44 protein-coding genes (1 of these 44 cut by a window edge) are annotated in these 57,671 nt (G+C 48.4%); 11 read left to right on the top strand and 33 right to left on the bottom strand.

Features of this window, described 5'->3' with window-relative positions:
• From FAY32_RS10820 to cbpA, 3 genes are all read left to right on the top strand, one after another.
• Nucleotides 1-883, top strand: partial view of an L-lactate dehydrogenase gene (locus FAY32_RS10820; protein WP_143463448.1) — the 3' portion only. 80 nt of this gene lie to the left of the window's left edge; the window shows 883 of its 963 coding nt (coding positions 81-963); its start codon lies off the left edge, out of view; its stop codon occupies nt 881-883.
• Between the two features lie 636 nt (nt 884-1,519).
• Entirely contained in the window at nt 1,520-2,908 is a 1,389-nt protein-coding gene (locus tag FAY32_RS10815; protein WP_143463447.1) for a L,D-transpeptidase family protein, read from the top strand.
• Nucleotides 2,909-3,220: 312 nt separating this feature from the next.
• On the top strand, nt 3,221-3,862 hold the full coding sequence (cbpA, locus tag FAY32_RS10810) for a cyclic di-AMP binding protein CbpA (RefSeq protein ID WP_048732552.1): 642 nt from the start codon (nt 3,221-3,223) through the stop codon (nt 3,860-3,862).
• Between the two features lie 305 nt (nt 3,863-4,167).
• Here the strand turns inward: cbpA and FAY32_RS10805 are convergent, their stop codons facing one another.
• From FAY32_RS10805 to FAY32_RS10760, 10 genes are all read right to left on the bottom strand, one after another.
• Nucleotides 4,168-4,554 (bottom strand): type II toxin-antitoxin system PemK/MazF family toxin, encoded by a 387-nt coding sequence (locus tag FAY32_RS10805; RefSeq protein ID WP_048732554.1) that lies wholly within the window; start codon nt 4,552-4,554, stop codon nt 4,168-4,170.
• Between the two features lie 39 nt (nt 4,555-4,593).
• Complete coding sequence (locus FAY32_RS10800) at nt 4,594-4,821, bottom strand: hypothetical protein (RefSeq protein WP_143463446.1); 228 nt, start codon at nt 4,819-4,821, stop codon at nt 4,594-4,596.
• Nucleotides 4,822-4,907: 86 nt separating this feature from the next.
• Complete coding sequence (alr, locus tag FAY32_RS10795; RefSeq protein ID WP_143463445.1) at nt 4,908-6,032, bottom strand: alanine racemase; 1,125 nt, start codon at nt 6,030-6,032, stop codon at nt 4,908-4,910.
• The gene (gene acpS, locus FAY32_RS10790) at nt 6,032-6,394 is read right to left on the bottom strand and encodes a holo-ACP synthase (protein ID WP_143463444.1); all 363 of its coding nucleotides are present in this window, start codon (nt 6,392-6,394) and stop codon (nt 6,032-6,034) included. Before acpS ends, alr begins: the two co-directional genes overlap by 1 nt.
• A 202-nt stretch (nt 6,395-6,596) precedes the next feature.
• The gene (locus FAY32_RS10785) at nt 6,597-7,742 is read right to left on the bottom strand and encodes a baeRF6 domain-containing protein (protein ID WP_143463443.1); all 1,146 of its coding nucleotides are present in this window, start codon (nt 7,740-7,742) and stop codon (nt 6,597-6,599) included.
• A 679-nt stretch (nt 7,743-8,421) separates the two neighbouring features.
• Nucleotides 8,422-10,011: a DEAD/DEAH box helicase gene (locus FAY32_RS10780; protein ID WP_143463442.1), complete on the bottom strand. Its 1,590-nt coding sequence runs from the start codon at nt 10,009-10,011 to the stop codon at nt 8,422-8,424.
• 193 nt (nt 10,012-10,204) lie between these two features.
• Entirely contained in the window at nt 10,205-11,590 is a 1,386-nt protein-coding gene (locus FAY32_RS10775) for a UDP-N-acetylmuramoyl-tripeptide--D-alanyl-D-alanine ligase (protein WP_143463441.1), read from the bottom strand.
• Nucleotides 11,591-11,886: 296 nt separating this feature from the next.
• Nucleotides 11,887-12,672 carry a hypothetical protein gene (locus FAY32_RS10770; RefSeq protein ID WP_143463440.1) on the bottom strand — a complete coding sequence of 262 codons (786 nt, stop codon included), beginning with the start codon at nt 12,670-12,672 and terminating at the stop codon, nt 11,887-11,889.
• 72 nt (nt 12,673-12,744) lie between these two features.
• Entirely contained in the window at nt 12,745-13,638 is an 894-nt protein-coding gene (htpX, locus tag FAY32_RS10765) for a zinc metalloprotease HtpX (protein ID WP_143463439.1), read from the bottom strand.
• 8 nt (nt 13,639-13,646) lie between these two features.
• On the bottom strand, nt 13,647-14,225 hold the full coding sequence (locus FAY32_RS10760; protein WP_143463438.1) for a LemA family protein: 579 nt from the start codon (nt 14,223-14,225) through the stop codon (nt 13,647-13,649).
• A 103-nt stretch (nt 14,226-14,328) separates the two neighbouring features.
• Here FAY32_RS10760 and FAY32_RS10755 point away from each other — a divergent pair, with 103 nt between their 5' ends.
• Nucleotides 14,329-14,793, top strand: a complete 465-nt coding sequence (locus tag FAY32_RS10755; protein ID WP_143463437.1) for a low molecular weight protein-tyrosine-phosphatase — start codon at nt 14,329-14,331, stop codon at nt 14,791-14,793.
• 114 nt (nt 14,794-14,907) lie between these two features.
• Here the strand turns inward: FAY32_RS10755 and FAY32_RS10750 are convergent, their stop codons facing one another.
• The 14 genes from FAY32_RS10750 to FAY32_RS10685 all read right to left on the bottom strand — a co-directional run bounded on the left by FAY32_RS10750 (nt 14,908) and on the right by FAY32_RS10685 (nt 39,003).
• Nucleotides 14,908-17,157: an L-type lectin family protein gene (locus FAY32_RS10750; protein WP_143463436.1), complete on the bottom strand. Its 2,250-nt coding sequence runs from the start codon at nt 17,155-17,157 to the stop codon at nt 14,908-14,910.
• A 452-nt stretch (nt 17,158-17,609) separates the two neighbouring features.
• Complete coding sequence (locus FAY32_RS10745) at nt 17,610-19,781, bottom strand: lectin-like domain-containing protein (protein ID WP_143463435.1); 2,172 nt, start codon at nt 19,779-19,781, stop codon at nt 17,610-17,612.
• A 541-nt stretch (nt 19,782-20,322) separates the two neighbouring features.
• Complete coding sequence (locus tag FAY32_RS10740; protein WP_143463434.1) at nt 20,323-22,596, bottom strand: lectin-like domain-containing protein; 2,274 nt, start codon at nt 22,594-22,596, stop codon at nt 20,323-20,325.
• A 554-nt stretch (nt 22,597-23,150) separates the two neighbouring features.
• A complete protein-coding gene (locus FAY32_RS10735) occupies nt 23,151-25,454 on the bottom strand; it encodes an L-type lectin family protein (RefSeq protein ID WP_143463433.1) in 2,304 nt (767 codons plus the stop codon).
• Between the two features lie 510 nt (nt 25,455-25,964).
• The gene (locus tag FAY32_RS10730; RefSeq protein ID WP_143463432.1) at nt 25,965-28,214 is read right to left on the bottom strand and encodes a hypothetical protein; all 2,250 of its coding nucleotides are present in this window, start codon (nt 28,212-28,214) and stop codon (nt 25,965-25,967) included.
• 600 nt (nt 28,215-28,814) lie between these two features.
• Nucleotides 28,815-31,052 carry an L-type lectin family protein gene (locus tag FAY32_RS10725; RefSeq protein WP_143463431.1) on the bottom strand — a complete coding sequence of 746 codons (2,238 nt, stop codon included), beginning with the start codon at nt 31,050-31,052 and terminating at the stop codon, nt 28,815-28,817.
• A gap of 603 nt (nt 31,053-31,655) precedes the next feature.
• Complete coding sequence (locus FAY32_RS10720; RefSeq protein ID WP_143463430.1) at nt 31,656-32,717, bottom strand: DUF916 and DUF3324 domain-containing protein; 1,062 nt, start codon at nt 32,715-32,717, stop codon at nt 31,656-31,658.
• Between the two features lie 86 nt (nt 32,718-32,803).
• Nucleotides 32,804-33,499 carry a WxL domain-containing protein gene (locus FAY32_RS10715; RefSeq protein ID WP_143463429.1) on the bottom strand — a complete coding sequence of 232 codons (696 nt, stop codon included), beginning with the start codon at nt 33,497-33,499 and terminating at the stop codon, nt 32,804-32,806.
• 47 nt (nt 33,500-33,546) lie between these two features.
• Nucleotides 33,547-34,239: a WxL domain-containing protein gene (locus FAY32_RS10710; protein ID WP_143463428.1), complete on the bottom strand. Its 693-nt coding sequence runs from the start codon at nt 34,237-34,239 to the stop codon at nt 33,547-33,549.
• A complete protein-coding gene (locus tag FAY32_RS10705; RefSeq protein ID WP_143463427.1) occupies nt 34,232-34,672 on the bottom strand; it encodes an LPXTG cell wall anchor domain-containing protein in 441 nt (146 codons plus the stop codon). The genes FAY32_RS10710 and FAY32_RS10705 overlap by 8 nt, the downstream gene beginning before the upstream one ends.
• A 530-nt stretch (nt 34,673-35,202) precedes the next feature.
• Nucleotides 35,203-35,913, bottom strand: coding sequence for a class A sortase (locus FAY32_RS10700; protein ID WP_143463426.1), 711 nt, complete (start codon nt 35,911-35,913; stop codon nt 35,203-35,205).
• Nucleotides 35,914-36,640: 727 nt separating this feature from the next.
• Nucleotides 36,641-36,892 carry a type B 50S ribosomal protein L31 gene (locus FAY32_RS10695; RefSeq protein ID WP_048732595.1) on the bottom strand — a complete coding sequence of 84 codons (252 nt, stop codon included), beginning with the start codon at nt 36,890-36,892 and terminating at the stop codon, nt 36,641-36,643.
• Nucleotides 36,893-36,993: 101 nt separating this feature from the next.
• Nucleotides 36,994-38,280 carry a UDP-N-acetylglucosamine 1-carboxyvinyltransferase gene (locus FAY32_RS10690; protein WP_143463462.1) on the bottom strand — a complete coding sequence of 429 codons (1,287 nt, stop codon included), beginning with the start codon at nt 38,278-38,280 and terminating at the stop codon, nt 36,994-36,996.
• A 186-nt stretch (nt 38,281-38,466) separates the two neighbouring features.
• Nucleotides 38,467-39,003: a TetR/AcrR family transcriptional regulator gene (locus FAY32_RS10685; protein WP_143463425.1), complete on the bottom strand. Its 537-nt coding sequence runs from the start codon at nt 39,001-39,003 to the stop codon at nt 38,467-38,469.
• 190 nt (nt 39,004-39,193) lie between these two features.
• Between FAY32_RS10685 and FAY32_RS10680 the strand changes: the two genes are divergently transcribed.
• Entirely contained in the window at nt 39,194-41,530 is a 2,337-nt protein-coding gene (locus FAY32_RS10680) for an ABC transporter ATP-binding protein/permease (protein ID WP_143463424.1), read from the top strand.
• 506 nt (nt 41,531-42,036) lie between these two features.
• Here the strand turns inward: FAY32_RS10680 and budA are convergent.
• Complete coding sequence (budA, locus tag FAY32_RS10675; protein WP_143463423.1) at nt 42,037-42,747, bottom strand: acetolactate decarboxylase; 711 nt, start codon at nt 42,745-42,747, stop codon at nt 42,037-42,039.
• 13 nt (nt 42,748-42,760) lie between these two features.
• On the bottom strand, nt 42,761-44,437 hold the full coding sequence (alsS, locus tag FAY32_RS10670) for an acetolactate synthase AlsS (RefSeq protein WP_143463422.1): 1,677 nt from the start codon (nt 44,435-44,437) through the stop codon (nt 42,761-42,763).
• A gap of 142 nt (nt 44,438-44,579) precedes the next feature.
• Here alsS and FAY32_RS10665 point away from each other — a divergent pair, with 142 nt between their 5' ends.
• Together FAY32_RS10665 and FAY32_RS10660 are read left to right on the top strand one after the other, a co-directional pair.
• Nucleotides 44,580-44,999 carry a MarR family winged helix-turn-helix transcriptional regulator gene (locus FAY32_RS10665; protein WP_143463421.1) on the top strand — a complete coding sequence of 140 codons (420 nt, stop codon included), beginning with the start codon at nt 44,580-44,582 and terminating at the stop codon, nt 44,997-44,999.
• Nucleotides 45,000-45,029: 30 nt separating this feature from the next.
• The gene (locus tag FAY32_RS10660; protein WP_143463420.1) at nt 45,030-45,248 is read left to right on the top strand and encodes a hypothetical protein; all 219 of its coding nucleotides are present in this window, start codon (nt 45,030-45,032) and stop codon (nt 45,246-45,248) included.
• 318 nt (nt 45,249-45,566) lie between these two features.
• Here the strand turns inward: FAY32_RS10660 and FAY32_RS10655 are convergent, their stop codons facing one another.
• The 3 genes from FAY32_RS10655 to FAY32_RS10645 form a co-directional block, all read right to left on the bottom strand.
• Complete coding sequence (locus FAY32_RS10655; protein WP_143463419.1) at nt 45,567-47,174, bottom strand: CTP synthase; 1,608 nt, start codon at nt 47,172-47,174, stop codon at nt 45,567-45,569.
• Nucleotides 47,175-47,342: 168 nt separating this feature from the next.
• Nucleotides 47,343-48,005: a DNA-directed RNA polymerase subunit delta gene (gene rpoE, locus FAY32_RS10650; RefSeq protein ID WP_143463418.1), complete on the bottom strand. Its 663-nt coding sequence runs from the start codon at nt 48,003-48,005 to the stop codon at nt 47,343-47,345.
• A gap of 44 nt (nt 48,006-48,049) precedes the next feature.
• A complete protein-coding gene (locus tag FAY32_RS10645) occupies nt 48,050-48,490 on the bottom strand; it encodes a DUF1934 domain-containing protein (protein WP_143463417.1) in 441 nt (146 codons plus the stop codon).
• A gap of 809 nt (nt 48,491-49,299) precedes the next feature.
• Between FAY32_RS10645 and FAY32_RS10640 the strand changes: the two genes are divergently transcribed.
• From FAY32_RS10640 to yidA, 3 genes are read left to right on the top strand one after another with little or no spacing between them, the layout of a single operon-like run.
• Nucleotides 49,300-50,127, top strand: coding sequence for a lipoate--protein ligase family protein (locus tag FAY32_RS10640; RefSeq protein ID WP_143463416.1), 828 nt, complete (start codon nt 49,300-49,302; stop codon nt 50,125-50,127).
• A gap of 19 nt (nt 50,128-50,146) precedes the next feature.
• Nucleotides 50,147-51,511, top strand: a complete 1,365-nt coding sequence (locus FAY32_RS10635) for an HD domain-containing protein (protein WP_143463415.1) — start codon at nt 50,147-50,149, stop codon at nt 51,509-51,511.
• Between the two features lie 4 nt (nt 51,512-51,515).
• Complete coding sequence (gene yidA, locus FAY32_RS10630) at nt 51,516-52,325, top strand: sugar-phosphatase (protein WP_143463414.1); 810 nt, start codon at nt 51,516-51,518, stop codon at nt 52,323-52,325.
• A 348-nt stretch (nt 52,326-52,673) separates the two neighbouring features.
• Here the strand turns inward: yidA and FAY32_RS10625 are convergent, their stop codons facing one another.
• Nucleotides 52,674-53,036 carry a DUF3899 domain-containing protein gene (locus FAY32_RS10625; RefSeq protein ID WP_143463413.1) on the bottom strand — a complete coding sequence of 121 codons (363 nt, stop codon included), beginning with the start codon at nt 53,034-53,036 and terminating at the stop codon, nt 52,674-52,676.
• Between the two features lie 352 nt (nt 53,037-53,388).
• Here FAY32_RS10625 and FAY32_RS14670 point away from each other — a divergent pair, with 352 nt between their 5' ends.
• On the top strand, nt 53,389-53,556 hold the full coding sequence (locus FAY32_RS14670; RefSeq protein WP_158727586.1) for a hypothetical protein: 168 nt from the start codon (nt 53,389-53,391) through the stop codon (nt 53,554-53,556).
• 58 nt (nt 53,557-53,614) lie between these two features.
• On the opposite strand, the gene FAY32_RS10620 is transcribed toward FAY32_RS14670, so the two are convergent.
• From FAY32_RS10620 to purR, 3 genes are all read right to left on the bottom strand, one after another.
• Nucleotides 53,615-54,595: a ribose-phosphate diphosphokinase gene (locus FAY32_RS10620; protein ID WP_143463412.1), complete on the bottom strand. Its 981-nt coding sequence runs from the start codon at nt 54,593-54,595 to the stop codon at nt 53,615-53,617.
• Between the two features lie 83 nt (nt 54,596-54,678).
• Nucleotides 54,679-56,058 (bottom strand): bifunctional UDP-N-acetylglucosamine diphosphorylase/glucosamine-1-phosphate N-acetyltransferase GlmU, encoded by a 1,380-nt coding sequence (gene glmU / locus FAY32_RS10615; RefSeq protein ID WP_143463411.1) that lies wholly within the window; start codon nt 56,056-56,058, stop codon nt 54,679-54,681.
• A gap of 20 nt (nt 56,059-56,078) precedes the next feature.
• Entirely contained in the window at nt 56,079-56,909 is an 831-nt protein-coding gene (gene purR / locus FAY32_RS10610) for a pur operon repressor (RefSeq protein WP_143463410.1), read from the bottom strand.
• Nucleotides 56,910-57,671: the final 762 nt, after the last annotated feature.

Raw genomic sequence — 57,671 nt, 5'->3', positions numbered from 1 at the left:
AATGATGAACCAAGGTTTAGCCGAAGAATTCGTAATTGTGGATGTTATTAAGGAACGTACTGAAGGAGACGCCTTGGACCTTGAAGACGCCCAAGCCTTCACTGCTCCTAAGAAGGTTTACTCCGGTGACTACTCCGACTGCAAGGATGCAGACGTAGTTGTTATCACCGCTGGTGCCCCACAAAAGCCCGGCGAAACTCGTTTAGACTTGGTTAACAAGAACTTGAAGATCTTGTCTTCTATTGTTAAGCCAGTCGTTGATTCTGGTTTCGACGGTATCTTCGTTGTTGCTGCTAACCCAGTTGACATCTTAACTTACGCTACTTGGAAGTTCTCTGGTTTTCCAAAGGAACGTGTCATTGGTTCCGGGACTTCTTTGGACACTTCTCGTCTGCGGGTTGCCTTGGCTAAGAAGCTTGGTGGCATCGACCCTCGTAACGTTGAAGCTTACATCATGGGTGAACATGGTGACTCCGAATTCGCTGCCTACGACGAAGCAACTATCGGTTCCCGTCCATTGAAGGACGTTGCCAAGGAACACGGCTTAACCGATGACGACTTAGCTAAGATCGAAGACGACACGCGGAACAAAGCTTACGAAATCATCAACCGTAAGGGCGCAACCTTCTATGGTGTTGCAACCTGCTTGATGCGCATCACTAAGGCAATCTTGCGTGACGAAAATGCCATCTTACCAGTTGGTGCTGCATTGAACGGCGAATATGGCTTGGATGATATCTTTATTGGTACACCAGCCGTTATCAACGGTAGTGGTTTAGCTAGCGTTGTCGAAGTTCCTCTCTCCGACAAAGAAAAAGAATTAATGGCTAAGTCAGCTGAAACCTTGAAGAAGGTTACGAAGGACGGTTTAGCAGCCCTTTAATCAGTTAACTCAGTTCTAAAACGAATCGTCGTTACCTCCGGGTGGCGGCGATTTTTTTGGTGCGTGGAAAACGCTCCGGCTAAATTTGAGAGTGGAACCTCAGGCGGTTAGTTTGTGGCGCACGTTTCGGCACGATAATAGCAAAAATGCTGATTTTTAAGTTACGTCCCAGACTCATTGGAAACTGGCCGCGTTTCTTTCTATAACAGCCGCAGTGATCTTTTCTCGGTGCCAGAAGCAACATAGCCCTTCAACTACCTGTCAGTGATACCTATTCACCTCAATAATTATCTTTACTCAAATTAATTGTTTGCATCACCGATCATCGCTAGACCCCCACTCAGTCTGAAAGCAGCCCCCTTTTTGAAATTTATATTTTTTTATTTGGCCGCTGCTGACACCCCTAATATCAGCATTTCAATGGCCACCTCAGCCGCTACGAATAGTAGCACCACAGCTAAACCAGCAAAAGGCTAAAATTTCTTTGAGACCTGACCGAATAAGTTATGTAATCGTTAACACGGGTGCAACCAGATTGTCATTTAAGGTTGTTTGAAGTAAGCTTGAGGTATGCTATGAAGTGATAGTTAAGAATGACGACTTTTCCTCCACTGGCTATTTTTAGGAGGTCTCATGATGAAGAAACGAAAAGCCTTCGTGATCGGTCTTGCCACCGCCATTGTTGCGGTCGGGGCCATCTACGTTGGACAAGCTTTACACTACTCTTCGGCGCAGGTCTTCTTTAAGGATACTGAAATCGCCGGAGTTAACGTTGGCGGTAGCACCGCTAGTCAAGCCGCCACTAAATTGAAATCAGCTTTAAAGAATCAACAGCTGACCCTCAAAGATGGCAGCGAGACCGTCTCTACTTTCAAGACGCAGCAGGTTAACTTAAAAGTTACCTCGCAAACTGCTTTGAAACAGTTAATTGCCAAGCAAAACGTTTGGAGCTGGCCCGTTCACGTCACAACCGCGACCGCAGACAGCATCGAACTCAACGCTAGCAATGAAAATCAACAGAGCGTTCAGGCTCTCGCCAAACAAATTTCGACCAAGGCCAACAAAACCAGAACTGCTCCCACGGATGCCACGTTTACTTACCATGACGGTGAGTACGTGACGACCAAGGCACACACTGGTAATCAGCTTGACGCTGCTAAGGTTGCCAGGTCGATTACCCTTGCCATTGAAAAGGGCAGCACCACGGTCGACGTTTCCAACGATTACCTGAAACCTGATGTGACCACCAAGTCTGCTGCATTCAAGGCTGCCGAAAAGAAAGCCGAGAACATTACCAAGCAGACGTATACGTACAAGCTGAGCGGCCACAAGATCACGATCCCTGCAGCGACTCTGGCCAGTTGGCTCACGTTTAAGAACGGTAAGCTGACGACTAAGACTGACACGGTGAAGGATTACCTGACTAAACTCAGCAGTAAGTATGGCACCATTAACAAGACGCGGACCTTCAAGTCAACTAAGCGGGGCACGGTCAAAGTTAAGGCTGGGCTCTATGGTTGGAGCATTAAGGTTAAGTCTGAAACACCAACGCTTAGCAAATTGGTTCTTGCCGGCAAAGGCATGGACCGGACGCCAACGATTCAGGGTAGCGGCTACCACAACAGTGGAACCGATATCGGCAAGTCGTACGTCGAAGTTGATAAACAGAACCAACACATGTGGGTTTACAAGAACGGAAAAGTCGTCGTTTCCACCGACATTGTGACTGGCTTACCAACCACAGCGCACCACACCCCAACCGGTGTCTGGGTCATCTGGAGTAAACAGCGGAACACCACCCTGCGTGGGAAAAATGACAATGGCTCGAACTATGCTTCCAAAGTAAAATACTGGATGCCGATTGATGACACCGGTGTTGGGATTCACGATTCCCCATGGCAGCCTGAATACGGCGGCACGTGGTACAAGAAACACGGGTCACATGGCTGTGTCAACACACCACCTTCGAAGATCAAGTCGGTCTACGAAAATGTAAGTGTCGGTACACCCGTTATCGTCTTCTAATAGAACTCTAAAAAAGTTGCGGCGCCCCTTGGTGGGTGCCGCAACTTTTGTGTCGTTTTAGTTTAAGGCTAACCCGATCGCCAACAAGATAATGATCGCCACGAATGCGGCAACCGTCCAGTACAGCCATTTTTTCGTAATGATCGGCTTATCCTTTGGGTTCTGCGGTGTCTTCACGCGACCACCCTCCTCATCTGAAGCTTTCTCTCATTTTAACACGCTTTTACTGGAAAATGACTACCAGCGAACCGGGAAATATGGTATTATTAGGAAAGATTATTAGAAGTTTCTAATTTTAGGAGGTCGTCAGCTATGCTGCTAAAATCCCTAGTGAAACCGAAAGAACGGTTAGTTACGGTTCGCGAGGACGTTACCCTGGAACAAGCCTTAAAGGTCTTGGAAGATTCTGGTTATCGGTGTGTGCCGATTCTAGATGAAACCGGCCAGATTTTCCGGGGAAACATCTATAAAATGCACATTTATCGCCATAAATCCCGGGGCGGCGATATGCAGCTCCCGGTGACGTCATTACTGAAGAACGCGACGAAGTTCATTTCCGTTAACGCCGCTTTCTTCAACGTTTTCTTCTCCATCAAGGATTTACCTTACATTGCCGTGTTAGACGACAAAAATGCCTTTTATGGTATCTTGACACATACCCGCTTGATGGATATGCTTTCCCAATCTTGGAACGTCAACATTGGGAGTTATGTGATCACGGTGGTCTCCGCTGGTGAACGTGGTGATTTAGCCGGAATGGCCAAAATCATCACCAAGTACACGTCAATTGCCAGTGTGATCAGCCTAGATGCTCAGGAAGGTGAACTGGTTCACCGGACGATGTTCACCCTGCCCGCCGAAGTTGACGAGGAGAAGTTGGACCGCATCGTGAAGGCCCTCGAACGCAAGGAATTCCACGTTCCTGAAATCGAAGATCTTCGCCACGAAAACTAGTCAGCGAACGAAGAGTCCGGGATAAACCTCCCGGACTCTTTTTGCGTTTCGAACGTCTATGGCTGAAACGTGAAATCCAAGACAGTCAACTCCACTTAACCCCAATAGTCAAATTCAGACCGGAACTATTCATCTATCGGAGCGTCGTTCATGCTCACGGCCTAACCGCCTTTGGTTCCACTCTCTTTGTTTGCCCGGTCATCAACAAAAAAAGCCCAGCCAAAATCGCCAGACTTCTCAGTTATGATTTAGATTTACTCGCCAAAACAACCGCCATTTTTATACCGGTCATTTCAAGGCTACTGCTATGTACGTGGTGCCTTTTTCTTTTTTGACTTTTCCACCAACCCGATGCTAGTTGCGAGTGCGGCATCAACCGCCGCCATGGTCTTAACGTCCAAGTGGGTCACCTGATCCTTCAACCGCTGCTTGTCGATCGTCCGGATCTGTTCAAGCAAAATGACGGAATCCCGCTCAATTCCGGTTCGTGCCGCCGAGATGCCCACGTGCGTTGGCATCTTCGGTTTCTCGATCCGGGCGGTGATTGCCGCCACAATTACGGTTGGACTATAGTGATTTCCCACGTTGTTCTGGATAATTAAAACGGGGCGCATACCGCCCTGCTCCGAACCAACGACTGGTGAGAGGTCGGCAAAGAAAACGTCACCGCGTTTAACTTCAACACGGGCCATGGGCCGCCATCCCCTATCTACAAATCTTTGATTTTAAAATTAATGTTGCGTCCGTCGATACTGTGTTAAGCACCGTTCTGCTTCCTCTTCACACGGCGTAAATGCACGGGCAATATCCTGGTTAATGAGGGCCATCGCTTGGTACCCGACAATCAAGTCTAGTTTGCGGGCCGCTGCCGACCGCAGGGGAACCAACGCTTGATGTCGATCCCTGCGGGGGATGTGTAACCGTAAATGTGGTCGTTCTAATTGTTGAGAACGGATCATGATAACCCTCCTAAAATGTTAATTACTCTCGACTAATATACAGTTTACCACGAAACGCGCATTCCGAACACATTAACTGGTGTAAATTAATTGCGATAGTAACGAGGTAGACGGCTTGTGAAACCACAAGCAATCTCATAATGAATCGTCCCACAGTAATCGGCAATATCTTGTAAACTAATCGTCGCATCACCGTCTTGACCGACTAGTGTGACCTTAGTTCCCCGGTGATACTCTTTTGGCAGACGAACCATCAATTGGTCCATGCAGACCCGACCGATAATTTCACAAGTTTGACCATCTACCAAGACGTGAAACCCTTGTAAACGGCGTTCGTAACCATCTGCGTAGCCAATGGGAACGGTTCCCACCCATTCGGCTTGTTGAGCGGTATAGGTTGCCCCATAGCTCACGGAATCGCCAGGTTGTAACTCTTTGCAGTGGACCAGTTGGCTCGTCAAACTCATGGCTGGTTGTAAAGGATACGGTTCTGAGATTGCCGTTCCAGAAGGATTCAACCCATACCCCGCGACACCAAAGCGTACCAGGTTATCGTTGCAGGCCGCATGCCAGAGACTCGTTGCAGAGTTCGACACGTGCACGTACCGGGGCCGTTTTTCCAGTGAACCGACTAATTTCTGCCAGTTAGCGAGCTGTTTTTTGAAATAAGTGTCATCAGGATCATCCGCCGTTGAGAAGTGCGTGAAGATTCCTTCAAACAAAAAGTGGTCAGCATTCGACCCCATAAAATCGATTCCCGCTTTCAAACTGGCTGGCGTTCGAAAGCCAATACGGCCCATTCCGGTATCCAATCCCAGATGAACGCGTAGGGGCTGGTCTTCTTTGGCCAACGCCAAATACCGGTCGGCGTCGATCAACCAATCAGTCGCCGCAACCGTCGCCGAGATCTTCTCACGTGCCATTAACGGGGCATCGGCTGGTTCTGTAACCCCCAAAATCAAGATGGGTTCGTTAAAACCCGCTGCCCGTAACTCCAAGGCCTCATCTAAAATGGCAACACAAAAACCGCTGGCACCAGCATCCTTGGCGGCCTGCGCCACCTGAACAGCCCCGTGGCCGTAGCCATTTGCTTTAACTACCATAAACAACTCACAGTCACCGTCTAACCGGTTGACCTCTGCACGAATATTCTCCCGTAGCGCCTGGCGATCAATCACCAATTGCGTTGGCCGATGTACCCCAACTACCATTACAATTTCCCTCTTTCTAGGATGACCTGCGTCATGACCAGCGTGGCCGTATGTGAAATGGACACGTGGGCAATTCCCCCAAATGGCTGGCGGAGCACCACGGGTCTACCGACAGCGTCATCGCGAATCTCAACGTCTTGAAAGCCAACCCGTTTACCGATTCCGGTCCCCATGGCCTTCCCGTAGGATTCTTTTGCCGACCACCGACCAGCAATGAATTCGACTGCGCGTTGACCACTCAAATGCTGGTAATCGGCCAACTCTCCTGGCGTTAAAACCTTCGTCAGAAACTGAGGTTGGCGTTCGACCACCTCTGCCACACGTGCGAGGTCCGTAATATCAATGCCGGTTCCGTAGATCATGGTGTTCACCTCTCCTATAATGTCTAGCTAATATTTTAGCACAGCAAACGTCCTTACAGTTGACCAACTTACTGGTTACGGCAAAACATAACCTAAACTAAAACAATCGGTTGACGCCACCCTGCTTTAGTCATCTGGATTGCACTACCCAACAGAAAAGAGAGACGAGCTCACCGTCTCGTCTCTCCCATTTATGTCAGGTTTAATGGTGGGTCACGGTCGCGCGTAGCCGAAGCTGTGCCGCCACTGGACTGCTAGTGGGCATCGCGTCAGCCGGTAAAACCTGTACCTGACCACCTAGCTTGCTGACAATCAGCGCCAGGTCGTTGTAGAGGTTATTCTGCCGGCTGAGGGCCGTCGTCGTCATGATCTCACCCTTTTGTGCCAGATGTCCCGGTTGAAAGGCATCGTCGCGCAACCATAATTTATCCAGCTGGCCTTGCACTGCAGCAGTCGCCAGTGGGCCCAGGTCCTGCACCACGCGCTCGCCTTGCCGGGCTTTGGCATACGCGTCTTTTCTAATGTGGGTGGCTTGCAGATGACGTTGGTCACTCACGTTGACCGTTAACGCCGCCAGGGTTTGGTTGGCTGCTGCTAAATTAGGGCCCTGAACGACTCTCACGGTAGCGTCCAAGTAAGCATTTTGCGACAGTTTTCGAAAGTTTCCCTGCTCACTGGCATTGGCAACTAAGATGAGTGGCACCTGATCCGCATTAGAATAATGTTGCGCAACGTAGGTATCGACCAGCATGAAATAGTTGCGTTGGTCAGCAGCCCGTGCTGAGTCTAACGATCCCGTGCCACTATAATGGGTGTGTTCGCCAGCAGACCGCTGCCAACGTCCCCGATCGCGTAATTCATCACCCAGCGCTTTTTCTAACGTATCCGGTGCATCCAGCGGTAAATTAACTAGCTCCGCACGGCCATTCCGAACCTGAGCCAGTTCAAACGCATCACGTCCCAATAGTAGTAGGTCATAATCACTGGTCTGGTCGCGAGCCTGTAAAATCGGCAGGACGTTAGGCTGATAAGTGACGGTAATCGTTGCTGATACCGGTGTATGCAGCCAGTAATGATAGCTCGCAGTTGGTCCCGCCATAATCAGCAGACCCGCGGCGCTTCCATTAGTCAACGGTCCGTGGCTAAAAGGGGCGAACGCTTCAGCGTAGGCTGCCCACGCTCTGTTGGGTGCAATCTCAGTCAACCGCTGCCGCCCAGCTTGAAGTAAACTTTTGAATTGGGTCCGGTCAGTCGCCGGAATCCCAGTAACGGGAAGGGTCATGGTGACAAATGGACCGGGCTTAGCGGCAAGCGTCAGTGCAGCGTGTAAGTCGAAGTTATTGGCCATGAATAATTCCTCCATTTCGGTTGTCATAAGTTTATTCGTATCAATTCGATAAGAGAATAATATCATGAAGCAGATCAGAATGCAACCAAATGTTTTTATCCAAAATACATTTATAGTGTGAATATAGTTGGTGAGAGCTGATTTAACGGGGGTTTGATACCTATTTTTGACGAACTGTTTTTGCAAATTTTCTGGTATTTAACGGCAATAAACCGCCACTTGGTGCGCGTCTCAGTCGAAATCACAGAATTTTGGCGACAGCGCTTAACACGAAAGACACTCCTGCTCGGCCGTTTTCCCTTTTACATTTGCTAAATTATTTACAGTTAGATTTGCTCTCGCCAGTAGATTCCGAGTCTGGCAGCCTCCGAAACGTGCGCCACAGGGCAACTCCCTCCGCTTAACCCCAATAAGCACCGGACCGAGTCCCTCGGTCGGGCACTTATTGACGTTAATGCTCAGGAGTTAACCGCCCTGCTCTGCACTCTTATCTCGAAAACGAGTTCCGCGAGGCAGGTTCCTGCGCTTAACACGAAAGGCACTCCTGCTCGGCCTTGCCGAACAGGAGTGCCTTTCCCGTTAATGCTCAGAACCTAAGCGCCTCGCTCCACTCTCTATATACAAAAAGCCCTCACCCAATGCCATGAGTGAGGACCCTTCTAATCAATTTTAGTTAAAACTAGTCTTTCTTCCGAATGGTGAAGCCGCGGCTGCCACCTTCGTTACGCCGACCACCGTTGCCGCCGTTGCTACGACGATTCCGGTTATCGCCATGACTACGTGAGTCATGCGAATCATGATTGCGTGAATCGTGAGAGCGTGAGCCACCACGACTGCCGCCACGTGAATCGTTGCTCCGATGACCACGGTAACCGCCGCCATTGCCACCACGTCGGTTGCCACCACCATGATGGTAGCCGCCACCGCCATGACGCTTAGCACCGCGTTTAGGCAGTGGGCGTTCTGGTGTGATCTTAACGGGAACTTGGTTGCTGTCATCCTTAGTTAAGTCGTTCAAAAGAGCGGCAACTAAATCTTCGGCATCAAATTCACTCAGCAGGCCTTCAGCCGTCTTCGCAAACTTTTCGGTATCCGTCTTGTTAACCAATTCGGTAACCTTTTCCTTAGCTGCGCCTAATTGGCTCACTAAAGCTTCTTCATCCGAAGGTGGCTTCAAAGGCAGCATCCGCACCTTCGTCAGCTTTTCGATTTCACGCAAGTAATCCATTTCGTTAGGTGTTACAAAAGTCATGGAAACACCATGCTTCCCGGCACGACCAGTACGGCCGACACGGTGAACGTAACTATCTGGATCTTGTGGAATATCGTAGTTGTAAACGTGGGTCACGTCGTTAATGTCAATCCCACGGGCAGCCACATCGGTTGCGACCAGGATATCCAATTGACCATGGCGGAATTCGTTCATGATTTGAGTCCGACGCTTTTGCGTCAAATCACCATGAATACCGGCAGCGTTATAACCACGGGCTTGTAACCCACTGGAAATTTCGTCGACCCGGCGCTTCGTCCGTGTAAAGACAATGGTCAAGTCTGGGGATTGAACGTCGAAGAAACGCGTCATCACATCAAACTTTTCAAAGTCACGAGAACGGACGTAGAATTGATCGATCAAGTCGGTCGTTAATTCCTTAGCCTTGATCTTCACGTGCTTAGGATCCTTCATGAATTGAACACCGACCCGCTTAATTTCGGGTGGCATCGTTGCGGAGAAGAGCATCGTTTGACGTTCTTCTGGCAATTGCTTGATGATGTCTTCAATATCATCCAAGAAACCCATGTTTAACATTTCGTCGGCTTCATCCAAAACTAACATTTGAACGTGGTCGAGCTTCAACGTGTGACGACGAATATGATCCAATAAACGACCCGGGGTCCCAACAACCACTTGCGGGTGGTTCTTTAAGGATTTGATTTGACGACGAATATCAGCCCCACCGTAAACGACTTGGACGTTAGCCCGTTCGTTCCGGCCTAATTTATAAATTTCTTCTTGGGTTTGAATAGCGAGTTCCCGCGTTGGAGAAACCACCAACGCCTGAACATTTTCGTTACTCTTATCAATCTTTTCCAAGATAGGTAAGGCGAAGGCCGCAGTCTTCCCAGTCCCGGTTTGGGCTTGTCCAATGACATCTTGACCAGCCAAAACCATGGGGATTGTCTCGGCTTGAATTGGGGTCGCTTCCTCGTAACCTGCTGTCGTAACTGCTTTCAGTAGGTCATCGGAAAGACCCAGTTCTTTAAACTTCAAAAATAATTTCCTCCTAAATGAGTACGTCGCCCTAGTGCCTCGTGAGACTCGGAAAAAATCCGTTTTCCTTGACACGACTTACGATTGGCTAGGGCGGGGTAAATTTCGTTCTTAAAATACAACTAAGCCATCATACAACGTGAAAACAAAATAAGCAACTCCCACGACTCGTGGAAGTTGCCTCGTTTTCATTTTAATTTTCAGAAGAATCCTGTAACGCCGCTAAAACTTGCTCTAAATGAATCCCGTGGGACCCCTTTAATAAAATTTGGTCATCTGCAGAAAGTTGACCCTGTAAATCTGCCGTAAGCGTTACCAGGTCATCCGCGGCAAAATGCGACACCGGTAAGTCTGGGGCTTGCTTAGCCAAAGCGTCTTGCAGAGCGACCATGTGGGGCCCAACCAGATAGACGTGACTGATTTTGGTCGGATCAATAGCACTGGCTAGACCGGCATGCATGGCATCGGCTTGATCACCTAGTTCCAGCATGTCCCCTAGCACCACGTACCGCTTTCCGGTTACGGGGGTCTTGGAGAATGCTGCCAGGACTTCCTTGACGGCGGTTGGGTTGGAGTTATAGACGTCGCTCAAAATAGCCGCACCCGTATTACTCTTGACCCACTCCGCCCGGTTCTCGGTCAACGGTACGGTTGCCAAGGCCCGTTTGGCACTCTCAGGCCGGATGCGATAGGCATTGGCCACCGTCAACGCTGCCAAGGCGTTATTGACGTTGTAGGTCCCAATCATAGGAATCGTGAAGGTGATCTCCGGCCATTCGTTGGTGCTAAAGCTGGTCGCAGTCGCCGTGCCGGCAACGTTGGTCGCGAACAAATCATTGTCATCGTGCTGACCAAACGTAAGCCGTTGCTGATTCAGTGCCGTCGCCCGTTCACGCAGCAACGGTTCATCTCCATTGTAAACGAAGATGCCATCGTCGCTCAGGCCATGCGTAATTTCAAACTTAGCATCCGCAATCTTATCCCGGGTGCCAAAGAATTCAATGTGGGCTTCCCCAATCATGGTCACCACGGCAAGGTCCGGCCGCACCAACTGACTCAAAAAGTTCAACTGCCCTGGTCGATCCATCCCCATTTCAACGACCAACATTTCGGTGTTCGGTTCCATGGACAGAACGGTCATGGGCACGCCAATTTCATTATTGAAGTTGGCGTGCGTCTTCGTCACGTTAAATTGCGTTGCCAAAACGGCAGCAATCATATCTTTGGTGGTCGTCTTCCCATTGCTCCCCGTAATGGCAACGACCCGTGGATTAATTTTAGTTAAATAGTACTGCGCCAAGGCCTGCAATGCCTTTAATGAATCAGCGACCTGAATTACCGGAAAATCTGCCGGTGCCGTTGCTAAATCGCGAGCCCACAATGTGGCCGCGGCGCCGTGGTCGATCGCCGATTGAATAAACTGGTGACCATCTTGTTCGCCAGTCAACGGAATAAAGAGCCCCCCCGGCTGGAGGTGCCGACTGTCAAACGCAACGCTAGTCACGCTGACATCGCTCCATTGTTCAAAATCATTGATTGCTCCCACTGCATGAGCAATTTCAGCAAGCTGCATTTTCATGTTTTCTGCTCCTAATTTTCGGGCATCCCCTCATGGTAACGTCCGGTTTCAAGTTGGCTCATCACGCGATTAGTCGACCGAATGATGACTGCCAAATAAATTCTGATTTTTATTATACCATGGATTGTCGGTGTCATTCTTAAATCCACCGGAAAAACTAGGCAATCCCACTCAACGGCCCCGCCAATTTAATGCGACCAACTTGATTAAATCAGCGGTCCTAAGCCAGTACCGCCCCACTAAAAAAGCCATGGTCGCCACTACGCAATTTCGTAGGAACACCACAGCTAAGTTTTTTAGATTAAATCTGCGACATCACTAAAGACTTGATTATCGTGAATTCCCAAAGCCCACTCACGGGTCGTCAAATCGTATCGGAGACTCGCAACTTCACGCGAATCGGCGTAAACCTCTTCTTGCGTGTACCACGTCGCCTGTCGTTCAGGATGCGTGATGGCCCGTACAGGAATTACGTAGATTCGATGTCGTTCAACTAACTGATCAAACGCAATAATCATCCCATCGAGAAGTCCCTGCGTTAACTGCAGGAGGATCTCATTGGGAACATCGCTAATGGCCAAAGGCCGGGCAAAGACCCACCGGTTGTTATGCATCGCGCGTAAGTGCCGCTTGATGCTCACTTCAAGCACGTGGTCAAAGTCATTTAGGTGACGATAATACGTTTTGTAAAACCCATCGCGAAGCGTTAAATAAGCATACTCATTTTGCAGCTTGGCATAAAATGGTGTCCGAATGTGCGTTTCCATGTGTGCCAAATACAAAAGCTCCGCAATTTCACCCGGCAATAAAAAGTCGAGATCATCACCATGAGCGTAATCTAGCCACTTGACAGCATGTTCGTGTTTGCCTAACAGATACCGACGAATCTGTGCCTGGCCCGTGATTGTCTGGAGCCGCGTGTGCGGGTTAATTTCCACATCGCTGCCGGACTCATCATTCAATAAAAGAAGCTGATTAGGTATTGCCGGAATACCATTCAAAAAATCAGCGGGTGAAATGCCCAACGAATAAATCATGTTCGTCACGGGCTCTAAACTTAAATAGACAAAATTTCCGCGCATGCTCTTACACTCTTTCCCCTAGTCTCAAAGTTAATTGTACTACGAAACGTCGGTAAGTCACTTACTATTTTTTTACATTTTTTCGAGCCGCGCAATCCGGTCAGCAATTGGCGGATGAGTCGCAAATAGGTCGGCAAATTTCTGACGCTTCTTAAAGGGATCACTGATGTATAACGCCGAACTGCTCGGATCAGCGGCCGTCATGGGGTCGCTATCGTCAATCTTCTTCAACGCATTGATCAGGCCTTGCGGATTACGCGTCAATTCCACGCTGGAAGCATCCGCCAAGTACTCCCGATTTCGCGAAAGTGCCATCTGGGCAATACTTGCCGCTAACGGTGCCAGAATGATCAGGAAAATTGAAATCACTAACCCAATCACGTTGCCACCAGAGTCCCGATCGTCATCGCGGCGTCGACCACCACCCCACCAGAACCAGTTGCTAGCAAAGTTGACTAGCAACCCGATTGCCGCAGAGAGGGCCAACGCAATCGTCTGTAAGCGAATGTCATAGTTCCTAACGTGCGACATTTCATGGCCGATCACCCCTTCAAGCTCTTCACGGGTCAACCGGTCCAAAATTCCGGTGGTCACTGCCACCGCCGCATGCTGGGGGTCGTTTCCCGTTGCAAAAGCATTGGGACTGGCATCCTCAATAATAAAGACGCGGGGCATCGGGACTTGGGCAACCAGTGCCATATCTTCAATTAAATGCCATAGTTGCGGTGCCTGCTGGACATCGGTGATTTCTCGCGCATGATTCATGCTCATCACGACATTCGTTGACTGACTGATCATGATCAACATGTACACCACAGCCACCACAGCTGCAATGACGGTCCCGGACACCCAACTATTCCAGAAGAGATAGCCCAGTGCCGCACCGATGGCCAAGACCAGGACGCCGAAGCCGAACATCACGTAGCCGGTCCGCCGTTTATTCATGGCAATTTGGTCATATAACATGTTATCGCCTACTTATTATCTTGATTAAAATCGTCAAAGTTAACCTTAGGCGCCACCTTTTCCTCTTCAGGAACCTTCAGGTAGTCGCTCTCTTGGAAATGATGAATCTTAGCAACGATGTTACTTGGGAACGACTGAATCTTCATTGTCAGGTTAGCCACAGAACTGTTGTACAGCTGCCGGGAATAAGCAATTTTATTTTCTGTGTTGGTCAACTCTTCCATTAATTGCGTAAACTGCGTGTTGGCCTTTAAATCTGGATAATTTTCAGACAACGCAAACAGGGAACGCAACGTTGTGGATAGTTGATTAGAAACTTCCATGGTTTGCTGATGATCATCAGCTGGAACAGCCGTCAATTGGTTCCGTAGTTCAACCACCTTTTTTAAGGTTGACTGCTCATAGTTGGCATACCCCTTAGTCGTTGAAACCAGGTTTGGAATTAAATCATTTCGTCGTTTCAGTTGAACATCGATTTGGCTCCATGCTTCTTGGACGTGTGTTCTGGTCCGAATCAAGCCGTTATAAGAACTAATGTACCAAACGACCAGTAGGGCCACAATCACGATTAAAATAATTGCAATCATAGACACTCTCCTCCTATTTTTTCTGGTAAACTCATCATAGCAAAAGGTTTCGTCAGACTCCAGTAACAACGCCCGACTTAACCATTAATTAGGAGGTTACCCCATGCAACACATTCTCTTTGTTTGTCTTGGTAATATTTGCCGCTCCCCTATGGCCGAAGCGATCTTTAACGACCTGATCGAAAAACGACAGCTCACCGACAAATTCACCACGGCTTCCGTTGCCACCAGTCCCGAAGAAGAAGGCAACCATCCCCATCCCGGTGCGCTCAAGGTCCTTCGTGCACACGGTTTAGATGCCAGTCAGCACCGGTCACGTCCCATTACGGCCGCAGACTTTGCCTGGGCCGACACCATCATTACGATGGACCACAGCAATGTGCTGAATTTACAACGTCTAGCCCCCACTGCGGCCGACCGTGCCAAGGTCAAGCTCTGCTTAGACATCTTACCCGGACGAACGGGCGAGGCCATCGATGACCCCTGGTACACCCACAAGTTTGCGCTAACCTACCAGGAACTCGCAACGGCTTTGCCTGCTTGGTTGGACGAACTGAACGCTGATTGATCAGCTGGGAGCCAATCCTTATTTTAACCGCAATTTTACAACTACCGTCATGTGTGCAGGAGAACTGCGCACATGACGGTAGCTTTTTCACTGCTCGTCACTTTAAAATGGGGATCACTTAGTGTCGGGTGTGTTTAGCAACGACCATCGGACCTCCCCGGTATAGACGCCTGCCACGGCGGCCCCAGAGATGTGAAGGCGAAAGCCCTGCTGCGAATCACCAGTAGGTTGGCCAAAGACGGTCACGGATGCGTTGCCTTTGTTAGTATGCGTCAAAACAATCTTTGGCGCCGCTGTCAATATTTGACTATCCTGTCCCGCCTGATAGATGAGCTCGCCCGCTAACTTTCGCCCCGTCTGCTTTTCCATCAGGGGTGCTACTTGCGCCTGTAATTGCCAGCTACCGTTGGGCCGACTATCCGCTATTTTCAGTGAAAATCCAGATTCAGCCATCAGATTTTGCGCTTGTCCGGTTAACTGGCCCACAAAGTTTAATGGACCAGCTGGCCCCACAAACTGGGCTCCCTCATTTTCAGAATCTCCAATCTCTATCGGTACTAGCGTTACTATTAATGGTAAGGACTGCAGACCATCTTTAGCAACTACCGTTAACTTTAGCTCATTTTCCCCCGGACGTAACGTATTCGGCGGTAAAACGTATTGAAACGTCTTTTCAGCATCGGCGTCACTGAGAAAGTGGGCCACTTGGGGGCCGTCATTCAACTGGCTGACTAACTTTAAATCTGAGTTTCGGTACTGACCATGTTGGACGTCCACTTGGCCTTTTAAGCGAATCTCCTGTTGATTATCGACTAGCGCTCCCGTTGGCGTTAACAATTTTAATGATAAACGTGGTACCGCAACGCTAAAATCCGGTGTCGCCGCTGTAGCGATCGCTTCATCCCCCGCAAATGTACTGGTCGTCGCGGTAACGGCACCGCTTTTGTTCTGGACCTTACCCGTGAATGAGAGCGTGACCCGCGGATTTTGCTTGGACAAGGCTTGTCCAAGCTGATGACTGACTTTGCCGGTGTCGAAGGCTGGTGCAGACACCCGATCTTGACTACCATCCGCGTTCGTAATGGTTACAGCGCTAAAATCTATTCCCGTGGGCAACTTAATCTGGGCCGCGATATGGTGCCAATCAACGTTGCCCCTCAAATAGTGCAACTGATAATTCAATTGAAGCGGTGTTCCCGGTGTCACCTCGTCCCCCTCTGTAACCGGATGGCCCTCACTGGTCATGGTCGCCGTTGCCGTGCTGGTCACTAGATCCGGAACTTGTTCCATCACCACTAAGTTATTCTCAGCCAGCTGCCCCGTTGCGCCGGTAAATCCCCACCTGACTAACCCATCTTTGCCCGGTGCAAGTTTGCTTTTCACAATGGTGGTCGTGTTCTGAACAGCCGAACGACCGCTACCGGTTGCATCTGGTTCCTGATCATCAAATCGGTACGTCATTTGTCCCGTCGGCGCCTCCGCCGATGCTGTCTCATAAGTTAACGTCAAATGGTGCCAATGACCGTTCGACAAGAATCCGTAGTCGGGACGGTGCGTCGGCATGAGCACCGCCCCCTCGTTACTAGGCAGCACCCCGTCATGCTGTATTGATGCTGAGAATAGCGTTGGTAAAAACCATGATTGCGTCACCGCATGCGGGTAATAAGTACTGGGATCTCCCGGATAGTTAGCCGCAATGTGGGGCCCCAGTAAAGAGGCATCAGGTGTGCCCAAATCAAATGAGTTACCGGTTTCTGAGTCGCTGGTCACACTGGCTTGATTCAATCGCGTATCGAACTCCAGCGCCCAACTGTTTTGAATTGCCGTTGCTGCAACGTGGCTTTGTAAGCTGGCTCCGTTGGCCTGATGCTGGTCATCGTCGACCCCCCACACGCCCAGCGTCTCGGTTTGGATTTGATGTGGCTCCATGCTCGGCAGCTGTGTGATTGCCTTAGCACCATGCGCATCGTTTTGCAGAACAAAGGCCATTCCATCCCCAGCCCGACTAAATTGATTGCCAAAATACAACCACATCGACAACTTTTGGTCATGATTCAGATCAAACCTGTGATCCACCTCGGCATTAGCCTTCGACCAAATCGCGCTCGCTTGATAAACATCATTTGTGACGCGCACCACATCAGTGTCGTTCGTCCCTTGATGTTCGTCGACCCCCGGACTTCCTAAATAGGAATCGCTCGACTGAAAGTAGGTCTTCACATGAATTCCTTGCGGCGCGTCTTTCACCGCTGCCGCAAAATCTTCCTTCATCTCGATAGTCGATGCCCATGCAGGAAGATCCGTCGAAACCAGCGACCACCCCATAACGGCACTCATCAATCCGTAAACCAGATACCTAAGCATCAATAACTCCTTTCTGGTCGGGGCTAGTCGGTAGCCTTTTATTACATTCGTTATATTACGCTACGTACAATAATAACACCCCGTACTATCTAAAATTTAGTATAGCACATTAACTAGACTGTGATTATTAAATGCTTTATAACGTGAGTCCCACAACTATTTCCCTTCAATATATTGTTCCCACCTTTTGCAGGAAAATATAAATTTAAAAATTGTAAGTGGCGTCAACTCACCTTGGATGCACAAAAAGGGAGTGGGCCATCAGGCGGTTAGTTTGCGCGCATTACCGTGAGAACCGGGATTATGCCTGATCTTGGCGTAATTTCTGTCCTCGGGTTAAGCGCAACAAACTGCCTGGTGGCGCACGTTTCGACACGATAATAGCAAAAAAAGCATTTTCAGAAGGTGCGTACCTTCTGAAAATGCTTTTTTTTGAGCGATGGCCCAGACTCTTATTCGCCATCAATTAACGTCCAAGTCACATCACTACTATAAGTTCCAGCTGTCGCACCACCGTTAACTTCGAGAAAAATCCCGGCGTTCTCATTCCAATCACTGGCCACGTCAATTGGCGTTGTGGCACCATCGTTATTGGTATGACTGGTGATCAGCGTCCCCGTTGCCCCCAGCGGTTGCATGGCTTCATTTGTTTTATAAACTAACGAACCCGATAATTCTTTGTCACCATCAACTAACGGCGTGGCCGTTGCCATTAATTTCCACGAACTTCCCTTCCCCCGAGTGTCATTGACGTTGACCTTCCAAGGTGTTGTGGGGGCGACCTGCTGTTCATTACCGGTTAAGGCAGCCGTGTAATTCACATTTTCGCCGATGGTTCCAAAGTCGAGCTTGCCCGCCTGATAATCCAGTTTAGTCACCACTTCATTGGAAACATCGTGTAAGGAGTCCGTGGCGTAAAGGGTGATGACATTCTCACCTGGCTGTAGATCTGTGAGCGCCACTGGGTACGTAAACCCACTCGTTGCCTGTCCTGCCGTTATTTTAACGCTAGCCGCTGCCTTCCCGTTGATGGTTGGGTGCAGGGTCACATCGCTGGCCGTTCCCCCCAGAATGGTGACCTTGCCAGATACGGTCGCGTCTGCCGCCGTCTGAACTGGTTTCGCGGTCGCACTGGCACTATCTCCGGTTAAGGCTAACGTCATACTTGAATTGACGGACACCACGTTGAACCCATCGACATTGGCCGTTGTAATGGCATTACTCCCGACAAAATTGCTGGTGGTGCTGGCCACCACTGTCGTTCCTGCACTGCCACTATGACTTGCCCGACCATTCAACGTAATCTTAGCCGTTGGATTATCAGTAGACAGGTCATCTTTCAACGTAAATGACAACTCTTGACCGCTCAGAGCGCTCACTGGAATTGGCTGCGTGTCCCCATTAGCGTAAGTCACGGTACCAATATGACCGGCATCGTCACCACCAAAACTCACATTCGCTGGCAATTTTAGTTTGGCAACAATATTCTGCCAATTTTGCGATCCCCCACTATAGGTCAGGTCGTAGTCTAACTTCAGATGGTCCCCGGCATAAACGGTCGTCCCATCAGTAACTGCCTGCTCCAGTGTCGTATCAGTAAGCGTCGCCGTTGACTCACTGTTCACCAGCCCAGGGAGCTTTTCAAAAATCACCATATTGGTTTCACTAGCCGTCCCAGTTGACGATGTGAACCCCCAGCGGACAAATCCTGTATGATCCGGATCAATAATGTTAGGGTCGACCGCAACGGTCTGACTCTGTCCCGACTGGGGTTTCCCGGTGGATGGATTCTTATCGTCGTAAATATACGTCATCGTTTTCTTTTCAGCGTTCCATTTCAGCGTCAGGTGATGCCACTTTCCATTGGTCATTAAATTATTATTTGAAGAGGCAATTAATCCCTTGTGATCCAGAACGGCATAGTAAGCCGGACTGCTTGTGGTTCCTGCATTACGTATCTGATAAGTCGCCGCTTGTGCTGGATAGTTCGATGCAATGTGCCCGTAAATATTTTGGTCAGCATCAAACGCGTTCATCACTGCCGGCGAGGCTACCGTAGCCTTATCTGTCTTTCTATTGGCATAGGTGTCAAATTCTAACGCCCAACTATTTTTAATCGCTGTCGCCACAAGTGAATCACTCAGTGGTGAGGTGTAATCCTGGTTAAATCCCCAAACTCCCAACGTCTCCCCACCAACGTTTGCTCCATTTAAAGATGTGGCACGGGCCTCCGTACCACGACCATCATTTTGCATCACAAAGGCCATCCCATCGCCAGAACTTGAGGATAAACCATCAAAAAACATCCACATGGATGCCGTCGCATTTTGACTCAATTTAATTTTAGTTGCGTCATTTGCCCAAATCCAGCTAACCTGATCGGTCTTATTGGTCAACTGTACGAGCTGTGTATCTGGTGTCTTGGGGTTCGTCGAATTAATCAAGCTGGCCGCGTTACCCGCTGTAAAGTTCGTATCAAAATAATTGGGGAGCGCTAACCCTTGCGGTGCAGAACTGATTGCCTGTTGCACCAGCCATGACTCCCCGTACGCGGGTGTCTGACGACTCAAACCAACACCAGCAACAACCATTGCTACTCCGAGCAATAACTTCTTCCACTTCATCTGCAACCTCTCCCCGAATAAGCGTTAAATGGCCGTCATCCGAAAATGACAGCTCACATACAGACACTATTCTAATTATCCACTTAGTAGATACTGTCCCGATAAGTTAAAACGTTGGATTGACCGAATATCGTCTACCAAACCGCTACAGTTTCTTTTATACCAGTGATTGTTCTTGTTCAAAACAATTAAAAACTCCCCTGAAATAAGATACCTGTAAACAAGTTTAATTATATTATGTTTATGCTCATAACGTCAATCGTTTCTCCCCTAAAAATAAAAATAATTATGGATAGACATTAATTCAATTAAAAATAATTTTCAGATGAAATAATAGAAAATTAATAACAACGGGGCCGTTCCACCCGGAAATCAACATCGCTAGCTACAATTGCCTCCCCGAAAATACATGTCCACTAGAAAAAGAATGGACCATCTATAAATATAAAAACGACCCTTTCAGAATTTTTGAGATTCTGAAAAAGTCGTTTAGGGGGTCTGCTCTAAGCTTTCTTGGCCGGAATCAGCTTGATATGTGCAACTAAGGTGTCACCTCTAAAGTCCAGTTAATCGTGCCACTATAGATTCCACTAGTTGCCCAACTGTTGATCCTTAGGAGAATTCCGGTATCTCTTTGCCAATCTTTAGCGATATTCGCACCGCCTTGACCCGTTGAAATCAAAGTGTCCACCCCATCGTCATCACTCAGCGGCGTCGGAGCCGATCCCTGCGTCTTAAAAATCAGAGCACCTGCCAACTTGCGATGAGCTGCATTGTACAAGCCTGCGGTCTTAGCGGTCACCTTCCACTGACCGCCGGCAGCCACATCAAGGCGCCAAGCCCCCTTAGACTCATTGCGATGTATAATCTGCGAGCCGTTACCCGCCAAGGCTGTTTCTTCAAAGACCATATCGCCACTCGTATCGCCGAAGTTGACGCCACCAGAACTCAGCATCGCCGTATCACTGGCCTGATAGTCCGTAGCAACTTTCGATTGGGCCGTAACCTGCACCTGGGAGTTGCCCATCGGCACTTGGGGAATGTTAAGCGTAAAGTCGCGCCCGCCAATGGTGTTCGCCGTTGACACCCAATGAATCTGATCATCTAAAAATTTTTTAGTCCCGTCTGCTAACGATAAGGTTGCCCGCAAGGTCGTATTGGCAGTCGTCACGAGTCGATCTGTGGTGTTCACTCGCCCTTTGAGGATTGCTTTACTCGTTGCCGTTACCTTTTTAGACTCAAAATTAACGGTAAATGGCGTGGCGGTCACCTCGAATGGTTCGGTCGTCACACTAGCAATCGCATTTTCTCCCACAAATGACGTTACGGTCGCTGCCGAACTGGCCGACCGATTTTCAGCTGTACCTTCAAGCGTAATCACAGCTTGATCGTTATCACGATTCAGTGTCTTGACCGCTACTGCCAATTGCTTATCGCTGATTGCCCCAACATCGAGCGTCTCTTTGGCTAACGTTGCGTGGGGATAGGTAATCTGGCCCGTCTTCCAAGTAACGTTGGCCGGCAACTTCAATGTACTCTTAATGTCTGTCCAGTCCATATCGCCACTTTGATAGTCTAGCTTATAGGCAGCCTTAATCTGGTCATGTCCTTTGACCTGCGAATTTGCTGTGATCGCCGTCCCCGTGGTCTCATCCGTTAAGCCCACCTCAGCATTAACCTTGGCTTGCCCCGGAACCTGCTCAAAGACCACCATACTCGTCTCACTATGTTCGCCAGTGGCTCCCGTCAATCCCCAGTATACATTCGGCTGGCTTTTAGAAATGTCCAAATAGGAAAGATTTATTCTTTCCTTGGCATAGTTATTGCTTCCCTGAGGGGCACCGGTAATGGGATTCTTATCATCAAACGAATATGTAACGATTCCCGTATTATCATCTGTGACTGGTGCTTTGTAGTCCAGGGTCAGATGATGCCAACGTCCATCGGTCAAAATATTGGTTCCCTGAATATTTCTAATCAGACCGCGGTGTGCCAAGCCATAAAAATTGGGTGAAGACTCTGAACTCTGAAAGAAGCCCTTGGGACTATAGGCATAATACGAATCCGTTTGGGCCGGATAATTTGACGCTAAATGTTGGCCCTTGATGGTTTCTTTCACACTATCGTTATCCGTCGTCGAACCGTACCCCATGCCGTTAAAAATGTTATCTTCGTTAGCATCGTATTGGCCCACATCAAAACTACTAGCCACCGTATCAGTCCACGGTGCCCACGTTGACCAAGCAGTTGGAACGACCTGATCAACGTGGGTATCGAACTCTAATGCCCAGCTTTTAGGAATTGCCGAGTCCCGCAATGCAGTGGTAGTATTCCCCACTTCTCCCGAATCAACGCCCCAAACGCCCAGTGATTCCCCGGTCCCAGAAAACGCCGTGTTACTACTGTTTTGAAAAGCAAAGGCAATGCCGTCCCCCGGAGTTGGGTTATTGCTTGCTAAATAGACCCACATCGATGCTCGCTGATCCTGATACATATTAAAGGATTTATTACTGGACCAAATTGCTCCCCCTGTATTGGGGACACCATCTTGAGAAAGCATTACCCCATCCCCCTGAGGTCCCGTTAATGCCCGCGCAACATTGCTGATTTGGTGATCAGCCGGTCCAATTTTCGCTGCTCGCTTGAAGTAGTTATTGTCCTTGTTGTTTATCCGTAACCCCCGCGGTGCACTGTTCATAATCAGTTGTGGATCAGTCGTGGCGGCTCGTCCGACTAGTGTTGGTACTTCCATCTCCCATCCCCAACCCGCTAGAATAACCCCAATGACCACTGCTGCTCGCTTCCCCAAATGCATTAATTCTGCCCCCTCAATTCAGTTCATGCTCGAGGATCCAAGCGATGACCGCCTACACTTTACTAATATTGCTATATCTTCGTGATAACACATTTACCCAGTTTCACCACCACAATTATTTCAATAATTGGGATGGTCGTCATCAATAACAATGTCATAAATAAGATTAACTATATTTATAACAGATTTCTCGTCATTGCCGTCATACATAGTATACCATCGAAACTATATAAATAAACGGCTGAAGCGATGCCCCGCCTAATTTGCTAATAATCTGTTTATATCCAAACACCCTGATATAACAACACTTATATTCAAAATTGTCATTGAAAGTAATCTCTCACTCCATAGTCTGACCACTTGTTCATCCCGAAATGCAGCACCCTTTCGCCTAAAATATTCGTTTTATAATTATCGAATTTATATTTAAGTGTAATATCTAATACGGCAAAGATTGAGATTTTAATTCAGTCAGTAGCTAAAAAAATAGCCATCCCCGTCCCCCCCAAGTTACTGAGGCACGGTGATGACTACTTTCAACTACATTTATCACGTTAAGGTGCGACCGCCAAAGTCCAATCAATGGTGCCGCTATAATTACCCTTCACGGCACCGCCATTAGCGTTTAGCAAAATTCCGGAATTACTCGTCCAGCCACTGGCAATGTTCGTCTGCGCAGCCGTCCCGTCAGATGTCTTACTGGAGATCAAGGTGCCATCGTCAGCATTCAAAGTGGTGGTGCTCGTCCCCGTCTTATAGATCAAGTTACCATCCAGCTTACTATCCGGCACATCGGTATTGTACATGCCGGCTGTCTTGGCGGTCACCTTCCAATCGCTCCCAGAAATCAGCGAGCTGTCGACGTTGAGGCTCCACGCCCCGCTAGTTTCGTCTCGTGGCACTGTTTGCGTTCCATTTCCGGTCAAGGTCGTGGTCTTGAAGGTTATCGCGCCACTGGTGTCACCAAAAACAATCGTGCCACCAGATAAGGTCGCCGTATCACCTGCGCTATAGGAACCTGAGGCCGTCGTCGTGGCGTTGACTGCTACCGTGGACTTGCCAGCCGGAACCTTGGGCACATCGATAGTGAAGTCATACCCACCAGCTGCATTGACCGTCGTTGACAAGTGAATAGCACTTGCCGGTAGCTTCGTTGTCGTTCCTGTCGCATCCGTCAAAGTGGCCGTTAAGGTCGAATTGCTCCCCGTGACAGTACTATCAGTTGAAGAAAGACTGCCCTTAACTGTCGTCGCCGTATTGGCGTTGGCCGCAATCGTCTTCGGGCTGACACTGACCGTAAACGGTGACGGACTGATACTAAACGCGTTCGTCTGCGCACTCGTGATGGCATTATCACCAACAAAGGTGCTGACTGCTGCCGCCGAGTTGGCTGTCGTATTCTTGGCCCGACCTTCCAGGGTAATGACGGCTTGCGCATTCGTGCTGTTCAAATTTTTCACATCAACGGCCAGTTTATTGCCACTGATGGCACTCGGATCAAGGGCCGTTGTCGTTTTATCTGCATAGGTAATCTTGCCTGTTGTCCAATTTACATTTGCCGGCAAGTTCAACGTCCCTTTGATGTTTTTCCAATCCGTTTCGCCACTTTCATAGTTCAACGTGTACGTGGCCTTGATTTGGTCATTTCCTTTTACTGAGCCATTGGCGTTAATCTCGGAGCCCGTCGTTTCATTCGTCAAAGAAGCCGTAGAGTTTGCATTGACTTGTCCGGGAACCTGTTCGAAAACGACCATACTGGTTTCCGTATTCGTCCCGGTAGTTCCTGTGAAGCCCCAGTAAACATTAGGGCTATCAGTCGTAACTCCCAGCTTACTCAGATCAATACTTTCCTTAGCATAGGTATCGTTATTTTTCGGCTTGGGGGCCCCAGTTTTAGCGTCCTTATCATTAAATGAATAAGTCATTGTCCCAGTATTACTCCCACTAGCAGGTGCTTTATAATTAACCGTAATGTGGCGCCAAGCACCAACTGAGATAAAGGGATCACCAAAGCTATCCCGAATCAGTCCCCGGTGGGCCAAACCGAAGTAATTATAGTTGCCATAATTATAATTGGGAATTCCAAGAAGTGCACTACTCCCAGTATAAAATCTACCACTTTGCTGATATGCATAGTAAGAATTACTCTGCGCTGGATAATTCGACGCAATGTGTTCCCCCTTAATCGTTTCGGTAACATCATCGTTACCACTGGAGGGACTATACCCAATCCCATTAAAATGGCCATCCTGATACTGACCAATATCAAACGAATTGGGATCCGTTTGGTTGACGACCCAGTTTGAGGCTGGCAACGTCTGGTCCACATTCGTGTCGAATTCAAGGGCCCAACTATTCGGAATCGCTGTATTTTGTAAATCCGTCGTGGTACTGCCAGCTTTACGCGGATCAACGCCCCAAACACCTAGTGATTCACCAGTTCCAGAAAAGGCAGTGTTGCTACTGTTTTGTAAAACAAAGGCCATGCCATCGCCGGCTGTGCCATTGCTGCCCATGTAGACCCACATGGATGCCCGCTGGTCTTTGTACATATCAAATGACTTTTCATTCGACCAGATAGCACCACCTGTATTTTGCTGGCCGTCTTGAGAAATCATGACACCATCACCCTGACTACCTGACATGACTTTCGCCGCATTATTATTACCAGAACCGATAGTTTTCGGAACATTAAAGTAATCATTTCCCGCGACTTTAAGTCCCTGCGGTGCTGAATTCAAGACGCTTTGGGGATCAGTTGTCACGGCTTCCCCAATCAGTTGACCCTGCCATAATCCCCAGCCTAAGCTGGCAACCATGATGCCCGCAATCGCTATCATTTTATGCTTCAACTTCATTGAAACCGACTCCCTCCGCCCGGCCCTCACCAGGCAAATCTAAACCAAAGTACGCCCTAGTCTATCGGTAACTTTTTTCAAATAACCGTTAATTCTATAACTGATTTTTTACCATCATAATTATGATCCATTAAAGATAGTCCTAACACTGTCTATCTTTTGATTTCATTTAATGGATTACCACTAAATATAGTATACCATCAAAACTAGAAAGTTAAAGGGCTTAAATTAATCCATCTATAATTAGTAACTGCTAATTTGTCCGCCAACATTGCCTATACGTCAGCATTTATAGCAGCATTAGCTTAGGTAATCGCTCGATTAATAAATTAGTCTACGTATTCATTGTGCTTCCGTGTTTCGCCCACTATGTCAATGGTGTAACCATTATAAATTGGAGCATTTTTCCAAATCAGTGGTCTAAAAAAGAGGCCCAATTCACAAGTGAATTGAACCTCTCAAAATCTCTTCATCAACACCCGTTGACAAAGAGCCTCTTAAACTAACTTATCAAGACGGTGCGTTCTGCAACCCCCACTCGATTTCACCCGTGTAGGTCCCGGCAACCGTCCCACTAGTGACGTCCAGGAGCAGCCCCGTATCAGAGTTCCACTGACTAGTCGCGTTATAGGTGTCATCATCACTCGTCGTTATGTGGTGCGCCACAATATCTGCGCCTGACCCTAAAACAACTGGTGTTGCGTCAGCCGTTGCCTTGTAAACCAGATTCATGGTTGTGGCTGGCACGTTGCTAGCCTGTAGTGGCTTTACCATTCGCGCGGTTAACGCCCAACTAGAACCTGAACCACGTTGATCATTAACCCCAATCATCCAACTTCCATCGCGTGGCACTAGCATGTGCGACCCCGTCAGCTCAGCCGTGTAGGACACATTTTCGTCAACGTCACCGAACTGCAAGGGACCTTTGACATCGATGGTTGAAATCAAATCATCCGTAGAGTACTCATCGCCACTTCTGACGTAGAGCGAAAGTAAATTTTTCCCACGCTGAAGTTCTGAAGCAGGGACGGTATACGAAAATGTTCCGCTATAGCCATTAGTTGCATCCCCAGAGACATCACTACTATCAATCGCGGTCTCCTTAATCGTCTTACCATTGATCGAACCATCCAAGAAAAAGCTGCTACTGGTAATCGGTGACCCTTTCAGCAAGAACTTTCCTTGAACGGTAACATCCTTACCCGGATCAGGTTCAACTAGATCATAGTTGCCATTATACCAGCCAATCTTAAAGGTTGTCTGGGCCTGATAGACCTGATAGGCAGTCGTGTCGGCCGTGGCAATCCCATTCTTATCCACAAACTTACTCGTTGTCGGTTGAATAGTTGTTTGCGTGCTCGTGGGATTCGCTTGCCGACCGTAAACACTCACAGTAGCCGTTGAATTACTTGAATCCAATGCTTTATCGAGCTTAAAGTTTACCTTCTGCCCTGATTGTGAGGTCATATCAACTTTTTGTGTTGTGCCATCCTTATACGTTACCGTTGCTGACGTCGCTGAAAAACCGGTTGGCGTATTGATTTGAGCCGTTGGCTGCCAAGCATTACGCCCCTCATTATAGGTTAAGTTGTAATCCAAACGTAACCGAGTTCCCCCCATAATAGGTGTTACCGGATTCAATTGCGTGCCAGCACCATCACCTTCTAGTTTGTAGATGCTAGCACTGGCATCGGCATCGACCAATCCCGGAATTTGCTCGAAAACAACCAGGTTATTTTCACTATAGGCCCCCGTTGAACCAGTGAATCCCCAATAAGCGTGCCCCGTACCATCATCAACCTTAGAGGTATCAAGCTCATAGCTGCTTGTCTGCGCCGCCGTTTGATTCTGTGCACCAGTTGATGGGTCTTTATCATTGATCGTATATTTAACTTGGCCGATAGTGCTTCCACTAACCGGTGGTGTATATTCAAGTGTCAAATGGTGCCAGGTTCCATTAGTTAACCAATTGCCTGCTCCAGAAATAACACCTTGGTGATTCATCTTCGCACTGTAATAGGTAACACTATCTGGAGATGGCTTCATATAGTAAGTCCCACCTTGTTTCTGATCGGCAGGATATGCGGACGCAACGTGTTGCGTTCCGTTAACGGCAGTATCATTTCCAGACCCCCCAACCTTAGCTCCCGTATCGAAAGTCGAAAGGTTCAGAATATCCTGCGAATTCAGACTTGTGCTACCATTAGGGAACGTGTCAAATTCCAAAGCCCAACTCTTTTGAATGGCTTGCTTCCCAATACTAGCTGGGCTGCTAGCTGTAAAATTGTCTGGCAATCCCCAAACACCTAAGGTTTCCTGACCAACTGGGCTACCATTTTTATCGACCGCTGTTGCCCCATAACCCTGGTTTTGAATGACAAAGGCCATCCCGTCTCCCATGCTTCCCACAGGACCATTCCCAAAGTACATCCACATTGAGGCTTTTTGCTTGGCTTTTAAATCAAAATAGTAATTGCTCTTATCTGCCCAAATCGTTCCTAGTTGCCCCGTTGACCCGGTTAGTTGAACAGCCTGTGTCCCACTCGAATTAGCTCCCGTAATCGTCGACGAATTAGACATTGTCATACTCTTATAATCTGGAACAATAAAGTACCCATCAATGGGCAATCCCAATGGCATCGTAGCCTTTGCATTTGCAAGATCATCTGCCGTTGCATCGGCATGACTAACTAGCGGTCGCCCAACGCTAAAAATGGCAATCGCACTGGCTAATATTAAAAATAAACTTCTGCGTTTCATGGGCGATTCTCCCCCTTTACCTTTATTCTCCATAATCGCCCCAGATAAAAACAGACAATATGGTTACTGTGTTAAGGGCCAAATTAAAAACCACAACGAATCAATAACGCGATTCGTCCGCACATTGCCTGCATTTTCACAATAGGGTAAATCTCATTTAACGCGCTTAGTTGTAAATTTAAGTGTTACAGTTAATGTTTTTTGTGGGATTGATAGGTCGGCAATCCCGTAATCGTAATCAGACGCTAGTCCCTAGTTCTAGGCCATCCGCCTAATCCTATTATACGGTATAAAGACGAATAATTAAAGACATTCACATCTAATCCATACAATTAATTGAATGAACACTTTATGTGGAGAACCGTTGGCAAGTTAGGCAAACTTACTAAGTAATGAGCAGGCTGTTTCAACCCCAAAAGTTAACTTTGTGGTCGTCTCTTTTAACCTTCTAATCATCTTTTATTTTGATTCACACCCCCTCTTCGATTTTTGTCTTCATTGGCGGTTTTTAAACTGACTTTGTTAACTAAAAAAGGCCCCAGACAGAAATGTCCAGGCCCCCACGTGTCTCGGTATCATCACCAATATTCAAGCTAAGTCTTATTCCGCATTTTCTAAAGTCCACGTAATCTGGCCCTGATAGGTTCCTGCGGTAGCCGCGCCGCTAACACTTAGTAGCATGCCACTATTCGCTCCCCAGTCTTGGCTAACATCCAGTGTGCCGCTCCCAGGATTACTGGTTTGATCAGCAATCTCGACCGCAGCCGCAGACATGGTAATGGGATCCGCATTAGCACTAGACTTATAGATCAGCTTGCCCGCTAAATCACCGGGCTTATCCGTGTCAGTAAATGGCTTCGTTAGCGCAGCCGTCATCTTCCAGTTGGTGCCCGTCTGATTATTGACTTCGACCCGCCAGTCAGAATTTCTGCCGATTATCTGGCCCGTTCCGGTCAGTTCAGTGTCTTTAAAGCTACTTCCCGTGTTCACGACGCCCCAATCTAATTTACCGACACTCAAATTAACCGTACCATCAGTCGACGTATAGCCAGTAGCGTCGTCGGTCGCAGTTAAAGTCAACGTATTCTTACCACTCGTGAGTCCCGCATCACTCGGCAACTGATAACTGAAGGTTCCTGTATAACTGCCATCACTATTCTTGCTGGCCGCAAAAGTGGTGGTCTTCAGGTCAGTCCCATTTAAATTCGGATGCAGTGTAAACCCGGTACTAGTCTTCCCCGAGCCCTTTAGCGTCACCGTCCCGGTTATTGTTGGCGTCGCCGTGGTTGAACCCAGCGTTACGTCCGTTGCGCTAGTCACCTTCAACCCAAAATCGACTGCTGAATGGACAATTTTAAAGACGGGCGTATTCGCCGTCACAATTGCATTGGGCCCAGAGAAAGTGCTAGCCTGCGTATCCACAGTCGTTGTTGTTGCGGGATTATCCGCCTTCCCGTATAACGAGATCTTTGCCGTCTGATTCGATTTGTTCAGTAACTGACCGAGCTTAAACGTTAGGTTTTGCCCACTGAGATTATTCATGTCGACCGTCTCTGTCTTCCCATTGGCATAGGCAATCTTGCCAGAGGTCACCGTAACGTTATTGGGAATCCGCACCGCCGCATTAATGTCATCCCAATCCACACGGCCCGTATCATAGCTTAAGTTGTAGTCCAAACGCAAGAGGTCACCACCGTACACATTTTGGCCTGCGGGCACTTCAATCGGTTGCCCCGACCCATCCAGTTCACTACGATCATAGACTTTAGCCGTTGCACTCGCATTGACCAGTCCCGGCATCTGTTCAAAGACCACTAGATTATTTTCCCAATTCGTCCCCGTTGAGCCAGTGAAGCCCCACATTGCCGTATTGGCGGCATGAGTTCCGGTGGTGTCGGGATCTTTTAATTTGCTGTAATCAAACTTCGTCGTGGTCGACCTCATCGTCTGGGCCGCCCCATCGGCAGGCTGACGGTCATTGATCGTGTACGTCATCTGACCAGTGGTTGAACCGTCGGTGGGCGCCTTATAATCAATCGTCACGTGGTGCCAGTGACCATCGGAGAGCGGCGTCTTGATCAACGGGCCCCCATACAGCGCGGAATCCAAGCCATGGTCCATTCGCGTATACGAAAATTTATCCATCGACATGGTCAAATACGTCGAGGCTTGTGCCGGGTAGTTCGCTGAAATATGTGGCTGCGACCCCATGGAACTGACTTGGAAGTCAAAACTACTAGGAACATTAGTCGCCGAAGTTGGAATCTGGTTGTTGGTAAACGTATCAAACTCTAATGCCCAACTATTTTGAATCGCGTGACTCGCAACATCCTTCTCGGACTCACCAGCCTTAGTTGTCGCGTATCCCCAAGTCCCCAACGTTTGGCCCACAGATGGTGCACTCGACGTCCCGTTGGTTGCAATGGCTTGTTCACCCCGACTGTCGTTTTGGATGACAAAAGCCATCCCGTCACCCGCGGCGGTGCTCCCTTTATTGCCGAAGTACATCCACATTGTCGCCTGTTGATTTTTAGTGAAATCAAAATAGTACTTTGATCGGTCAGCCCAGATTGAACCAACTTGATTAGCAGCGTTGGTGATTTGGACGGCCTGCGTATTGTCAGTTGGACTATCTGCCGTCATTGCGGAGTTGGGCACGACACTGTTTGCAAAGCTCGGAATGTCAAAGTAACCCTTAATTGGTAACCCATGCGGCATCGTGGCAATCGCATGATTATAGTCATCATCTGCGTGGGCCATAATTTTCCCAGTTCCTATGACGCCGACGGTAATCGCAAGTACCACACTAGTCAAAATTTGCTTTACTCTCATCGACATTCAGTCCCTCCATTAAACGTAAGGCTATTTTAAATTTGCATCGGCTCAGTCGTTGATTGCCACAACCATTGCCACAAGGGGCCACCATTCAGCAATCAAATTTATGGTTACATAAGCAGAAATATGTAACCAACAGTCAGGCAACTAGCCTCTCATCGTTTTCGTCTATCATTAGATAAACATTCTTTATTTGAACCTATTATACGATATTATGTACAATAATCACAGCTGTTTATCTTATTTTTTGAAATAGTTTATTATAAAAACCAACTAGTTATCAATCTTTACTATTTTAACCTGATTCACTGGTCGCCTACCGTTCCCTTTCATCATTACGTAACTTACCAGACCACGAGCGGCTTTGACGGCCCATGCTCTTCATGGCTTCAAAGCGCGTGAAAAGACTGGTGTTCTGCCAGTCTGAAGTGTCCCCACAACAGTCGGAATCCCTGACGAACCCAGGTTAGCCTAGTTTAACAGTGTACATGCTTCCCCACACTGAGATGGAACCTGAATTTTAGCTTTCACCTTTTAGATGACGTAAACAAAAAGTGCCCTGCAGGTTAGCCAACCAGCAGAGCACAATCTTATTTGTATTTATTTTTAATTGTTACCGTTATCATCGTCATCGTCATAATAGTCATCGTCATCATCGCGGCGACGCTTCAACAACAAGTAAACAATGATTGCAATCAACAGCAGAATCAAAATTCCACCAGCCACGAACCACCAGAAGTAGTTCTTTTGTTGTGGCGTGTTGATCTTATTCTTTAAGGAATTGATCTGAGCTTGCGTAATGGTGAAGTTCTTGACGAAATGCCAAGTGTAACCACCCTTAGCGGAAGCATCCAGCGTTAACGTGTAATCCCCAGCTTGAAGCTTCGTGTCACCCCAAGGAATTGAATAATTGAAATTACTGTTAGGCGCCATCGCCATATTATCTTTCTCATTACTCAACACGGTCTTAGACTCTCCCTGCTTCGTAACTTTAGCCTTAACCTTCAGATCTGACATGATACCAGGCTCTGGGTTTTGTAAATTAGCTTGGACTTGATTATACGAATTAATCTGGCCAGCCTTAACGTCATTCAACTTCATGTTAGGACCAACGTAAGCGCTACTCTCACGCAAACGAACCCCAATGACGTAAGCAAATTGGTTTCTAATGTTAACACCCTTGCTAGATTGCCCGTTACTTACGTTCATTTTCCGAACATAAAAACCGCCAAGAATCATCCCATTGATTTTTTGGGCTGGCATCTTGTAAGTGAGTGAAACAACTTTGGACGTTTTAGCCGGGATAGTAATCTTTTGGACCTTCTTATCCACGATAACGTCTTTAATTCCAACTTTTAACGAGTTATCCAATTTGGGATTAGCATTACTGTAATCAATAACCCCATTATTGTTCGTAATGGCTTGATTAACACCATATTCAAAATTGGCCTTTTTCTTACTTGAATTCGTAATGACTACTTTTAGCTTCTGTTGCTGATTGGGCTTCACTCTTAAAGCAAAGTACGTCACACTTTTATCGTCCTGATTCTTTGGTAACGATGCCGCAACTGAGTACCCAACCCCCTCAGCATGGGCCGTACTTTGCGCTAATCCACCAAACGTAAAGATGACCCCAAGCATCATTAATAATCGCAAATAACGCTTCATGATTTCCAGCCTCCGACTTCTAACATGATACTCATATTATAACAAAAATAGCGGTGACTGTCGCCACCGCTACCCCTGTAGTTTCTTTATTGTGGCGTATCCAAAAGCAACCATGATAGGACGCCCTGATACGTCTGTTTTTGTGTCACGGTCGAACCAGCAACTAATAAGTTGGTTGGTTCACTCGCATTGTAATTTAATTTCATAATCCAAGTCCCAACACCAGCCATCTTATTAGCCTGAGCTACCTTTGAGTAACTTCCAATCGGAATAAGCTGTGTTGGTGTTGCAACAACTTGCGGGGTAGCACTGACGTTTTGCCCCGAAGCAATGAACTCCGCCGCTCCAAGTTGAATTGACGCTCCCGAAGAAATTGTGGAAGAATCCTTCTGACCCACCAGTTGACTCGGGTCCAATTGTAACTGCCAACCAGCTCCAGATGCTCGTCGATCACTTATCTGAACGAATGCATTGGAATTCGTAGCTGTCGTAAGGATTTGACCATTGGTAATGCCTTGTTGTTGAAACTTAAAATCCGAAACATAGTCGAGCGTCAACTTGCCGGTTGAACCGGTACCTCCACCGTCCGGAAATTTATCACCAGAACCGTCCGGATCAACAGGAGCAACCGGATTAGTCGTATTCCCAGCTTTTAGCGTAACGGAAGACTTCGAAGTAACGGTTCCCTCCGAAGTCGCTGCCATTACATTATCCTGAGTCGTACTGACAATTCCGGTTCCCAGAGCTAACGAAGCAACTATTAGTAACAAGTATCTAGTCACTACGCAGCCCCCCTAGCTTAAACCTACTGAACTAAATTGCAAATACCTTACTTCGTAACAGGAGCAGGATCAGTAGCCATACCAGTAGGTGCATTAGTCAAAGCCCATACTAAGTTACCAGTGTATTCACCGGCTACGTTAGAACCAGCGATGTTCAGTGCTGCGTTAGAGAATGCCATGTCCCAAGTACCAACACCTTCATTAGCGGCAGCAGTGGCAACTGGTTGGTAAGCACCATTGCTTAAGTCAATTTTAACAGAATCACTGTTGAAAGTTGGTGCACCAGAATTATCAGCGTTACCAGCAGCATCTTTGTTACTGGTCGTAACATCACCATTAGTCAAGACAATGTCAGAACCCTTTAGGTCAGTTCCATCAGTAGTTTTCAGCCCAGTGGACTTAACTTGTACATTCCAACCAGAAGGAGCACCAGGGTTAACAACTTGAACCGTACTTGTAGGCGTAGCCGTCTTAGTAAAGTTAGAAGTAGTCCCATCCAATTCCTGAGTCCCAAAGTCAAACGATGGTGCCTTCGTTAACTTGATGTTACCAGCTGTGTCAGGATTGCTTGGGTCAGTTGGGTCAACCTTCTTTTGTGTCAAATTAACATTGGCAGTAGTTGTCTTAGAACCAGTTGCTGTGGTGTCAGCAGTGTCAGCAGCGTTAGCCGTTACAGTAGTGAATCCAAATCCAGCAACAAGTGCAGCAGTAGCAAGTAATTGTAAAGTTTTTTTAGTCATGATATTTATCTCCCTCAACTTGATTGTCCTTGTCTTTGCGTCTACTAATTAAAATCCCTATCCAAACTAACAACATTAGAATGATACCCGCCATGGCCCCTAGACCTGCGCGTTCCTCAGAAGTTTGAGGTAAGCGTCCGGTCAAACCGTGGTTTGATGAAGCCGGCGTTCCTTTGTCAGCGCTCTGACTTACGGTAGCTCCTGAACCTGAATTGCTCACGTTCGTTGGCGTTGTCGTACCGCTGTTAGACCCCTCATTGACGAGGTCCCCGTCATTACCAGATTCCAATGTTCCGGAATCGGATGATGACTTCGGCGGTGTTAACACTACCGAGTAAGTTGATTGCTGGACATCAGCCCGAACAGTCATTGGAATTCCCCAACTGACGAGTAACAGGCTCAGTATCAGCAATCCTATTTTTCTAAATCGCATCGCTGTCCCATCCTCACATCCTTGATCCTAATGGCCTTCCAACTCGCAACGTACCATTTGTTATGGTGCTTTGTTTGAATCATCTGATGACCTCTCATCTGATTACATTGTTATAGTACCACGGTTTTTCGGTTCTGTCCACAATTAATCATGTGTGGGGAAAAACGATACCCGTAGAATTCATTTATCCAGTAATTATCGTTTTACAATATGAACGTTATTACAGTTTAAATGCCTATGCACCAACGTTTGTTAGCCATTAATAGTTTTGGAACAGTTAGTAATTTTGGTAGACCAACTTTTAAAGTATCGTTTGATAAGCGATTTTTAATAGTCGTTCACAGGGTGTTTGCTCACTAAGAAACTCGTTAGTAGAGTAAAACAACTTGTTGTAAGCCCTTGCAACCGTTGGGATTTGCGCTAATCCGGCATTTATCTACCCTTTCAGAATTTCACAAGCAAAAAAAATTCAAAAAAAATAACATTTTTTACTTTTTGTGTAAAAAACGTCATTTTCCGAAGGATTTCCTTCAATATTTATTGTTAAAGCTTCCGTGAAAGCCCTTTTGGACCGATTGGGGTGCATGCTTATACGCCATCTGCTTAACGTAAGTCCCCTGGATCATTAATCGATTGGCACCAGTTGCATCACACGTAATCAAGGTAACCAATTTTTTCTTGGTTTGCGCCACCACTTGAACATCAGTTGCCGGGATAAACTTCCGGACACTGACCTTATAGACGTAGACTGTCTTGGCATTCGTCAGATAGATTGGCTGCCCCACCCGGGTCTTCCAATAGAGGGGACTAAATAGAATCGTCTGTGAACTCATGTGGTGTCCGGCCAATGGGTAGTTTCCTTGACCCATTTTTTGGTCTGGACGCATAGTTCCCGCCGTCAGCGCCAGCACTTCATTGCTAAGACCTTTGGCAATTGGCAAGTGAATCCGTGATTGGGGCATCAGAATTTCCCCCACCACATGAATATCTGCTGTATTCCAGCGCGCCTTCGCGACTGTTGAAAAGTCCAAGGATTTGACCTTACTAAAATCATAGGAAGCTTTTCGTTTTTCATTTTTCTTGACCGACTTCTGTGTCACCTGTGGTTGATATGATGAAATCAACCAGTTTTTAATTTGCTCGTTGAAAATCAGCCCCAACGAAATAACAATTAATAATAAAAAGATTACCGACCAGAACCACCGCCACCGGTGTTTCTTCGGTTGCTGCTTCTCTGCCATGGTTTCCACTTCCCCGTTTAATTCTTCGTCCTGAAGTTTACCCTATTTCTTACAAAAAGGAAACAAGAATGATTAGCCCGCCACACAAGCCGGCTAATTCTTCCAAATACAGCCTAATTTAAGGACTCCGGGAAAGTACACCGGCTAATGCCTACTCACGTTTAGACGCCAAACTAGAGCAATCTACCTTGTCAAGTCCGCTCGCCATCCCGTTGCTGCTTTAACCTAATTGCCCGTTAACCAGCTGTTAGTCATAACCATTGTCCCAATAATTGAGGGCCAGCAACAGCAATTTAGCCATGACTGCATTGGCTGCGCCACACTCTGTGGTTCACTCATTACTTACTCTTGAATAAGTATTCCGTCCAGTCATGCCCGTCAGAGACGCTGTTCTCATCTGCATGTCTTCGAATACTGACCGCTAGTCAGCTTTTCTTCTATAATATTCCGTCCAACTAGAAGTCGCAGCTTAAAAAGTCGTTCTCACTTTGGCTCCCCTCCCATCATTAAGCAGCTAATATTGGCATTATTAGCTGACGCCTGTTCACCTCATGATGGTTCCCGCCCACCTGTAGTTGTGTGGCATCAGCGGCTACGTTCCCCATCGCGTTTCTTAGACAACCACCCCGTCAATTCAACTTCATTTAGCGCTTTGTCAAAAAAAAGGAATAAAAAAATCCGGTAACGGATAAACCGTACCGGATCAGACAAATCATAAGTTTTATAATTAGTCGTTGGATAAGCCGTATTTCTTGTTGAAACGATCCACAGCACCATCGGCTTGAGTAAACTTTTGCTTACCCGTGTAGAATGGGTGGGAATCTGAAGAAATTTCGACACGGATCAATGGGTAAGTGTTGCCATCTTCCCATTCAACCGTTTCAGCTGAAGTTGCCGTTGAACCAGACAAGAACTGGAAACCAGTACTTGAGTCTTGGAACACAACTTCGTGGTAATCTGGATGAATTCCTTGCTTCATAATGTATTACGCTCCTTTGCCCTGAGCCATTTACTGGAACAGAGATTGATTTTAATCGTCAACCGTTGAATTATAACATGAAATAAGATAAGCGGCAATGGCTAATCTTGGCCATTTTCCACCAAACTGTCCTCAACGATTTCGACGTCGGCGTTTAATGCCGTTAATTTATCTACAATTCGGTCATATCCACGCAGAATATTATCCGCTTGACTGATCTCCGTGTCACCCTCTGCCATCAAGCCAGCGATGACCAAAGACGCGCCCGCCCGAATCTCTCCGGCTTGGACTTGTGAGCCCATCAAATCGGTCGTTGGATCAACCACGATGGTGCCCTCCTCAGAACGAATGTTGGCGCCCATCTTTCGTAACTCCGCAATGTGCTTAATGCGTTTGGGATAGATCGTATCGATCACCACGCTACTTCCATCCGCCTTGAACAGCAGTGGCGTAATTGGTTGCTGGAGATCCGTAGCAAACCCGGGAAACGGCATCGTCTTAATCTGAATGGGCTTTAAGTTATCTGCACGCGGCACGTAAATGCTATCTTCATTGATTTCTAGTGGCACGCCCATTTCAATCATTTTTGCGGTGAAGGCTTCCAAATGTTCTGGAATGACGTTCTTCAGGACCACGCCATCCCCCACGGCAGCCGCCATCGATAAGTAAGTTCCGGCTTCGATACGATCCGGAATAATTGTGTGGGTGTTCATGGCCCGCAACGTCGCGACCCCTTCGATACGAATCACGTCGGTCCCGGCCCCACGGACATGCGCGCCCATGTTGTTCAGGAAGGTCGCAATATCAATGATCTCCGGTTCCTTGGCCGCATTTTCAATCACCGTCGTGCCGACTGCCTTCACAGCCGCCAAGATAGAGTTGATCGTCGCCCCCACAGAGACCATATCTAAGAAAATGCGTGCGCCGTGTAAGCCTTCTGGCCCAGTCGTGATTCGTACCGTGCCATCGTGTTCCTCGACCGAAGCACCTAAGGCCTTGAACGCCTTAATGTGCTGGTCGATTGGTCGTGGTCCGATATTGTCGCCGCCAGGAAAACTTAGCGTGGCCCGTTGGAACCGCCCCAACAAGGACCCCATAAAATAATACGACGCCCGCAGACTCTTAATGGCCTTACTCGGGAGTGGCGCTTCCACGATCTCCGTGGGGTCAATCGTTAAGACCCCATCTTCAAACGTCGAGCGCACGTTCATTGATTTTAAAATTAACATTAGGTTGTGCACATCAAGAATATCCGGTACCGTATCGAAACGAACCGGTGTATCAGCTAAAATCGCTGCCGGAATTAATGCTACTGTGCTATTTTTAGCGCCGCCAATCGTCACTTCACCTGTGAGGCGTTGGCCGCCATGAATAATCATCTTTTTCATTGTGATGTGTTCCTCACTTAATTTTTCTTCCATATAATTCCATACAGTCAGATACCATGATAAATAATGCCGGGCAAAAAGACAACTGTTTCCCGGCATTTCGGGCAAAATGTAATATTTATTCCTTACATTTAACGCATTTTCACATAATTCTATTACTAATCCAGCCGATAACGTACTTTTCGTCTACAACACAAAGTCACGCATATCGTCAAAATTTTTCGCCAAAATGGTGTCGATAATAATTCGCGTGAGCTGTTGCGGGGTCTCCGGCATACCGTCTTTGACCCACTTTTTCAAAATACTCTGAATCCCCGCGCCAATGTAGACGCCCTGATAGTCGTCAATCAGCGGCGGTTCTGGACCACTTTGTTTCAATAATTCTTGCATCCGCTCTAACAGCTGGGTTTTACCCTCGACAAAAACGAGATTACTGAGCTTCTTATCCTGGTAAAATGCCAGCAACAAATGCTCCAAGGCCTGCGACGGCGTCCCACTCATGAGCGGGTTCAGCGAGGTCACAAAGGCCTTCTCAATACTTTCGACGCAATCATAAATATCGTTATAGTACCGGTAGAACGTGGTGCGATTAACGTCGGCCTGTTCACAGACTTCGGTGACAGAAATCGCGTTGATCGGTTTACTTTCCAATAAGGACAGCACGGTCTCCTGAATCACCTGCTGGGTGTACTGGGCCCGGCGATTATTTTTCACACCAACCATAAAGACTCACTCCCATAAATGCAACAGTTTTGCATAATCTGTTGCGTCAACAACAGTTCCGCTAACATTGATGATTGCCAGCAGCACAGTTTGTTTTTAGAATATAAGACACAGTGTTGCAATAATGCTATTTTATCAGAAAACACGCTGGAACGATAGTCGAACTCAGAATATGAAAGGATTATTTTAAATGCTGGAACTCAAACACATCAAGAAATACTACTACGTCGGCGATTCTGTCACGAAGGCGCTCGACAACGTCTCCGTTGCCTTTCGCTCACAAGAGTTCGTTGCCATCCTTGGTCCCAGTGGTTCTGGGAAAACGACCATGCTCAATGGGATCGGTGGTCTGGACATCTATGACTCAGGCGACCTCGCCATTGAAGGTAAGTCGACCAAGGATTTCTCCGAAGCCGACTGGGACGCCTACCGGAACAACTCCGTGGGGTTCATTTTCCAGAGTTACAACATCATTGGCCACTTAAGTATCCTCGATAACGTTGAAATGGGGATGACGTTAAGCGGCGTTTCCAATCAAGAAAAGAAGGAAAAAGCCCTCAAGGCCCTCGACCGTGTCGGCCTGACCGACCACATCGGCAAGAAACCCAATCAGTTATCTGGAGGCCAACTGCAACGCGTCGCAATCGCCCGGGCCATTGCTAACGAACCCGAGATTCTGTTGTGTGACGAACCAACCGGAGCACTAGATACCGAGACCAGTGACGAAATCATGCAGCTGATCAAGGAACTTTCCGCTGAACGACTAGTCATCATGGTCACGCATAATCCCGATTTGGCCCGGCAATATGCCGATCGTATCATCGAATTTGCTGACGGAAAGATTCAACACGACTCTGACCCTTACGATGAACATGCCGACGCTGAACAATTTGAGTTGAAGAAAACGAAGATGACCTTCTGGACCGCACTGAAGTTGTCCTTTAACAACATTCGGACCAAGAAAGGCCGGACCGCGTTGACCGCCTTTGCTTCCAGCATTGGGATCATTGGCATCGCCATCGTCCTCGCGCTATCCAATGGTTTTCAAGCACAGATCAACAAGACCCAGGCTAACACGTTGGCGCAGTTCCCCGTGACCATCTCACAGACGGCCACGAGCACCACTGGTGGCACCAATAGCAACGACAAGGTCAAGACCAGCAAGTCTAATCAGGTTAAAGCCAAAGTCAGCGATGCGGACAAGGCGACCCACACCAACAAGCTTACCAAAGGTTACTTAACCTACGTTAAAAAACTCGACAGTAAGTTGAGCAAAAACGTGACCTACACCTACTCAACGGGGATGAACCTGTTGCGTGAGGTGAACGGCAAGACGAAGACGGTCTCCTTCTCCAATACCGACAATAGTAGCGCCAACTCCGCAAGTGCGATGTCCGCGGCCATGGCCAACTCGACCGGGGTCGGCGTTTCCGTTTACCCGAGTGCCAACGATGGCGGGACGACCTTCCTGAAGAAACACTACAAGCTGTTGTCCGGTTCCTACCCCAAGGGCGCTAACGATGTGGTCCTGATTGTCGATCGTGACAACTCGACCAACATCAACGCCCTCAAGAACTTGGGTTACACCGTCAAAGATAACCAAAAGTTCGACTACAGCAAAATCGTAGGAACGACCATCAAGGCCGTCAACAACGACGATTACTACCAGAGCCTCCCTACTGGCAACTACGTCCCTAACAAGGCAACGACTGCCCTCTATCGTAAAAGTAACAATACCACTATTAAAATCGCTGGTATCCTACGGGTCAAGTCAAAATCATCCGAAAACGTCTTGGCTTCCGGAATTGCCTACAGCGACAAGTTGACCCAAAACATGATTCAGGCCAACCAAGACTCTAAAATCGTGAAGGCCCAAAAGAAAGCCGACAGCAATGTGATTACCGGCCAAAGTGTCGATAGCACGACTAAAAAGTCACTGGTCAGCTACCTGGGTGGGTCGACTACCCCCGCTAGCATCCTGATCTACCCGAATACGTTTAAGAACAAGGACAAGGTCCTGAGCTACTTGGACAAGTACAATCGGGGCAAGAGCAAGGCGGACAAGGTCATCTACACGGATATGGCCGGAACCGTCTCCAGCTTGACGGGTGGGCTGATGGACGCCATCACCTATGTTCTGGTGGCTTTCGCCGGTATTTCATTGGTCACGAGTATGATCATGATCGCCATCATCACCTACACCTCCGTTCTGGAACGGACTAAAGAAATTGGTATTCTGAAGGCCCTGGGTGCTCGGAAGAAGGATATCACGCGTGTCTTCGATGCCGAAACCTTTATCCTCGGCGTCGGCTCCGGTGCCTTAGGGGTCGTAATCGCTTGGTTGTTGACGTTCCCAATCAACATCGTCTTGCAAAATATCACCGACCTCAGCAACGTGGCCCATCTCAACCCAATCCATGGTATCGTGCTGATCATCATCAGTACCGTCCTGACTATGTTGGGTGGCCACATCCCCGCTCGAATGGCGGCCAAGAAGGACGCGGCAACGGCTTTGCGTTCAGAATAAAGTTCTATTAGGCAAAATAAGAAGCACGTCAGCTCTCATTGTAAGAGTTGGCGTGCTTTTTAGGCTGTGTGTTGCGAAGTTAAGTTGACGTGACGTGACGCGGCGTGGCCGCACTCCGGCTCTGATTGTACTTTCCAATTTTAAACATTGAAAACGCACTGCACGTGAGCTTCAAAGTTGACTCCTGACAATCCTGCATCAATAATTGAGTGCAGTTGCCATGTTAGCAGTAAAACGGAAAGTTATCCGTTCGATTTCCTTAGCAAAGAAGTCTCTAAATATTTGGATTAGTGAAAAACCACCGTCGCATAATCGACTATCTAAAGATAGTGAATGACATTTATTTTTAGATTCTACGATTTTTCTTGGATTTAACAGCTGTCCGAGTCTACCATGCTCCCGGAGATAGCAATCAGCCATATCAGTTCAGCGTCTACACCAAAAACAGCGCTACCCGTCCACCAACCGAAATTGGTATTCAGGTAACGCTGCTTTGATTTTACGAATTAACCCTCCGCCTGGTGAACATCTTCCTTGATGTTGTCCTGTGCGAAGTCGTGTTGCCGGTAGTCGTCATCGTCGACGGGTAAGTGCTGTTCCAGTGTCGAGAAGAGCTGAATGTTGACATCGCCAGTAACGGCGGCAAAGTCCAGCAAGTGTCCGCCAAAGGTATGGTCATCCGCCAAGAAATGGTGATGGAAGCCACCCACAGCAATCCCGTCAAACAGTTGTGGTGAGTAGTAGCCAATCAAGGTGCCGGCCACTTCATCACGGGTGAAGACGCTCTGCTGCTTAGCCGTTTCCGCCAAAGATTGGTACGGTTGACTTGATTTGGCCACTGCCCGGGTCTTCACGCCACTAAACGTCCCGGTAATTTTAACCGAGAAAAACGCATTTTGTAACCTACTCAGTTCCAGAATCTGTTGGTTCAGATCCGTCTTGCTGGCAGATTCAACCGACATCAGGGGTTGGTAGGCCGCAAAGTGACTGTTCGCAAATGGCAAGGTGAAGTCATCACTGACCACGTGGACCTCGCCACGACTGTTGACCTGATAGGGCTTGCCATCTAAGATGATCAGCTCGCCATCCAGGCCTTCACCCGTCCCAATTCCGGTATCACCGTGTTGCAGCAATTCCTTCATGGTCAACGTTCCGGTCAAGAGACCCGGAACCAATAATGCTAACGTACCATGTTGATAAAGTGTGTCTGTTTTCATTCGATTACTCCCTTTAGCTGAGGACGTCCTCTAATAATTGTGACTTCAACTTAAGGTTATCACGGTAGTCAACCGGGATCTGAACAATCACGGGACCATCGGCCTTGAAGGCTTCGTCTAACGTCTTGCTCAGGTCAGCTGCATGGTTGACCCGCAATCCCTTGGCGCCAAAGCTTTCTGCATATTTCACGTAGTCGACCGGACCAAATTTCACACCGGCATCTTGACCGTATTTAGCCAATTCTTGGAACTTGACCATGTCGTAGAACCCATCGTCCCAAATCAATTGTACGATTGGCAAGTGCAGCCGGACGGCCGTTTCCAAATCTTGACCGGAGAACAGGAAGCCCCCATCCCCAGCAACGGAAACAACGGGTTGCCCTGGCCGTTCTAGCGCGGCAGCAATGGCCCAAGGCAAAGCGACCCCTAACGTCTGCATCCCATTACTGAAGAGCAAGTGACGTGGTTGGTAGCTCCGGAAGTACCGGGCCATCCAAATGTAGAAACTACCCACATCAACGGCCACGGTCGTCTCATCGTTGACCTTAGCCTGGAGCGCTTGGATGATAGCTAACGGGTGAATACCATTCGCGTCATCAGCCGCTGGGACGTGTGCTTGGTCATCGAAGGCCTGGCGGTGTTCACTCAATTCCTTTTGAATATCAGCAGACAGTGCCCAATCAGCTGGTAATTTATCAGCGATGGCCGTGACCGTCTTGGCGATGTCAGCCTTAACCACCATTTCTGGTTGGTAATCGGTCGAAATTTCAGGAACGATGCTGTCGATGTTGATCACTTCACCGTTACGGTCCGTGTTCCAGATCCGCGCTTCGTATTCCACGGGATCGTAACCAACGGCAATCACCAGGTCACTACGCTTCAATAGGCTGTCCCCGATTTGGTTCCGGAATAAACCAACCCGACCAAAGTAGTCCCGAACTAAGTCGTGGGCCACAACGCCGGCGCCTTGGAACGTTTCCACAACGGGTAAATCGGCTTGCTTGAGTAAAGCCCGAATCGCAGCCGTTTCAGCTGGTGCGGAAGCCCGCATACCGGCCAAGATGACTGGCAACTTAGCCGCCTTGATCTTATCAACAATACTGGTAATCGTGGCGTCATCAGCGACACCCTGGTTGACCGTTGGGACTGCCCCAATTTCTGGGCGGTCAACATCACCGCTCAACACGTTTTGTGGCAATGAAATAAATGTTGCCCCGGCTTTAGCGGATTGTGCCGTTTGGTAAGCATTGGCAAAGGCTTCAGACAGGTTGTTTGCGTTTTGAACTTCCACGCTAGACTTAGTTGCGGAGTCCATCAGTTCCTTACTAGGAATACTTTGGTGAGTCAGTCGTCCAAGATCGTCTTGCGGAACTTGACCACCTAAAGCAATCACAGGGTCCCCTTCAGCGGTCGCAGTGATCAAACTCGTGACCATGTTAGACACACCAGGGCCAGAAGTCGTGGCGACGACCCCTGGTTTACCGGTAACCCGGCCAATTCCGGAAGCCATCAACGCCGCATTTTGTTCGTGACGCGTCACAATTAGTTTAGGTGTGCGTGGATCTTTGCTATACTGTAAGCCTTCAAACAATTGGTCGACTTTGGCACCAGGAATTCCGAAAACATACTTGATTCCTTGGTTGATCATACTTTGGATCAGTGCTTGTGCACCGTTTTTTGAAGTTGTCATTAGCAATACCCCATCCTTAGTTTTTTTATTTTTGAAATTAACTGAAGTTAAGTTGACAAGTCAACATAGGACCATCATAATAGCTGTAAGTTGTTTTGTCAACATGAAAATTTATGAAAGATTCACGAAAGGAGTTTTCCCAATGAAAGATCTCGGTTACTTAGCTCAGGACATCTCGATTCTGCACCGGAAATACTACAAGGATACCCGTGAAGCGTTTAAAGAACTTGGGCTCAACCCAACGGCGGCCTGTGTCTTGCTGACCGTTCACGAATACCCACAGGTCAACCAAAATCAGGTGGCCAAGTCACTCGTCATCGATAAGGGGCTGACCACCCGCGAGGTCAACAAGTTACAAAGTCTCGACTACCTCGCCAAAACGGCCGGTAGCGGCAAAACGCAACTCCTAACCCTCACTAAAACCGGTGAAGATGTCGTCAACCAAGTCCAAACGATTCGACGCAGTTGGTGGCAAGCGCGCTTCGATGAAACTGGAATCGATGCGCAGAGTCCACTGATTCCCGCCATTGAAGCCGCGGTGGCTAGCATCATCGACGCTTAGGCCGAATTCCAGGAGACCACTAATCACGCTGTGAAAACAATTATGATCATTCAAAAAGACGTCATCACTTCTGAAGGAAATGATGGCGTCTTTTCATACAATCATCTAAAAGTTGAAGGTTTCAAAATATCGGTCATGCCTGTTCTAGCAACAATATTGGCATCAAAGCTAGGCAACATGGTAGTTGAGTCGCCTTATCGGCCGGCAGACGGAATCCCTGGTAGCCGCAGTGCGCTCAATTTAGCCTAATTTAACGGTATGACTGCTTACTCATACTGAGAGATGAAACCTGAATTTCAGTTTTCAGTCTTCAGATGATCATACAAAGGTTGTCCCTACCAAAAAGGGTCTGGGACATAACTCAAAAATCAGCTGTTTCAGAAGAATATTCTCTTCTGAAACAGCTGATTTCATTTTTGGCCATTATCGTGTCGAAACGTGCGCCAAAAGGCAGTTTGTTGCGCTTAACCCGAGAACAGAACTTATGCCAAGACCAGGCATAACCCCTGTTCTCACGTTAATGCTCGCAAACTAACCGCCTTATGGCCCACTCTCTGCAAAACAAATTTAGTCCTTAACTTCCTTGCTAGCCGCAGCCACAAAGTCGCGGAACAAGCCTTCTGGCCGGTTTGGCCGGGAGAGGAATTCTGGATGGTATTGCGCAGCCACGAAGAATTTCTTCTTTGGCAACTCGATCACTTCTACCAAGTGGTCGTCAGGTGAAGTCCCAGAGAAGACCAGTCCCTTAGCTGCCATTTCGGCCCGGTACTGGTTATTGAATTCGTAACGGTGACGGTGGCGTTCTTCAACCATCGCTTGGTTGTCGTAAGCCGCAGCGGCCTTGCTACCTGGCTTCAACTTGCAAGGGTACAGACCTAACCGTTGGGTCCCCCCCATTTCATGCACGTCAGCTTGGTCGGCCATCAAGTCAATAATCTTGTGTGTGGTACTTGGATTCATTTCCGTCGAGTTGGCGTCCTTGTAACCTAAGACGTCACGCGCAAATTCAATGCTGGCAACCTGCATCCCCAGGCAAATGCCCAAGAATGGCACGTCTTCTTCCCGCGCATACTTGATGGCGGTGATCATCCCCTCGATACCACGATCACCGAATCCACCGGGAACAATGATTCCATCGGCATCGCCCAAGATATCCTGAACGTTGTCATTGGTGATCTTTTCAGCATCGATCATCTTCAGATCAATGTTGGCATCGACCGGGTAACCGGCGTGTTGTAAGGCTTCGGCCACGGAAATGTAGGCATCGTGTAGCGCCACGTATTTGCCGACCAAGGCAATTTTGATGGTCCGCGTTAAGTTCTGCATGTGATCGACCATGGTAGCCCATTGCTTCATGTCTGACTTAGGTGCATCAACCTTGAAGTGGTCCAAGACGATTTGGTCTAAGCCTTGGTCCTGTAAGCGTAACGGAATCGAGTAAATCGTAGAAACGTCCATCGATTCAATGACCGCTTCCGGCTTCACGTCACAGAACAACGCAATCTTGCGCCGCATCTCATCGGTGATTGGGTTCTCTGTCCGCACCACCAAAATGTTGGGCTGAATCCCGATGCTCCGAAGTTCACGCACTGAGTGTTGCGTGGGTTTCGTCTTCATTTCGTGAGCCGCGTGTAGCGTTGGCACCAATGTCGTGTGAATGTAGACCACGTTTTCATCGCCAACTTCGGACTTCATTTGCCGAATGGCTTCCAGGAAGGGTTGGGATTCGATATCCCCAACGGTCCCCCCAATTTCAGTAATCACAAAATCAGCGCCCAGCGTCTTGCCAGCTCGCATAATCTTTTCCTTGATCATTCCGGTAATGTGCGGAATAACTTGCACCGTGGCACCCAAGTAGTCCCCACGACGCTCCTTTTCCAAAACTTCAGAGTAAATCTTACCAGTCGTGACATTTGAATACTTATTCAAGTTGTTGTCAATAAACCGTTCATAGTGACCCAAGTCCAGGTCCGTTTCGGTCCCATCGTCGGTTACGAAGACTTCCCCATGTTGATAAGGATTCATCGTGCCGGGATCCACGTTGATGTACGGATCAAATTTTTGAATGGTTACGTTGAGACCACGGTTCTTCAATAGGCGTCCTAAAGAAGCGGCCACAATCCCCTTACCTAGTGATGAAACCACGCCGCCAGTGACAAAAATATATTTGGTCATGTGCAAACTCCTCGTAAGATTATTTAGGGTCGGAAAAAATTATAAAAAAAGCTCCCTATCCATTGCGAATAGGGAGCTTTACCGTCCAGTTGTCCTTGCTACAAGTAGCAAGGAGCCCAAAAAACATAATACCTGCTTTTCGGGAGGAGGTCAAGCGAACGACGACATTTATTTTTGTTGCTCGTCGTCCTCTTCTTCATCATCATCGTCAGATTCGTCATCGTCGGCTGAGAAGTCAAGATTGTCATCTTCATCGTCGTCCGGCGTTTCCATTTGGGAAAGCTGGTCTTCGATACCATCCGGAATGTCTTCCGAATCGTCTTCTTCATCATCGTCGTCGATGCCTAAGCCGGTCTGCAACTTGCCCAAATCAGGGGTCGTTGAACCAGTACCATCGTCGTCATCGTCGTCATCAGTTGCGTAACTGGTGTCGTCGTCTTCTGGATCGTCATCGTCGTAATCGATCACGTCATCGTCGTCGGTCGTGTCGGCTAAGAAGGCATTAACCTTCTTCCGCTTCTTGCGCTTAGGTTGATCTTCGTCTTCCTCAGCGTGAACCGTCGCTTCATCGATGGATTCAAACGGATACCAAGTTCGCAGTCCCCAAAGGTTATCACCCAGAGAAATGAAACTACCATCGACATTTAAATCCGTATAAAATTGGGACAGCCGGTCACGAATCTCTTCGTCGCTGTCGCCCAAATACGATTGGACGGCGTTGGCTAAGTCGGCAAACCCCATCACGTCGCCGTGTTGCGACAAAATAGCGTGAGCAACTTCGATCATTGATAATTCCTTTTTATTCTGGCCCTCAAAGACTTTTAATTCCAAACTGGTGCACGTCCTTTCCACAGTCTACGAAATATGATACTCGTTTATGCCGTAAATTGCAATCTAATCTTGTAGTTCCCGACTAAATCGTCATTGGCATAAAGGAGGTAGTCAATTTTAACGTTGCCACTAAACGGTTTCTCCTGAAAGCTCGTTTCCAAGTACGGCGTGACCGTCTCAATTGGCATAATCCCATAAGGGGTGTTGTAGCGTGCCGTGACCCGCTTGCCACTCACAAAGTGGAGTCGTAATTCGGCCTCGGCCTTTCTGGTCAGGTGGACCTCACCCTCTGGCGTAAATTTCATGGTGACTGGTGTCTGTTCGCCAGTCTCATTGTTGGGTTCCAAATACCGCAGATAGAGGTTGCTGCCCATCTGGACCAGCTGACCATCCACATCCAAGCGGTAATCGGAAACGTCTTCGCCTTGCTTAATGTGCGTCTCCAGATGAATCATAACGGGCACCCCCGTAGATAATCGACCCATTTACACCCTTCCTTTCCGCGAATTGTCTGGATTAATTATAGTTCATTTTCCGCGGAAAACCTACCATTTATGCAATTGGATTTTCGTTAGTCGCCTTCGGCCCGCGCCGTCAACGATGAGTTGTACAATGCCCACCCTATCTCAGCGTTGGCAGGATTTAATTGGGCGCTCTGCGGCTGCCAGGAATTCCACCCCTGGCCTCCTCCGGCTCTGATTGTACTCTGCCACAGAAACCATTGAAAAAATTTTTCATCATTCTACTGACCAGCTAATCATTTGCTATGACCAAAAAAACGATTATACGCCGAGCGTTCATCAAACATGGCCTTAGGTAGGCTATACCACGACATATCTGGCGATTGACAAGCTAGAATAGCACAGAATCACCTAATTTCAACACCATTATTGTCGTTACAGCTGACATTTAGCCGCTTTCAATCTTAAATGACCTGTCCGCCGACATACATCATGCCCACACCGCCCAAACAATGACGCGGCAAGCGTTTTCTAGTATAATAAGACGTTGAAGTCTACCTAGCACGACATGATGTCTTTGGTCTTACGTTGTCTGATCTGACCACATTCTCCTTGCGATGTTGACATCCAGTCGTTAGCCATCAAAGTACCAGCCGACGACCACGTGAGTATCCTTATGATCGGCTAACCAGAACTACCCGACCTTAAAAACTTTCTTTTTGGACACAATGACGCCCTAGCAATTACCTTTCAACTCCAGGTTGACCTTACCAAATGGCGTTTCTGTCAGCCTGTGACAAACCAAAAACCTATATAAAAAAGAAGGTGGGACTATGGGCCCCTTTGCTTTACCAACTAAAACGATTCAAACCGTCACGACACCCATTCCAGCTGCACAGAAGAATCAGGCGTTCGGGTATACCAATGCCCTGCTCGACCTCGTTGTGGACCTTCAGCAGCCTATTCTGCACTTCTGGACGATGCAACCGACCGTTATCATGGGACTGAAGGACAAACGGTTACCGGACCTTAAAGCGGCAATTAGGGCCGTTCAGGGGCACGGCTACGATGCCGTGCTTCGCAATTCCGGCGGCTTGGCCGTGGTCAGCGATGCTGGCGTCCTCAATGTCTCCTTATTTACTCCCCTGACGACGCCCCCCATCAGTGTTGACGCGGCTTACGAGCAAATGATGCAACTGGTCGCCGCGGCCTGGCCGGAACTGGCAATCGCCCACTACGAGATCACGCGTTCCTACTGTCCTGGCGACTATGACCTCAGCGTTAACGGCCTAAAGATCGCCGGCATCGCCCAGCGACGGAGTCCCCACGCACTGGTGACCATGCTTTATTTAGGCGTCAACGGAAATCAGACCGCGCGGGGGGAACTCGTGCGTGACTTCTACCAGGCCGGACTGAGCGACCAGCCCAACCAATGGGACTTTCCAGACGTTGATCCTGCCGTCATGACCACGACGGCCGCCTTGCTCCAACACGATGTGACCATTGCCGACGCACAGGCTCGCTTCATCACGGCTTGCCAAACGGCTGGACTCAACGTTGAACACGAAAAATTGGCCACCCTAATGGCCGCACCACCCTTTACCACGGCCCTCGACCACGCCACCGCTCAGATGGCCCGCCGACAACCGCGACTAGACTAACCTACGAGGAGGAATCACTGTGAACTACGCCCAAGCACGGTTGCCCCGGGAGAAAGTCTTTCGGGATCCCGTGCACAACTATATTTACGTGCAACACCAGATTATTTTAGACTTGATCAACACCCGGGAATTTCAACGGCTCCGGCGCATCAAACAGCTGGGAACTGCCTCGTTGATTTTCCACGGCGCCGAACATTCGCGCTTTACCCACTCGCTGGGCGTTTACGAAATTACGCGCCAGATCTGTGACAACTTTCAGCGTAACTACCCCACCAAAGTACCGGGTGACGGCGGTTGGGACGATCAGGAACGACTGACGGCGCTGTGTGCCGCCCTGCTCCACGATATCGGCCATGGCCCTTATTCACACACGTTTGAACATATCTTTCATACCAATCACGAAGCCATTACGGCCGAAATCCTGACGTCGCCAGAAACCGAAGTTAACCAAGTTCTGCGGCGAGTCAGTGCGACCTTCCCCGCTGAGGTGGCTAGTGTGATTCAAAAGACCTATCCGAATCCTCAGGTCGTTCAGATGATCTCCAGTCAGATCGACGCCGACCGCATGGACTACCTGTTGCGCGATGCCTATTATACGGGCACCCAATACGGGACATTTGACCTGACGCGCATTCTGCGCGTGATGCGGCCTTACCAGGATGGCATCGCCTTTGCCATGAACGGCATGCACGCGGTCGAAGACTACATCGTCAGCCGCTTTCAAATGTATCAACAGGTCTACTTTCACCCCGTCTCTCGCTCGATGGAGGTCATCTTAGACCACTTGTTGGGGCGGGCCAACGAGCTCTACCAAACGGGACAAAGTGATGATAGCTTCATTCCCCACTTATTGTTACCCTTCTTCAACCACGAGTTTAATCTTCAGGATTATCTGAACCTAGACGATGGGGTGTTGACCACCTACTTCATTCACTGGCGCCAGTCACCGGACGAAATTTTGGCCGACATGGCGCACCGTTTCTTAGATCGTAAGCCTTTGAAGAGTGCTATCGTCACTGCAGATACAGCTGCCCTGTTACCACAACTCCGCGAAATGATTCGTTCCGTGGGCTTCAATACCGATTACTATACGGCGACCGATAACAGTTACGATTTGCCTTACGACGATGCTTACGACCCCAAGGTCACCCATCCGTTGACGCAAATCGAGCTGCAAGAACCAGATGGCACGTTGCAGGAACTCTCAACGGTCTCCGACTTGGTCAACGCCATCCGCGGAAAATTCACTGGCGACCAACGCTTCTTCTTCCCTAAGGAAATGCTGAATCCGGGCGATGACGCTCCCGAAATTTTCCAGCCGATCTACGACGACTTCGGCCGCTACATTCAAAACAACCAACTCATTCACCCAAAGGAGAACTAATTTCATGACGATCAAATTGATTGCAATCGACATCGATGGGACGCTACTGAACGAAAAAAACGAACTCGCTCCGGCCACGATTGCGGCCGTCAAAGCTGCCAGCGCCCAGGGAATCAAGGTCGTGCTGTGTACCGGTCGGCCCCTGACCGGCGTGCAACCTTACTTAGATGCTATGGATATCGCTGGCGATGATCAGTACGCCATCACCTTTAACGGCTCGGTCGCTCAAACGGTTGCCGGCAAAGTCCTAACCAACCACTCGTTGACCTACGACGATTTCATTGACCTCGAGGCCCTGTCCCGGAAGTTACAGTCCCACTTTCAAATCGAAACGCCAGACTACATCTACACGGCCAATAAAAATATCAGTGCCTACACGATCGCCGAAAGCTACCTGGTCCGAATGCTGATTCGGTACCGCGAAGTCGGCGAAACTTCGCGCGACCTGACTATTTCCAAAGCCATGTTTGTCGACGACCCAGAAGTCATCACCCGCGTCAAAGACAACATGCCCGCCAGCTTCAAGGAACGGTTCAGCGTCGTCCAAAGCGCCCCTTACTTTATCGAGGTCATGAACAGCCATGCCAGCAAGGGCGGTACCCTGAGTGAATTAGCAACGCAACTGGGCATCACGGCCGATGAAGTTATGACATTGGGCGATCAAGGTAACGACTTAACTATGATCAAATACGCCGGCCTTGGGGTGGCCATGGGCAATGCCATTGATGAGGTCAAGGAAGCGGCCCAAGCCGTGACCTTGACCAATGCCGAAGACGGGGTGGCCGCGGCTATCCGCAAGTATGCGTTGAAATAGTCTGACAGGCCATTGGCAAATTAAGTTGCACATTAAAATCTAAAAACGCCTCCTCAAAATTAAATTGGGGAGGCGTTTTTTTCAGCCGGCTTACACCACGGGCGACTTTGGAGACACGTGGTTTTCGTGGCTTCAAAGCGAGCGAGAAGACTGGTGTTCTGCCAGTCTGAAGCGTCCCCACAGCAGGCGGAATCCCTGGCAGCCGTAGTACGCCAATTTTGACTAGTTTAACGGTACGAAAGCTTACCATGTACAGAGATGGGGTCTGAATTTTATCTTTCAACCTTTAGTTAACTTAGTCTAAAAAATGCCCCCTACTTTGTCAGTAGAGCGCATCCAAGTTATTTTTTAAAGGGTAAAGACGATACCTAAGACTAGGTAGCACGCCCCGGAAATTAAACCAAATCTTGCTGGCGCATTCACCACAATTGGCGCATTTTTAGCACTCGCCACGTGATGGACCTCGACCTTTTCCCCCGGCATCAGATCTTTCTTATCCGCCCGCTTGTGTCGCCGGAAAAGATGACGCCATCCCGTAAATAAATGGCCCTTTAGCAGTACACAAATGGCCCCAAAAACAATGAGGGCCAGACCGACTAAAAATAAAAGATTGCCGATTACCATCAGTGGCTGGCCCAACAACTTCATGACCAAGGCCACCAACAGGCCCGCCGCAACAGTTCCCGTCGCCCATTTCTGCCAACTATTCATTCAATCACTCCTACTTTACGTCACCCTTTAGTTTCTCAAGTAACGGTTGAAAATACACACGCATTTCTCAGTCTTTAGATCTTAAACACCAGCGCCAGCCATGTCCAACAATTCGGCTAAAATTAGGCAACCTAGTGATTGGGGTCGCCTTACCGGCCGGCAGATATGGGCTGGATCGGTGCGAACACGCGCCTGAGCCCATATCTGCCGACCTCTCGGCTTACGTTGTACGCTCAGACAACACTGAGACTAACCTATAACCATTGTTATTGACTGGACCAAAACCGTTAAGTAACTGTGATCTACAGCTGCTTACCTGATAAAACACAGTCAGCACTGGAGGAGGCCAGGGATGGCATCAACCGTGAAAGTAGTGTTAGCTGGTGTTTTTTTCAGCCTGCTTACGCCATTGAAAACACGCATTCTTCGTGGCTTCAAAGCAAGAAGACTGGTGTTCTTTCAGGCTGAAGCGTCCCCACAGCAAGCGGAACTCCTGGCAGCCAGAGTGCAATCAATTTAGACTAGTTTAATAAAAAACTTGAGCCAACGCACTGCGCCGCTCAAGTTCTTTGTCATGTTTATTGTTCGTGACTCCGGAAACGGTTCTTGAACAATGGGCTGACTGGCCGGTTTTCGTTGATTCGCTTGATGGCTTGACCAATCAGTGGACCAACCGAAATTTGTTCGATCTTGTCAATTTGCTTGTCGGCCGTTAATTGAATTGAATCCGTCACAACTAATTTCTTAATTGGTGAATTCTTGATGCGTTCAATTGCGGGACCAGACAGAACGGGATGCGTACAACTAGCGTAAACTTCCATCGCGCCAGCTTCCATCAACGCCTTAGAACCTAAGGTGATAGTCCCCGCCGTATCGATCATGTCATCGATCATGATGCAGCGTTTGCCTTTAACATCCCCAATGATGTTCATGATCTCCGCCACGTTAGCTCGTGGACGGCGCTTGTCGATGATGGCGATTGGGGCCTTGAGAAATTCTGCCAAAGCCCGTGCCCGTGTCACCCCACCATGGTCAGGTGAAACGACGACCGCGTCTTCCGCCAAGCCGTTGCTTAAGAAGTAATCCGCCAATAACGGTGCGCCCATCAAATGGTCGACCGGAACGTCGAAGAATCCTTGAATTTGCGCAGCGTGCAAGTCCAACGCTACGACCCGTGTTACACCGGCCGTTTGAAGCATGTTTGCGACTAATTTAGCCGTAATAGGTTCCCGTGACCGGGCTTTACGATCTTGACGCGCGTAACCGTAGTACGGAATGACCACGTTAATGGTAGCCGCACTTGCCCGCCGTAAAGCATCGATCATGATCAGCAGTTCCATCAAGTTATCGTTGACGGGCGCTGAAGTCGACTGAATCACATAGACGTGACTGCCCCGGACACTCTGTTCAATGTTAATCCGGATTTCGCCGTCACTAAAACGGTCCACCGAAGTCTTCCCTAATTCGACACCAACCTCGTCAGCAATTTTTTGCGCCAACGGTTTGTTGGAGTTTAACGCAAAAATCTTTAATTTAGGGTCAAAATATTGCGTAGCCATAATTTCCTCCAATAGCAACTAGTCTGCCTGAATTTACTACAACAATTTTATGCTATCGGGTCCGGAAACACAAGACCTTCAGCTTAATCTTCACCACGATATGGTAGTTTCTGATAGTAATTAGGCTTGTTGGTTTGCCGTTGCCGGGCAATTGCCATGTCATATTTGTTCACAGCGTCAGTAATGGTCGACCCTGCCGCGATAAAACTGTGGTCAGCCACATCCAATGGCGCAACCAGATTTGAGTTCGAGCCGATAAAGGCATCATCGCCCACCGTCGTTTCGTGCTTGTTCTTGCCGTCATAGTTGACGAAGACGACCCCACAGCCGACATTGATATTCTTGCCGAGCTTAGCGTTGCCGACGTAGGTCAAGTGCCCCACCTTCGTGCCTTCACCAATCGTTGCCTTCTTCACTTCAACAAAGTTGCCCAAGTGAACTTTAGGCCCGATGTGTGATTCTGGACGTAAATGGCTGTTTGGCCCAATGTTGCTGCCAGCGGCCATGTCAGAGTCTTCCAGGAGAGAAGACGTGACGGTCACGTGGTCGGCCAACTTGGCGTTTCGCAGTTCGGAATGAGAGCCGATGTAGCAGTCCTCACCGATTACCGTATCCCCCTTCAACAGGACGCCGGGTTCAATGATGGTGTCCGCGCCGATTTTGACATCAGCGTCGATGTAGGTCGTTGCTGGGTCAATCAGCGTAACCCCGTCTTGCATGTGCTGCCGGTTGATCCGGTCGCGCATGATCTTCGTGGCAGCGGATAAGGCTACCCGATCATTAACTCCCATGGATTCATCGAAATTGGCCATTTGATAAGCCGCCACGATGTCGCCTTGGTGTTTCAAAATTTCAATGACGTCGGTCAGATAGTATTCACCTTGAGCGTTGTCATTAGACGTTTCGTGCAGCGCCTTAAACAACTTCTGGTTATCGAAAACGTAGACCCCGGTGTTGATTTCATGAATTTCTTGTTCTTCGGAGTTCGCGTCCTTTTGTTCAACGATCTTTTCAACGATACCAATGTTGTTACGCACGATGCGGCCGTAGCCCGTTGGATCCGGTGCAATCGACGTTAAGATGGTCGCTGCGGCGTGCTTGGCTTCGTGGTAGGCAAAGAGGTCTTCGAACATTTCGGCGCGGAACAACGGTGTGTCCCCACTAACGATTAAAGTCGTTCCTTGCTCGTCCTTTAAGATGGGTTCCGTCTGTAAAACGGCATGGCCCGTCCCCAGTTGCTTGGCTTGTAGCGCGTACTGTGTGCGGTCACCCAGCGTGCTCTTAACGTCATCGGCACCGTAGCCAACGACCGTCACGATTTTATCCATCTTGGTCTGCTCAACCTGAGTCAACACGTGGTCAACCATGGCTTTGCCACAAACCTGATGCAACACTTTGTACAATTTTGACTTCATCCGGGTGCCCTTGCCGGCTGCGAGGATAATGGTATTTCTAGTCGTCATTTCCAAATATGCTCCTAGCTTTATTTAGTTTCGTCACCAAAGATCTGTGTGAGGTAGTTCCCTGGAGTCACACGAATCTGTTCATCCGCCGTCTGAATCTTCAGTAACGACGTGTACTTGCTAACGGTCCGTTGTCCGGCAAAATCACCTTCCGCAAACACCGCCACACCAGCCAATTGTGAATCAAACTCATCGACCAATGAACGCAGACCACCAACTGTCCCGCCGCCCTTCATGTAATCATCGACGATCAGGACCCGTGAATTGGGCTTTACACTGCGCTTGGACAACGCCATCCGTTCAATCCGTTTGGTCGAACCGGAAACGTAGTTCACACTCACGGTCGAGCCTTCAGTGATCTGTGAATCATGACGCACGATGACAAACGGAACGTTCAGGTAGTTAGCCACACTTTGCGCCAACGGAATTCCCTTGGTTGCCACGGTCACGACCACATCGACGTTTTGATTCAGATACTGGGTAGCCAAAATGCGGCCAATTTGCCGCAAAGCAGCTGGTCGGCCCAGAATATCTGACATGTACACGTAGCCACCGGGAAGGTAACGGTCGGCTTCGGACAGTTCGGAAATCATCTTACCAACGAATTGTTCGGCTTCTTCACGTAAAATATACGGAATGAAGCGCGCACCGCCGGCAGCCCCAGGAACCGTCTCCAGAAGACCGGTGCCCCGAGCTTGGAAGGTCCGCTTCAAAATCGTTAAGTCTTCACTGATGGAAGACTTAGCTGATTCATATCTAGCTGCAAAAAAGGTCAACGACACCAATTGATGCGGCCGTTCCAATAAATACCGAGTCATGTCCACTAACCGGTCACTTCTTCTGACTTTCAACTTCTTCACCTCAACTATTTCTTTAGAGTTAATTGTAAAGCTAATTTTAGCATAAATGTTCGGGTTTTTCGTGATATTTTCGTGAGAAATGGAAAAACCTACGGAACTTGATTTTCTGAAAGCGGATGAAACCTGTTAACCCCGGCTGTCATTTAAGTATATTACAATTTCAGAATGGGGACAGATTTTCGCCAATCTCAAGGCGTGATGACCATCTCATGTCCGGCCTCCCGCCTTGCAACCGCAACCAGTCGAGACACTTGCCAACTTCTCTCATGCCAGCTTTAATCTCACTTTACTCCGGTATGTCCTCCGAATTCAAGCAATCGCCTTCCCAACATGGACACGATTGCCAACGTCCACCCCAATTGCCACGACGCTTTCAATTTCACGTCCCCCCCTGTAATCGCAAATTCCGAACGGTCGTCAACGATGTGTGCGATGACACAAAAAAACTCCCAGCAAACAAGTGCGACTTGCGCTAAGAGTTTTTTCTATGATAAACATTCATATGGTGACTAGCCCCGACTGGCAGGGATACCGAACACTTATCGCGTATGGTGGCAGATAACAATATTCAAGCCTCATTCCAGCTTTGTCATTCGCGCCGCTAAGTTGAAATCAATTTCATGACGGCTAATAACAGGAATTTTGCTACCTGTTTGGAGAACGCTGAGGCACTAAAACGATCAGCCATCCTCCAGTGGATTCCAACTGATAACGATGGTTACAGATGATGCTCAACGTCGCCTAAGAACGCCC

The sequence above is a fragment of the Levilactobacillus enshiensis genome (assembly GCF_007115095.1).
Lineage (GTDB): Bacteria > Bacillota > Bacilli > Lactobacillales > Lactobacillaceae > Levilactobacillus > Levilactobacillus enshiensis.
This window is presented reverse-complemented; position numbering and strand designations above follow the sequence as displayed.

Coding starts and splice junctions, on each gene's coding strand:
- FAY32_RS10815 (WP_143463447.1), top strand. CDS start 1,520: ATGAAGAAACGAAAAGCCTTCGTGATCGGTCTTGCCACCGCCATTGTT.
- cbpA (WP_048732552.1), top strand. CDS start 3,221: ATGCTGCTAAAATCCCTAGTGAAACCGAAAGAACGGTTAGTTACGGTT.
- FAY32_RS10805 (WP_048732554.1), bottom strand. CDS start 4,554: ATGGCCCGTGTTGAAGTTAAACGCGGTGACGTTTTCTTTGCCGACCTC.
- FAY32_RS10800 (WP_143463446.1), bottom strand. CDS start 4,821: ATGATCCGTTCTCAACAATTAGAACGACCACATTTACGGTTACACATC.
- alr (WP_143463445.1), bottom strand. CDS start 6,032: ATGGTAGTTGGGGTACATCGGCCAACGCAATTGGTGATTGATCGCCAG.
- acpS (WP_143463444.1), bottom strand. CDS start 6,394: ATGATCTACGGAACCGGCATTGATATTACGGACCTCGCACGTGTGGCA.
- FAY32_RS10785 (WP_143463443.1), bottom strand. CDS start 7,742: ATGGCCAATAACTTCGACTTACACGCTGCACTGACGCTTGCCGCTAAG.
- FAY32_RS10775 (WP_143463441.1), bottom strand. CDS start 11,590: ATGAAAATGCAGCTTGCTGAAATTGCTCATGCAGTGGGAGCAATCAAT.
- FAY32_RS10770 (WP_143463440.1), bottom strand. CDS start 12,672: ATGCGCGGAAATTTTGTCTATTTAAGTTTAGAGCCCGTGACGAACATG.
- htpX (WP_143463439.1), bottom strand. CDS start 13,638: ATGTTATATGACCAAATTGCCATGAATAAACGGCGGACCGGCTACGTG.
- FAY32_RS10760 (WP_143463438.1), bottom strand. CDS start 14,225: ATGATTGCAATTATTTTAATCGTGATTGTGGCCCTACTGGTCGTTTGG.
- FAY32_RS10755 (WP_143463437.1), top strand. CDS start 14,329: ATGCAACACATTCTCTTTGTTTGTCTTGGTAATATTTGCCGCTCCCCT.
- FAY32_RS10750 (WP_143463436.1), bottom strand. CDS start 17,157: ATGCTTAGGTATCTGGTTTACGGATTGATGAGTGCCGTTATGGGGTGG.
- FAY32_RS10745 (WP_143463435.1), bottom strand. CDS start 19,781: ATGAAGTGGAAGAAGTTATTGCTCGGAGTAGCAATGGTTGTTGCTGGT.
- FAY32_RS10740 (WP_143463434.1), bottom strand. CDS start 22,596: ATGCATTTGGGGAAGCGAGCAGCAGTGGTCATTGGGGTTATTCTAGCG.
- FAY32_RS10735 (WP_143463433.1), bottom strand. CDS start 25,454: ATGAAGTTGAAGCATAAAATGATAGCGATTGCGGGCATCATGGTTGCC.
- FAY32_RS10730 (WP_143463432.1), bottom strand. CDS start 28,214: ATGAAACGCAGAAGTTTATTTTTAATATTAGCCAGTGCGATTGCCATT.
- FAY32_RS10725 (WP_143463431.1), bottom strand. CDS start 31,052: ATGTCGATGAGAGTAAAGCAAATTTTGACTAGTGTGGTACTTGCGATT.
- FAY32_RS10720 (WP_143463430.1), bottom strand. CDS start 32,717: ATGAAGCGTTATTTGCGATTATTAATGATGCTTGGGGTCATCTTTACG.
- FAY32_RS10710 (WP_143463428.1), bottom strand. CDS start 34,239: ATGACTAAAAAAACTTTACAATTACTTGCTACTGCTGCACTTGTTGCT.
- FAY32_RS10705 (WP_143463427.1), bottom strand. CDS start 34,672: ATGCGATTTAGAAAAATAGGATTGCTGATACTGAGCCTGTTACTCGTC.
- FAY32_RS10700 (WP_143463426.1), bottom strand. CDS start 35,913: ATGGCAGAGAAGCAGCAACCGAAGAAACACCGGTGGCGGTGGTTCTGG.
- FAY32_RS10695 (WP_048732595.1), bottom strand. CDS start 36,892: ATGAAGCAAGGAATTCATCCAGATTACCACGAAGTTGTGTTCCAAGAC.
- FAY32_RS10690 (WP_143463462.1), bottom strand. CDS start 38,280: ATGAAAAAGATGATTATTCATGGCGGCCAACGCCTCACAGGTGAAGTG.
- FAY32_RS10685 (WP_143463425.1), bottom strand. CDS start 39,003: ATGGTTGGTGTGAAAAATAATCGCCGGGCCCAGTACACCCAGCAGGTG.
- FAY32_RS10680 (WP_143463424.1), top strand. CDS start 39,194: ATGCTGGAACTCAAACACATCAAGAAATACTACTACGTCGGCGATTCT.
- budA (WP_143463423.1), bottom strand. CDS start 42,747: ATGAAAACAGACACACTTTATCAACATGGTACGTTAGCATTATTGGTT.
- alsS (WP_143463422.1), bottom strand. CDS start 44,437: ATGACAACTTCAAAAAACGGTGCACAAGCACTGATCCAAAGTATGATC.
- FAY32_RS10665 (WP_143463421.1), top strand. CDS start 44,580: ATGAAAGATCTCGGTTACTTAGCTCAGGACATCTCGATTCTGCACCGG.
- FAY32_RS10655 (WP_143463419.1), bottom strand. CDS start 47,174: ATGACCAAATATATTTTTGTCACTGGCGGCGTGGTTTCATCACTAGGT.
- FAY32_RS10645 (WP_143463417.1), bottom strand. CDS start 48,490: ATGGGTCGATTATCTACGGGGGTGCCCGTTATGATTCATCTGGAGACG.
- FAY32_RS10640 (WP_143463416.1), top strand. CDS start 49,300: ATGGGCCCCTTTGCTTTACCAACTAAAACGATTCAAACCGTCACGACA.
- yidA (WP_143463414.1), top strand. CDS start 51,516: ATGACGATCAAATTGATTGCAATCGACATCGATGGGACGCTACTGAAC.
- FAY32_RS10625 (WP_143463413.1), bottom strand. CDS start 53,036: ATGAATAGTTGGCAGAAATGGGCGACGGGAACTGTTGCGGCGGGCCTG.
- FAY32_RS14670 (WP_158727586.1), top strand. CDS start 53,389: ATGGCATCAACCGTGAAAGTAGTGTTAGCTGGTGTTTTTTTCAGCCTG.
- FAY32_RS10620 (WP_143463412.1), bottom strand. CDS start 54,595: ATGGCTACGCAATATTTTGACCCTAAATTAAAGATTTTTGCGTTAAAC.
- glmU (WP_143463411.1), bottom strand. CDS start 56,058: ATGACGACTAGAAATACCATTATCCTCGCAGCCGGCAAGGGCACCCGG.